49 protein-coding genes and 1 pseudogene (1 of these 50 running past the window's edge) are annotated in these 57,671 nt (G+C 65.0%); 26 read left to right on the top strand and 24 right to left on the bottom strand.

Going from position 1 to position 57,671, the window contains the following annotated elements; translation table 11 throughout:
- The 6 genes from O3684_RS04030 to O3684_RS04005 all read left to right on the top strand — a co-directional run.
- Positions 1-362, top strand: partial view of an ABC transporter substrate-binding protein gene (locus tag O3684_RS04030; protein ID WP_500063536.1) — the final stretch only. 892 nt of this gene lie to the left of the window's left edge; the window shows 362 of its 1,254 coding nt (coding positions 893-1,254); its start codon lies beyond the left edge, outside the window; its stop codon occupies positions 360-362.
- Between the two features lie 148 nt (positions 363-510).
- Positions 511-1,491 (top strand): carbohydrate ABC transporter permease, encoded by a 981-nt coding sequence (locus O3684_RS04025; RefSeq protein WP_500065209.1) that lies wholly within the window; start codon positions 511-513, stop codon positions 1,489-1,491.
- Positions 1,484-2,308: a carbohydrate ABC transporter permease gene (locus O3684_RS04020; protein WP_009059224.1), complete on the top strand. Its 825-nt coding sequence runs from the start codon at positions 1,484-1,486 to the stop codon at positions 2,306-2,308. The genes O3684_RS04025 and O3684_RS04020 overlap by 8 nt, the downstream gene beginning before the upstream one ends.
- Before the next feature lie 5 nt (positions 2,309-2,313).
- Positions 2,314-3,702 carry an alpha-L-fucosidase gene (locus tag O3684_RS04015; protein ID WP_500065208.1) on the top strand — a complete coding sequence of 463 codons (1,389 nt, stop codon included), beginning with the start codon at positions 2,314-2,316 and terminating at the stop codon, positions 3,700-3,702.
- Between the two features lie 232 nt (positions 3,703-3,934).
- Complete coding sequence (locus O3684_RS04010; RefSeq protein WP_500065207.1) at positions 3,935-5,068, top strand: ImmA/IrrE family metallo-endopeptidase; 1,134 nt, start codon at positions 3,935-3,937, stop codon at positions 5,066-5,068.
- Between the two features lie 3 nt (positions 5,069-5,071).
- A complete protein-coding gene (locus O3684_RS04005) occupies positions 5,072-5,554 on the top strand; it encodes a DUF4411 family protein (protein WP_500065206.1) in 483 nt (160 codons plus the stop codon).
- On the opposite strand, the gene O3684_RS04000 is transcribed toward O3684_RS04005, so the two are convergent.
- The 5 genes from O3684_RS04000 to O3684_RS03980 form a co-directional block, all read right to left on the bottom strand.
- Positions 5,505-5,831, bottom strand: a complete 327-nt coding sequence (locus O3684_RS04000) for a hypothetical protein (RefSeq protein WP_500065205.1) — start codon at positions 5,829-5,831, stop codon at positions 5,505-5,507. The two genes, O3684_RS04005 and O3684_RS04000, sit on opposite strands and share 50 nt — an antisense overlap.
- Positions 5,832-5,987: 156 nt before the next feature.
- Positions 5,988-6,914, bottom strand: coding sequence for a myo-inosose-2 dehydratase (iolE, locus tag O3684_RS03995; protein WP_500065204.1), 927 nt, complete (start codon positions 6,912-6,914; stop codon positions 5,988-5,990).
- 279 nt (positions 6,915-7,193) lie between these two features.
- Positions 7,194-8,183: an inositol 2-dehydrogenase gene (gene iolG / locus O3684_RS03990; RefSeq protein ID WP_500065203.1), complete on the bottom strand. Its 990-nt coding sequence runs from the start codon at positions 8,181-8,183 to the stop codon at positions 7,194-7,196.
- Positions 8,184-8,272: 89 nt separating this feature from the next.
- Positions 8,273-9,349, bottom strand: a complete 1,077-nt coding sequence (locus tag O3684_RS03985) for a transaldolase family protein (RefSeq protein WP_500063527.1) — start codon at positions 9,347-9,349, stop codon at positions 8,273-8,275.
- 110 nt (positions 9,350-9,459) lie between these two features.
- Positions 9,460-10,227 (bottom strand): GntR family transcriptional regulator, encoded by a 768-nt coding sequence (locus O3684_RS03980; protein WP_500063526.1) that lies wholly within the window; start codon positions 10,225-10,227, stop codon positions 9,460-9,462.
- A 190-nt stretch (positions 10,228-10,417) separates the two neighbouring features.
- On the opposite strand from O3684_RS03980, the gene iolC reads away from it, so the two are divergent.
- The 5 genes from iolC (at position 10,418) to O3684_RS03955 (ending at position 17,913) form a co-directional block, all read left to right on the top strand.
- Positions 10,418-11,383: a 5-dehydro-2-deoxygluconokinase gene (iolC, locus tag O3684_RS03975; protein WP_500063525.1), complete on the top strand. Its 966-nt coding sequence runs from the start codon at positions 10,418-10,420 to the stop codon at positions 11,381-11,383.
- Positions 11,384-11,459: 76 nt separating this feature from the next.
- Complete coding sequence (gene iolB, locus O3684_RS03970) at positions 11,460-12,332, top strand: 5-deoxy-glucuronate isomerase (protein ID WP_500065202.1); 873 nt, start codon at positions 11,460-11,462, stop codon at positions 12,330-12,332.
- A 22-nt stretch (positions 12,333-12,354) separates the two neighbouring features.
- Positions 12,355-14,262 carry a 3D-(3,5/4)-trihydroxycyclohexane-1,2-dione acylhydrolase (decyclizing) gene (gene iolD, locus O3684_RS03965; protein WP_500065201.1) on the top strand — a complete coding sequence of 636 codons (1,908 nt, stop codon included), beginning with the start codon at positions 12,355-12,357 and terminating at the stop codon, positions 14,260-14,262.
- Between the two features lie 279 nt (positions 14,263-14,541).
- Positions 14,542-16,044, top strand: a complete 1,503-nt coding sequence (locus O3684_RS03960) for a CoA-acylating methylmalonate-semialdehyde dehydrogenase (RefSeq protein ID WP_500065200.1) — start codon at positions 14,542-14,544, stop codon at positions 16,042-16,044.
- A 252-nt stretch (positions 16,045-16,296) separates the two neighbouring features.
- The gene (locus tag O3684_RS03955) at positions 16,297-17,913 is read left to right on the top strand and encodes an MFS transporter (protein WP_500065199.1); all 1,617 of its coding nucleotides are present in this window, start codon (positions 16,297-16,299) and stop codon (positions 17,911-17,913) included.
- A gap of 11 nt (positions 17,914-17,924) precedes the next feature.
- Here the strand turns inward: O3684_RS03955 and O3684_RS03950 are convergent.
- A pseudogene (locus tag O3684_RS03950) lies at positions 17,925-18,107 on the bottom strand (IS256 family transposase); the annotation flags it as partial.
- Positions 18,108-18,872: 765 nt separating this feature from the next.
- On the opposite strand from O3684_RS03950, the gene O3684_RS03945 reads away from it, so the two are divergent.
- Positions 18,873-19,718, top strand: a complete 846-nt coding sequence (locus tag O3684_RS03945) for a LicD family protein (protein WP_500065197.1) — start codon at positions 18,873-18,875, stop codon at positions 19,716-19,718.
- A 30-nt stretch (positions 19,719-19,748) separates the two neighbouring features.
- Here O3684_RS03945 and O3684_RS03940 read toward each other — a convergent pair whose 3' ends face one another.
- The 7 genes from O3684_RS03940 to O3684_RS03910 form a co-directional block, all read right to left on the bottom strand.
- Positions 19,749-20,786: a glycosyltransferase family 2 protein gene (locus O3684_RS03940; protein WP_500063516.1), complete on the bottom strand. Its 1,038-nt coding sequence runs from the start codon at positions 20,784-20,786 to the stop codon at positions 19,749-19,751.
- A gap of 29 nt (positions 20,787-20,815) precedes the next feature.
- Complete coding sequence (locus O3684_RS03935; protein ID WP_500065196.1) at positions 20,816-21,946, bottom strand: glycosyltransferase family 4 protein; 1,131 nt, start codon at positions 21,944-21,946, stop codon at positions 20,816-20,818.
- A complete protein-coding gene (locus tag O3684_RS03930) occupies positions 21,947-22,879 on the bottom strand; it encodes a LicD family protein (protein ID WP_500065195.1) in 933 nt (310 codons plus the stop codon).
- Between the two features lie 55 nt (positions 22,880-22,934).
- Positions 22,935-23,912, bottom strand: a complete 978-nt coding sequence (locus O3684_RS03925) for a DMT family transporter (protein WP_500065193.1) — start codon at positions 23,910-23,912, stop codon at positions 22,935-22,937.
- Entirely contained in the window at positions 23,909-25,738 is a 1,830-nt protein-coding gene (locus O3684_RS03920) for a phosphotransferase (RefSeq protein WP_500065192.1), read from the bottom strand. Before O3684_RS03920 ends, O3684_RS03925 begins: the two co-directional genes overlap by 4 nt.
- 93 nt (positions 25,739-25,831) lie before the next feature.
- Positions 25,832-27,421 (bottom strand): DUF2142 domain-containing protein, encoded by a 1,590-nt coding sequence (locus O3684_RS03915; protein WP_500065191.1) that lies wholly within the window; start codon positions 27,419-27,421, stop codon positions 25,832-25,834.
- Positions 27,422-27,450: 29 nt separating this feature from the next.
- The gene (locus O3684_RS03910) at positions 27,451-28,614 is read right to left on the bottom strand and encodes a glycosyltransferase family 4 protein (protein WP_500065190.1); all 1,164 of its coding nucleotides are present in this window, start codon (positions 28,612-28,614) and stop codon (positions 27,451-27,453) included.
- Between the two features lie 99 nt (positions 28,615-28,713).
- Here O3684_RS03910 and O3684_RS03905 point away from each other — a divergent pair, with 99 nt between their 5' ends.
- From O3684_RS03905 to O3684_RS03875, 7 genes are all read left to right on the top strand, one after another.
- Positions 28,714-29,829: a glycosyltransferase family 4 protein gene (locus O3684_RS03905; RefSeq protein ID WP_500065189.1), complete on the top strand. Its 1,116-nt coding sequence runs from the start codon at positions 28,714-28,716 to the stop codon at positions 29,827-29,829.
- Entirely contained in the window at positions 29,826-30,818 is a 993-nt protein-coding gene (locus tag O3684_RS03900) for a glycosyltransferase family 2 protein (protein WP_500065188.1), read from the top strand. Before O3684_RS03905 ends, O3684_RS03900 begins: the two co-directional genes overlap by 4 nt.
- A gap of 101 nt (positions 30,819-30,919) precedes the next feature.
- On the top strand, positions 30,920-31,771 hold the full coding sequence (locus O3684_RS03895; protein WP_500065187.1) for an NAD-dependent epimerase/dehydratase family protein: 852 nt from the start codon (positions 30,920-30,922) through the stop codon (positions 31,769-31,771).
- Between the two features lie 4 nt (positions 31,772-31,775).
- Positions 31,776-33,638: a rhamnan synthesis F family protein gene (locus tag O3684_RS03890; RefSeq protein ID WP_500065186.1), complete on the top strand. Its 1,863-nt coding sequence runs from the start codon at positions 31,776-31,778 to the stop codon at positions 33,636-33,638.
- Positions 33,639-33,755: 117 nt separating this feature from the next.
- The gene (locus tag O3684_RS03885) at positions 33,756-34,598 is read left to right on the top strand and encodes an ABC transporter permease (RefSeq protein ID WP_016461399.1); all 843 of its coding nucleotides are present in this window, start codon (positions 33,756-33,758) and stop codon (positions 34,596-34,598) included.
- Positions 34,598-35,890, top strand: coding sequence for an ABC transporter ATP-binding protein (locus O3684_RS03880; RefSeq protein ID WP_500065185.1), 1,293 nt, complete (start codon positions 34,598-34,600; stop codon positions 35,888-35,890). The genes O3684_RS03885 and O3684_RS03880 overlap by 1 nt, the downstream gene beginning before the upstream one ends.
- Positions 35,891-36,041: 151 nt before the next feature.
- Positions 36,042-37,949 (top strand): NlpC/P60 family protein, encoded by a 1,908-nt coding sequence (locus O3684_RS03875; RefSeq protein ID WP_500065184.1) that lies wholly within the window; start codon positions 36,042-36,044, stop codon positions 37,947-37,949.
- Positions 37,950-38,017: 68 nt separating this feature from the next.
- Here O3684_RS03875 and O3684_RS03870 read toward each other — a convergent pair whose 3' ends face one another.
- The 3 genes from O3684_RS03870 to O3684_RS03860 form a co-directional block, all read right to left on the bottom strand.
- Positions 38,018-39,061, bottom strand: a complete 1,044-nt coding sequence (locus O3684_RS03870) for a glycosyltransferase family 2 protein (protein ID WP_500065183.1) — start codon at positions 39,059-39,061, stop codon at positions 38,018-38,020.
- Complete coding sequence (locus tag O3684_RS03865) at positions 39,058-40,611, bottom strand: DUF2142 domain-containing protein (protein WP_500065182.1); 1,554 nt, start codon at positions 40,609-40,611, stop codon at positions 39,058-39,060. The genes O3684_RS03870 and O3684_RS03865 overlap by 4 nt, the downstream gene beginning before the upstream one ends.
- A gap of 84 nt (positions 40,612-40,695) precedes the next feature.
- A complete protein-coding gene (locus O3684_RS03860; protein ID WP_500063151.1) occupies positions 40,696-41,289 on the bottom strand; it encodes a hypothetical protein in 594 nt (197 codons plus the stop codon).
- A 205-nt stretch (positions 41,290-41,494) separates the two neighbouring features.
- Between O3684_RS03860 and rfbB the strand changes: the two genes are divergently transcribed.
- A complete protein-coding gene (gene rfbB / locus O3684_RS03855; RefSeq protein WP_500063150.1) occupies positions 41,495-42,502 on the top strand; it encodes a dTDP-glucose 4,6-dehydratase in 1,008 nt (335 codons plus the stop codon).
- A gap of 4 nt (positions 42,503-42,506) precedes the next feature.
- The gene (locus tag O3684_RS03850) at positions 42,507-43,481 is read left to right on the top strand and encodes a glycosyltransferase (protein ID WP_500065181.1); all 975 of its coding nucleotides are present in this window, start codon (positions 42,507-42,509) and stop codon (positions 43,479-43,481) included.
- Between the two features lie 3 nt (positions 43,482-43,484).
- Here O3684_RS03850 and O3684_RS03845 read toward each other — a convergent pair whose 3' ends face one another.
- Positions 43,485-44,096 (bottom strand): hypothetical protein, encoded by a 612-nt coding sequence (locus O3684_RS03845; RefSeq protein ID WP_500065180.1) that lies wholly within the window; start codon positions 44,094-44,096, stop codon positions 43,485-43,487.
- A gap of 311 nt (positions 44,097-44,407) precedes the next feature.
- Here O3684_RS03845 and O3684_RS03840 point away from each other — a divergent pair, with 311 nt between their 5' ends.
- Genes O3684_RS03840 through O3684_RS03830 form a run of 3 tightly spaced genes read left to right on the top strand, consistent with a single transcriptional unit; the run spans position 44,408 to position 49,409 of the window.
- Entirely contained in the window at positions 44,408-44,704 is a 297-nt protein-coding gene (locus tag O3684_RS03840; RefSeq protein ID WP_016461390.1) for a WhiB family transcriptional regulator, read from the top strand.
- The gene (locus O3684_RS03835) at positions 44,701-47,862 is read left to right on the top strand and encodes a glycosyltransferase family 2 protein (protein ID WP_500065179.1); all 3,162 of its coding nucleotides are present in this window, start codon (positions 44,701-44,703) and stop codon (positions 47,860-47,862) included. Before O3684_RS03840 ends, O3684_RS03835 begins: the two co-directional genes overlap by 4 nt.
- The gene (locus tag O3684_RS03830) at positions 47,859-49,409 is read left to right on the top strand and encodes a DUF5719 family protein (RefSeq protein ID WP_500065178.1); all 1,551 of its coding nucleotides are present in this window, start codon (positions 47,859-47,861) and stop codon (positions 49,407-49,409) included. Before O3684_RS03835 ends, O3684_RS03830 begins: the two co-directional genes overlap by 4 nt.
- Here O3684_RS03830 and O3684_RS03825 read toward each other — a convergent pair whose 3' ends face one another.
- A complete protein-coding gene (locus O3684_RS03825) occupies positions 49,410-49,715 on the bottom strand; it encodes a metallopeptidase family protein (protein WP_500063145.1) in 306 nt (101 codons plus the stop codon).
- Between the two features lie 186 nt (positions 49,716-49,901).
- Between O3684_RS03825 and O3684_RS03820 the strand changes: the two genes are divergently transcribed.
- Positions 49,902-50,354: a DUF3499 domain-containing protein gene (locus tag O3684_RS03820; RefSeq protein ID WP_500065176.1), complete on the top strand. Its 453-nt coding sequence runs from the start codon at positions 49,902-49,904 to the stop codon at positions 50,352-50,354.
- A 3-nt stretch (positions 50,355-50,357) separates the two neighbouring features.
- Here the strand turns inward: O3684_RS03820 and O3684_RS03815 are convergent, their stop codons facing one another.
- Positions 50,358-51,191, bottom strand: a complete 834-nt coding sequence (locus tag O3684_RS03815) for an RDD family protein (RefSeq protein ID WP_500065175.1) — start codon at positions 51,189-51,191, stop codon at positions 50,358-50,360.
- A gap of 18 nt (positions 51,192-51,209) precedes the next feature.
- Here O3684_RS03815 and O3684_RS03810 point away from each other — a divergent pair, with 18 nt between their 5' ends.
- Positions 51,210-52,202 carry a stage II sporulation protein M gene (locus O3684_RS03810; protein WP_500065174.1) on the top strand — a complete coding sequence of 331 codons (993 nt, stop codon included), beginning with the start codon at positions 51,210-51,212 and terminating at the stop codon, positions 52,200-52,202.
- Between the two features lie 16 nt (positions 52,203-52,218).
- Here the strand turns inward: O3684_RS03810 and O3684_RS03805 are convergent, their stop codons facing one another.
- The 5 genes from O3684_RS03805 to O3684_RS03785 form a co-directional block, all read right to left on the bottom strand.
- Positions 52,219-53,550: a DUF58 domain-containing protein gene (locus O3684_RS03805; RefSeq protein WP_500065173.1), complete on the bottom strand. Its 1,332-nt coding sequence runs from the start codon at positions 53,548-53,550 to the stop codon at positions 52,219-52,221.
- Positions 53,551-53,558: 8 nt separating this feature from the next.
- Entirely contained in the window at positions 53,559-54,776 is a 1,218-nt protein-coding gene (locus tag O3684_RS03800) for an AAA family ATPase (protein WP_500065172.1), read from the bottom strand.
- The gene (locus O3684_RS03795; protein WP_500065171.1) at positions 54,769-55,926 is read right to left on the bottom strand and encodes a DUF4350 domain-containing protein; all 1,158 of its coding nucleotides are present in this window, start codon (positions 55,924-55,926) and stop codon (positions 54,769-54,771) included. The genes O3684_RS03800 and O3684_RS03795 overlap by 8 nt, the downstream gene beginning before the upstream one ends.
- Positions 55,923-56,549: a DUF4129 domain-containing protein gene (locus tag O3684_RS03790; RefSeq protein ID WP_500065170.1), complete on the bottom strand. Its 627-nt coding sequence runs from the start codon at positions 56,547-56,549 to the stop codon at positions 55,923-55,925. Before O3684_RS03790 ends, O3684_RS03795 begins: the two co-directional genes overlap by 4 nt.
- Positions 56,550-56,554: 5 nt before the next feature.
- On the bottom strand, positions 56,555-57,671 hold a 1,117-nt coding region (locus tag O3684_RS03785), incomplete at its 5' end, for a DUF7847 domain-containing protein (protein ID WP_500065169.1).

Here is a 57,671-nt window from a genome sequence, read left to right as displayed (position 1 = left end):
CGTCGGGTCAGCCCCGAGCCGTCATTCAGGGGTCGGGCTTCGGTATCTCGAAGTCTTGCCCCGACAAGCAGGCCGCCTTCGACGTTCTCAAGCAGCTGGTCACCCCCGAGGTCATTGGCTCGGTGGCGGACAAGCAGGGAACCGTCCCCTCGGTCGAGTCCGCGATGGACAAGTGGGCCGCGAACAAGCCTGCTGACAGCGCCGAGGCGGTGAAGGTTCTCCTCGAGAACGGCACCCCGCTCGTGACGACCACGACGTGGAACCAGATCAACACGTCCTTCCAGCAGTACTCGCCCGAGGGCTTCCGCGGCACCAAGACCGCGCAGGATATCCTCTCCGATCTGCAGAACTCCGCCGGCTGAGTCCGGCTCCCCATTGACGAGGCCGGGGTGACCTGCTCGGGTTCCCCGGCCTCGTTGAGTGGGTCCTTTGGCGTTAGCGCTAACGACGATGGTTGGCGCTGCCCGGCGGGCCCACCACGGTCCCTGTGATGGAAAGGTGACACTGCTGATGAGCACTGACACTGTGACACCCGGTCGCGAGGCGCCAGCGGGCGCGGTGGATACGGGTGAGGCGAAGGCCTCGAAGCGCACGAAGAAGGCGCGCGACGCGGGTAAGCGCGGCGACGGCGTGCGCGCCCTCGTCTACCTGGCTCCGGGCATGACCGGCTTCCTGCTGTTCATCGTCCTGCCTCTGATCGCGTCCCTCGTGATCTCTTTCTTCGACTGGTCGCTCTTCGGGGGTGGCCGTTTCGTCGGAATCGACAACTACAAGCGCATGCTCAGCGGAGCGGACCCGGCGTTCTGGACGGTCATGCGTAACACCGTCGTGTTTGCGGCCTGCTACACGGCGCTCAACCTCGTGATCTCGATCGGTCTGAGCTACTGGCTCCAGCGCGTACCCGAATGGCTTAGCCGAGTCCTGCGCGTCATTTTCTTCATCCCCGTGGTCACCCCGATGGTCGGTAACGCGCTGATCTGGCGCCTCCTGCTCTCCGACCACGGCGTCGTGAACTCCGCGCTGGGTGTCTTCGGGATCGAGCACATCCCGTTCCTGAACAAGCCCGCTCTGGCGATGGGGTCGCTGCTGGTGATGAGCCTGTGGCAGGGCCTGGGCTACAACATCGTGGTCCTGACGGCCGGGCTCAACGGCCTGAACACCTCGGTGCTCGAGGCCGCCACGATCGACGGCTGTAACGGCGTGCAGCGCTTCTTCAAGGTCGTCTTCCCGATGATTTCCCCGACCGTGTTCTTCTGTACGGTCATGACGATCATCGGTGCCTTCAAGGTGTTCGCGCAACCCTATTTCCTGACGCTGGGCGGCCCGGGAGAGTCGACCAACACGATCGTGTTGTCCCTGTACCGCAACGGTTTCTCATTCGACAAGCTCGGGTACGCCTCGTCGATGGCGTGGGTTCTCTTCGTGATTGTCATGACGGTGACGGCCCTGCAGTTCGCGGGCCAGAAGAAGTGGGTGAACTACGATGCGTAGCAAAAAACGACTGTCGACTGCTGTTTCGGTTGTCCTGCTGGGGATTGTTGGGGTCGCGTTCCTGTTCCCCTTCGCGTGGATGGTCGCGACCTCCCTGAAGCCCACGACCGAGGTTTTTACCTTCAGCCCGACGGGCAGTGAGGTGGCGTGGGAGAACTATCCTTCCGCGCTGCGCTCGATTCCCTTCGGTCGGGTCGTGCTCAACTCGTTCATCGTGTCGTTGTCCGGCGCGGCCCTCGTGGTCGTCGTGTCGGTTCTGTCGGCATACGCGTTCGCGCGGCTGCGCTTTAAGGGGCGCGATCACCTGTTCATGCTGTTCCTGGGCACGCTCGTCCTGCCCCAGGAGGTCCTCGTGATCCCCCTGTACATCGGCATGCAGCGCATGGGACTCGTGAACTCGTATTTCGCGCTCATCGTGCCCTTCGCGTTCGGGGCGTTCGGGGCGTTCCTGATCCGGCAGTTCCTGCTGTCCTTGCCCCTCGAGTTCGAGGAGGCAGCACGCATCGACGGGTGCAGCGACTGGCAGATCCTCACGAAGATCCTCCTGCCCCTCTTGAAGGCTCCGATCACGGTGGTCGGCGTGTTCGCTTTCATCGACTACTGGTCCTCGTTCCTGTGGCCCCTCATCGTGGTCAACGATTCGACGCTGGCGACGATCCCGCTGGGCCTGCAGATGTTCTCGGGTGAGCGCGGCACCGACTGGGGTCCGCTCATGGCGGCGGTCACGATGACGACGATCCCGTCGATTCTGCTGGTCGTGTTCCTGCAGAAGCAGCTGGAAAAGGGCGTTACCCTGGGTGCCTTCGGAGGACGGTGATAAACGTGACCGAACGCAACGAAACGATGAGTGACGAGCAACGCTGGAGCTCACTGGCTCGCCCGACCCCGCAGTGGTTCGAGGACGCCCCGCTGGGGATCTTCGTCCACTGGGGCCCCTACTCGGTGCCCGCGTGGGCTGAGGACCATGGCGAGCTGGGCGTCGAGGAGGACTGGGAGGCCTGGTTTACTCACAATTCCTACGCGGAGTGGTACTTCAACACGATTCGTATCCCAGGCTCCCCGGCCGCGCTGAGGCACAAGGACCTGTACGGCTCGGCCTCGTACGACGCGTTCCTGGATGCGTGGGATCCTGACGCGTGGGATCCGGCCGAGTGGATGCGACTCTTTCATCGTGCCGGTGCCGGGTACGCGGTGCTGACGACGAAGCACCACGACGGCGTGACCCTGTGGGATGCCCCCGAGACGGGCGCGCGCAACACCGTGCGACGAGGCCCGTGTACCGACCTCGTGGCCGGCTTTACGGACGCCGCGCGCGATGAGGGGCTGCGAGTGGGCCTGTACTACTCGGGTGGCCTGGACTGGCACTATCGGCCCGCGCGTCCCATCCTCTCCGAGGACGACTGCAAGGATCTGTGTCGCCCGAAGGACGCCGAGTACGCGCGCTACTGCTTCGTGCACGTGCGCGACCTCATTGACCGCTACCAGCCCGACGTCATCTGGAACGACATCGATTGGCCGGACGAGGGGAAGAACTTCGGTCCCTACGGCTTGGGGACGCTCTTCGAGTACTTCTACGCGGCGCGCCCCGAGGGCGTCACGAACGACCGCTACGGCGGCGTCCACGCGGATTACCTGACCAGCGAGTATCAGCACATGGGAGACTCGGAGACGAGCGGCAAGCCGTGGGAAAACTGCCGAGGCGTCGGCCTGTCCTTCGGCTACAACCGTGCCGAGAGCGAGCACCAGTACCTCAGCGGTGCAGCTGCTGTCCGACACCTGGTGGATGTGGTCTCGCGCGGCGGGCGCCTCCTCCTCAACGTGGGACCGCGCGCCGACGGTACGATCCCGCGCGAGCAGCGCGAATGTCTCGAGGGCCTGGGCGCGTGGAACGATCTGTACGGCTCGGAATTGCGCGGCGTGCGTGCGCTGTCGGCGCAGGACTTCGAGCGCGTCAGCGCCCACTCGTCCGAGGACGAGGCCTGGGTGCGCCTCCTCGCGCACGAGGACCACGTCGCCGTGGTGGCGGATGCGTCCGTCACGCAGGTGTCGGGTTTGCCGAGCGGATTCGACTACTCGCGTTCCGCGATCCTCACGCCGGGCGCGGAGTGCTCGTGGGACGGGCAGAGCCTGACTCTGCAGGCGGGGGTGCAGACTCCGAGCGATGCTCGCGGTGACGCTCTACCGATCGTTGTGAGCGCCCCCAGGGCGTGAGATGAGGGTGTCGGCGCGGGCCTGAGGCTCGCGCCGACACCTTTTTATCGACATCTTTGTTATACGAGCAGCGGCACCGTTGCCACGATGGGTGTTGCGATGGCGGGTGCGATAGGTGAGAACTCCTGTGCGAGGCGAGTGATACCGCAGAGAAAACGCGCTAACGAGATGGAAGTGACAGAGGCCCACTGTACGATGGTGACATCGGTATGTGCGTGGGAGGAGGAACGCGATGAGCACGCGAATCGCCGTCAGCCAGCCCGTGCTCTCGTGGGCCCTCCAGCGCTCTGAGCGTACCTTTGAGGAAGCGCTGACGAAGTTTCCGAAACTTGGGGACTGGATGGACGGAAGTGGCCAGCCGACTCTTCACGATCTCGAAAAGTTTGCGGCTTTCACCCACACGTCCCTCGGTGCGCTCATCATGCCTGATCCGCCCGATGAGACACTGCCTATCGCCGACATGCGTACCCGTGAGAGTACCGTTATCGAGCGTCCCTCCGGGAATCTTCTCGACACGATCGACCGGTATCAGCAGTTCCAGGATTGGTATCACGATTACGCCCTTGAACAGGGCGCGGATAAACTCCCGTTCCTAGGCTCGGTGAACGTGCAGGATTCTCCGCGGGCAGTTGCTCGCCGTGTGCGTTCTCTCCTGCACCTTGATCGTGTGTCCGCCACCGGGACTCAACAATGGTGCCACGACATCGTTGCTGCACTTGAAGATGTGGGTGTGCTCGTTATGAGGAGCGGCGTCGTCGGTGCGAACAACACGAGGCGCCTCTCTACGCGCGAGTTCCGAGGCTTTAGCCTCTACGACGACATTGCCCCCTTAATTTTCGTCAACGTCGCCGACGAACCGTATAGCGCGCAGAACTTCACCCTCGTGCACGAGTTTGCTCACCTGCTTCTCGGCCACAGCGCACTGTCGGGCGGTGACCGCTTGCTCGGCGGAAGTGGCGAAGAAGCGTGGTGCAATCGCGTCGCTGCATGTGTGTTGCTGCCTGACGAGGCGCTGACAGCTTTCGATGGAGTGACAACTGTGCAGGACTACCGTGCAGTCGCGCGGCGCTTTGGGGTGTCTGCTGAGGTCGCGCTCCACAGACTGCACGGCGCTCGCCTGATTGACGAGGAGCGCTACGGTGCGCTTCTAGAGGCGGTGCGCGCTGACTACGGTGGTGAGAAACGCAGTAGTGGCGGTGGCAACTATTACAACACCCTGACCGCGCGTCTTGGGCGTTCATTTGCGACCGCGGTTGTCACTTCCACCCTGGAGGGGCGTACGGGATTCACGGAAAGTTTCCGTATGATCGGCACGCACAAGAGGGAAGTGTTCGACGAACTGGCCAGACATCTCCAGGTGGTGTGAGAGATGTACGTCCTCGACACGAACGTCTTCATCGATGCGGCAAACGCGTACTATGCGTTCGATCTGGCTCCCGGATATTGGGACTTCCTCGTTCAGCTCTTCGACTCGCATCACGCGGTGAGTATCAAGTCGGTGTACGACGAACTGGGCGAGGCGGGCGACGGTGATCCTCTTAAGGACTGGGCGAAGCGGCATAAACAACGCTTTATTGCTCCCGATTCGCGCGTGGTGGCCTGCTATCAGCGGGTCATCGCGTGGGCAAAGAACAACTATGATTCGCCAGCGGTCATCGAGTTTCAACGCGTTGCGGACTCTTGGATCGTCGCGCACGCACTGGCCAACGGATGGGTGGTTGTCACGCACGAAAAGTCGGCACCGAGATCGAAGAGGCGGATCAAGATTCCCGACGCTTGTGTCGCGCTAGGGGTGGAGTGTCTCAATCCTTTTTTGATGCTTCGCGACAGGGGAATGAGCCTCGCTCTGTAGGTAGGAGGATCGCGCCGATCACTCGCCGCATCTGTGTCTGGGCGCTCACCGCCCGAAGGGGCGCTCCGAGGCACACGCCGACGAGCATTGACGGCACGAGGCGCCGCAAGACCGCCGTATTCGCGTCGCGCCGATACGCCCACAGGGCGATCACATCCGCGATGGGGAGGAAGACGAACATGACGCCCGTCGGTTCTTTCGCGGGTAGGGCCAGGGCGAAGAGGGTGGCCGCGATGAGAGCGACCCAGGTGAGGGCAATCAGCGTCGATAGGTCCATGAGTATTCCTTGCGTCGGATCAATAGGAGGTGGCGGGGGAATCAATCACCAACCGTGCTTGGTGCGTGCATATCAGCACATAAGGGGTGGAAGCGACGCAGTCGCTTCCACCCCTCCATGATTCGCGCGGGAAGTTGAGGAACCGCGCGAAGCTGCTCACTGACCCAGCAGCGTGCCCTTCACATAGTCACGCGCAATGTGCGCGTACTCCAGCGGAGGAGCGATCTTCGGATCCTGCTCAGCCTCAACCAGGATCCAGCCCTTGTAGCCGTGCTCAACGAGGAAGGCATAGGGCTCGGTGAAATCAATGGTGCCGTCGCCGGGAACCGTGAACATGCCGGCGAGGAAGGAGTCGAGGAAGGAGCGCTTGGCCGCTCGTGACTCTTCCATCTTGGCGGGGCGCACGTCCTTGAAGTGCACGTGCTTGATGCGGTCAATCGCGCCGCGCAGCAAGCCCATGACGTCGCCATCGCCCACGTAAGCGTGGCCCGTGTCGAAGAGGAGAGAAACCTTGTCTGGGTCGGTCAGCTCGAGCAGGCGCAGCGTCTCGCCCTTGGTCTGGACGACGGTGCCCAGGTGGTGGTGATAGACCAGGTCAAGGCCGTACTCATGAGCAATCTCGCCGAGCCTGTTCAGGCCCTCGGCCAGAACGGGCCACTCCTCGTCCTTGAGGACGGGCTTGTTCTCGAAGATGCAGATGTCGCGAATGCCCTGCACCGAGCCGGTCTGCTCGGAGACGACGACGCGGGTTGCGCCCAGAAACTGCAGGTATTCGCAGGTGGCGCGGAAATCCGGGATAACGGCCTCGACGCCGTCGCGAACGATGAAGCTGGAGAACCACTGGGCAACGATTCTCAGGCCCGCAGCGTCAGCCTTCTCCTTCGTCTCTTCCTTCGAGGGGTACCAGCCTGCGACCTCGGTGCCAGCGAAGCCGGCCTCGGCCAGGTCATCGAACATGATGTCGATGGTGTTCCATTCGCCGACCTCAGGGATGTCGTCGTTGCGCCAAGCGATGGGGTGCATGCCCCACGTGATGCCGTTGGGGTCATTGATCGCGGTTGCGGGATCGTAGACGTGAGTCATTGCAGCTCTCCTATGAGTTGCGGTGATGTGTGGGCCAGTGTGTCGGTAGCGCTATTCTACGCCATCCTGTTTGTTTGTCCAGACAAATATGTGGATTTGGGAGTTTACTCAGAAGTATCTGATGAGTGTGAACGTGTGCCTATCAGCATGTGTGCGGGACTCGACAGTGGTGCTTAGGTACGTCCGTATGAAGAAATGAGATGCATCTTGGATGGCCTTGGACAATGAGACGGTCCCGGCGGGGAAGGACGGAACCCCGCCGGGACTTTCGCGACGCTGTTAGGCCAGTGACACGGGCTTTCCGGTCTTCGCCGACTCCGTGGCCGCCTCGGCCAGGCGCAGGGCCTCGATCGCATCGTCGATGGAGGGGGTGGGCTTCGTGCCCGCGACGACCGCATCGATGAAGGCGGTCAGCTCCAGGCGGTAGGCGTCCGCGTAGCGCTGCAGGAAGAAGTCAAGGTACGGCTCGGCCGCATCCGTGACCTCGGCGTTGGACAGACGCACGGTCGTGGCGCGGATGTTGTCCGCGTTCAGCGTGCCCGTCGACCCCTGAACCTCCAAGCGCTGGTCGTAGCCCGCCGGGCACTGACGGTTGTTGATGATCGTCGCAACGACACCGTCGGCGTTCTTCAGGGTGACCACGGCGGCATCGAAATCGCCAGCCGCCTTGATCTCCTCGTTGAAGTTCTGGCCGAAAGCGTGCACCTCGACGATGTCGCCCAGGAAGAAGCGGGCCATGTCGAAGTCATGGATGGTCATGTCGCGGAAGATGCCGCCGGAAACCTTCACATACTCGGCCGGGGGAGCGGAAGGGTCGCGCGAGATGATGAGCAGGTTCTCCAGGTCGCCGATCTTGCCCTCCTCGAGCTGAGCGTGCGCCGCAGCGAAGGAAGGGTCGAAGCGGCGGTTGAAGCCGAACATGACGGGTACAGACACGGCATCCAGCTCGTCGCGGGCGGCCTCCACGTCCTTCATGTCCAGGGCGATCGGCTTCTCGCACAGCACGGCTTTGCCGGCCTTGGCGGCGGCGAGCAGGTGGGGGATGTGCAGCGGCGTCGGGGAGCCGATGACGACAGCGTCAACGCCTTCGTCGGTGAAGACGGAATCAACGTCGGTCGTGTGGCGGGCACCGTAGACCTCGGCCAGCTTGCGTGCGGCATCGCCGAAAGGATCGGCGACGAGGGCGAGGGTGGCACCGGGGTGGGCGGCGATGGTCTTGGCGTGAACGTGGCCGATGCGGCCGGCGCCGATGACGGCAATGTTGAGCATCTTTGCTTCTTTCTGGGCGGGGTGTGCTGGAGAGTAAAAACCGTGACCGGTGGTGGCCCCACACGCATCGTGCGGGGCCACCGAGTGGATCACGGAGCAGGCATAATGACGTCGCGCACCAGTGCGTCGAGGTCAGCGTCTGCCTGCAGGAAGCCGCGCAGAGTCCGCACGGTGGCACCGAAGGTGTCGAACTCTTCCGGGGTCATGCCGTCGGGCTCGTAGGCGCGGACGAACTCGGGGATCGAGAGCAGGGTCTTCATAATGTCCTCGCGCACGGGGATGTCCATGCGCTCTTCCACCGTGTAGTCCGAGTCGTTGATGAGCTTGGCCCACTCGAATGGCGGGGAGACGACCACGTCGCCACCGACGAACTCGGACCAGTGCATGACGTTACGGAACGCGGCGGAGAGCATGCGGGCGCGCAGACCTCGCTTCTGGAATTCCTGGTAGGCGCGCTTGAAGGCGGCAATGCCGCACCACTCGAGGTGACCCGGATCGATGAACAGGCGATCGCGCTTGGCGACCTCCTTGATCCAGTCGTCAAGGCGGCCCACCATGAGGGTGACGACCGGGCCCATCTGGGAGGTGTCCTTGCCCTCGGCCTCGCGGCGCTTGAGGCCGCGCTCGATAGCTTCGCCGGTGACGACGGCCTGGGCGACGGAGAAGGACACTGTCACGTTGACGGAGACGCCGCGGTAGGTGGCCTCTTCGATGGCTTCGATGCCCACCGACGTGGCGGGAATCTTCACGATAATGTTCTTGGCGAGGTTGTGGAACTCCTCGGCCTGGTCAGCGAGGGCCTTGGCACTGCGGGCCAGGCGCGGATCCGTCTGCATGGATAGGCGACCGTTGCGGCCATTCTCGGCCTCGAAAATGGGCACGAGGAGCTTGGCGGCCTCGAGTGATAGCTCGCGCACGACCTGCCAGCCGATTTCAGACTCGGTAGCCTCGGGCATTTCCTTGGCGAGCTCGGCGATGCGGGGCAGCCACACGTCACGACGCTGGTTGATGCAGGTGTAGGCAATGGTTGGGTTGCAGGTGGCACCGACGCCACCGAAGGAAATGGACTGTGCCAGCTCGCTCGGGTCCGACGAATCGTTCCACAGGGCGGTGGGCGTGTTACGTGCGGCGTCCAGAAGGGGGCCGGGGGTGTACTCGATGGACATAGCGGGAAGCACTCCTTTGTGATCGCTCTCGACTTTCTTTGTCGGCAACAAGTCTACGGCGAGCGCCTACGCCTGTCAACAATTTGTTAGGACAAAACGTCAATGCTTAATCACTGGGCAAAAAGGCTTGCCTCAAATGAATATCTGGATGCACGATAGATGTGATCGCCGCATTCCACGATGCGACCTGAAGGGTCGTATGTTGTGCGCTGGCTCGTCAGTAAAGCTGCGCCGCGGTGTTCAGACAGGAGCTTCGCTTCCTTCGTTGTCGCGCTGCGTGCGCCGATTATCTGACGTGCGGAGGCTAAGGTGACTCCGCGCTCGCGCATGAGGTCGTAGAGAGAGGCGGACTCGAGTTCTTGCATTGTGGGAGCGATGTCGGCCGGGATGAGGTTTGTGAGGACCGCGATTGGCTCGTTGTCGGCAAAGCGGGTGCGCTCAATGTGGACGACAAGGGTGCCCTCGGTGATCTTCAGGGTGTCGGCTTCCTGAGCGGTGGCTGGTCGTGCCTCGTAGTGCTGGATGGTCGTGTGTACCTTGTGGCCGGCGTTGACCAGGTCGCGCATGAGTGAGGTGAGCTCCATGGGGCGATGGACGTGGCGTGGTGAAACGATCGTGCCGACGCCGCGGCGGCGCGTCAGGAGGCCGCGGTCAACGAGGCGCTGGAGTGCCTGTCGTGCCGTGGGGCGGGAGACGTGCAGTCTTGCCGCCATCGACAGCTCGTCCTCCAGGCGTGTGTCCGCGGGTAGCGCTCCAGAGTTAATGAGTTGTGCGATGGGCTCCGAGATCTGGAAGTACAGGGGCACGGGAGAAGAGCGGTCCAGGGTAATGTCCGGAACGTAGGGGGCGTTTTCCGGAGTGGGCAATGCTTTGGACATGTCAAACCTTCATGTGCGGCGCGGCGTCGTATTAATTTAATACGGTTACATGGTATCAGCGTTGTTGTCGGCTAGGGGGTCGACGTGCTGTTACATATTGTACGGACAAAGATTGACGATTGCTTGTTGATAGTGCATCCTTGGAACATCAGGCTAATGGGCCACCCCAATGGAGAGGAAAGGAGTCACCATGCCCCTTGAGCGTCGCGATGTCGACATTCTGACGATGGGTCGTTCCGGCATCGATATCTATCCTCTCCAAGTTGGCGTGCACCTCGAAGATGTCGAGACCTTCGGCAAGTTCCTCGGCGGCAGCCCAACGAACGTCGCAGTTGCAGCAGCACGCCTCGGGCATCGCACCGGTGTCATCACCGGGGTGGGGGACGATCCCTTCGGTCGTTTCGTTACCCGTGAGCTTGAGCGCCTCGGCGTCTCCTCGGACCACGTTGTCACCGTGCGCGACTTCCATACCCCAGTCACCTTCACGGAGCTTTTCCCGCCCGACTCCTTCCCGCTCTACTTCTATCGTGAGCCGAGTGCGCCAGACCTGGAGCTGCGGGAGGATCAGATCGATTGGGGTGCCGTCGAGCGTGCCGAAATCTTCTGGTTCACCGTCACCGGCCTGTCGCGCAACTCCTCCTTTGATCTGCACCTGCGTGCTCTCGACCACCGTGGCCCTTCTAGCGGCCTGACAATCCTTGACCTCGACTATCGGTCCAATCTGTGGAGCAGCATGGCGCAGGCGCGCTCGCGCGTCGCAGCCGTCCTGTCCCGCGTCGACGTCGCCGTCGGAAACCGCGAGGAGTGCGAGATGGCCGTGGGCGTCTCCGATCCCGAGAGTGCAGCCGATGCTCTCCTTGAGCGCGGCATTCGCCTCGCGATCGTGAAGCAGGGGCCCAAAGGGACCCTCGCCAAGACCGCCGACGAACGTGTGTGGGTTGAAGCCTGGGACGTCGACGTTGTTAACGGCCTCGGCGCGGGCGACGCCTTCGGTGGCGCGCTTATCCACGGCCTCGTCGAAGGATGGGACCTCGAACAGACCATCCGTTACGCCTCGGCCGCGGGAGCCTACGTGTGTTCGCACATCGAATGCTCGACCGCGATGCCGACCCAAGAACAACTTGGCATCTTTATGGAAACGGAGGGGCTCCCGTAATCCACCCGACCAGCCCCTGCCTCGTTCCTCCCTTTCTATTTCCTCGGCACCGATGCCCAACTTTCAGGAGACTACGATGACTCTTCCCGATATTTATGTTCCTGCCGGCTCCTCCGGCCACGGCAATTTCACCGTCGATATTGACCCCCAGCGCGCCGGTTGGACCTTCTCCGGTCTGCGCGTCCTCGTCCTCGAGGCCGGAGCCTCCGAGGTCGTCGAAACCGGCGAGGCTGAGCTCCTCGTCCTGCCCCTCGCGGGAGGTGCAACCGTCGATGTCGATGGCGAAACCTTCGAGCTGGAAGGCCGGCGCGGCGTTTTCTCCGGCGTCACCGACTACCTGTACGTGGGACGTGGCAAGACCCTGACGATCACCTCCGCCCTCGGCGGTCGTTTTGCCTTCCCCTCCGCTCTCGCCGCTCGCGACATCCCCGTCGCCTACTATCCCAAGAGCCAGGTTCGCGTGGATTTGCGCGGTGCCGGCGACTGCTCGCGCCAGGTTAACAACTACTCCCTCGCTGTCGAAGGCGTCACCACTTCCCACCTGCTGGCGTGCGAGGTCATCACCCCGGGCGGCAACTGGTCCTCCTACCCGGCCCACAAGCACGAGCAGGACTCCGAGGACGAGCGCGAGCTCGAAGAAGTCTACTACTTCGAAATTGAAGACGGTCCCGAGGGCTCCAAGGGCTTTGGTCTGCACCGCACCTACGGCAGCCCCGGCCGCCCGATCGACCTGTGCTGCGAGGTCCACGACGGCGATGTCGCTCTCGTGCCCCACGGCTATCACGGCCCCTGCGTCGCCGCTCCCGGCTACGACATGTACTACCTGAACGTCATGGCAGGCCCGAACGAGGACCTTGTGTGGCTGGCCCCCGACGATCCGGCGCACCACTGGATCCGCGCGACCTGGGAACACCAGGAAGTGGACCCCCGCCTCCCCATGAACAAGTAAGAAAGCCTCGAGAGGATCACCCATGAGCAACGAAGCCTACAAGGGAACCGTGCGCCTGACGGTCGCGCAGGCGATCATTCGCTTCCTGTCCAACCAGTACACCGAGCGCGACGGCGTCGAGCGCCGCCTCATCGCGGGCGCCTTTGGCATCTTCGGCCACGGCAACGTTGCTGGCATCGGTCAGGCGCTCCTGCAGAACGAGATCGCCCCGTCTGAGGGTGAGAATCCGATGCCCTACATCATGCCCCGCAACGAGCAGGGCGCTGTCCATGCCGCCGCGGCCTTCGCTAAGACGACGAACCGCCTGCAGACCTGGATGACGACCGCATCAATTGGCCCCGGCTCGCTCAACATGGTGACCGGTGCCGCGACGGCGACGACCAACCGCCTGCCCGTCCTCATCTTCCCCTCCGACCAGTTCGCGACCCGCATCCCGGACCCGGTCCTCCAGCAGCTCGAGGACCCGACCTCGCTCGACGTGACCGTCAACGACGCGTTCCGTCCCGTCTCTCGCTTCTTTGACCGCATCAACCGTCCCGAGCAGCTGATTCCCTCGCTCCTGAACGGCATGCGCGTCCTGACCGACCCGGCCGAGACCGGTGCCGTGACGATCGCCCTGCCCCAGGACGTTCAGGCCGAGGCCTACGACTGGCCGGTCGAATTCTTCGCCAAGCGCGTGTGGCACGTGCGCCGTCCCCCGGCCGAGCGCGCCGCCCTCAAGCGCGCGGTAGCCAAGATCCGCACCGCCAAGCGTCCCCTCATCATCGCCGGCGGCGGTGCTATTTATTCCGAGGCCTCCGAGGAGCTGCGTGCGTTTGCGGCCGTGACCGGTATCCCGGTGGCGGACACGCAGGCCGGTAAGGGTGCCATCAACTGTGATCACCCGTGCTCAGTCGGCGGTGTTGGTTCGACCGGCGGTGACTCGGGCAATCACCTCGCCGACAAGGCCGACCTGATCATCGGCGTGGGTACGCGCTACTCCGACTTCACGACGGCCTCGAAGACGCAGTTCAAGAACCCCGACGTCTCCTTCGTCAACATCAACATCACGCCCTTCGACGCCGCCAAGCAGAGCGCCGAGATGGTCGTGGCCGACGCTCGTGAGGCGCTCGCGGCTCTGACCGAGGAACTGGCCGACTACCGCGTCGACGAGGCATACGCCGCCGAGATCGCCGCCGAGCGCGAGGCCTGGGCCGCTAAGGTCGAGCAGTGCTACCACGTGGGCAACGCCCCGCTGCCCGCACAGACCGAGGTCTTCGGCGCGCTCAACGAGCTCATGGGCGACGAGGACGTGGTTATCAACGCTGCGGGCTCGATGCCCGGCGACCTCCAGGCCCTGTGGCAGGCGAAGACCCCCGTCCAGTACCACGTCGAGTACGCCTTCTCCTGCATGGGTTACGAGGTGCCGGCCGCCATGGGCGTCAAGCTGGCGCGCCCGCAGTCCGAGGTCGTCTCGATCGTCGGCGACGGTAGCTATCAGATGCTCCCGATGGAGCTGGCCACGGTTGCCCAGGAAGGTATCAAGGTCATCTACGTTCTGCTGCAGAACTACGGCTTCGCTTCGATCGGCGCCCTCTCCGAGTCGCGCGGCTCCCAGCGCTTCGGCACGAAGTACCGCCAGCGCGGCACGGGCTCGCACCTTGAGGACAACGAGCGTATCGCCGGCGTCGATATCGCTGCGAATGCCCGTTCCTGGGGAATTGATGTGATCGAGGCCCACGGCATCGAGGAGTTCAAGGAGGCCTACAGGGCCGCAGCTGCCTCGGATCGTGCGACCATGATCCACATCGAGACCGACCTGATGGGCCCCAACCCGCCCGGATCCTCCTGGTGGGACGTGGCCGTCTCGCAGGTCTCCGAGTTGGAGTCCACGCAGCGCGCCTACGAGGACTACCAGCGCGACCGCAAGCCGCAGCGTCACTACCTGTGATGATCTGAGCGTGTGAGGGCGGCCCCGGAGTTTTCTGGGGCCACCCCTTTTGCTAGAAGTCTGTGCGCGCGTGGGGCTTGTCGTGAAACGCTTCGTGAAACGGTGAGCAATTTGGCGGTGGAAGGTCTTAGTGGGGGAGTGTGTCCAATAGACGGGACAAATTTCCCTTGGAAGGTGCTGGTATTGCTGATATCGCGACATGTTTGCCGGGGACATGGTAGCATTTGTCCGAACAAAGTTGTTCCGCCATTCGTGGATGAATGGAAGAAAGGTAAACCAATGACAATCAACCTGTGGGTCAATGGCCAAGAGTATGTCGCTCACTGCGACGAGACCATCGACGTTGAGAACCCCGCCACCGGCAAGGTCGTCGATCAGCTGGCCCTGGCCGACAAGCATTGCCTCGACCAGGTCGTCGATATCGCTCATCAGGCGCAGAAGGAATGGGCTCGCACCGCCCTAGCCAAGCGCGTGGACATCATGTTCAAGTTCCGCCAGCTCGTCATCGAGCACCAGGACGAGATCGCCGACGCCATCGTGCGTGAGGGGGGCAAGACGCACGGCGACGCCCTCGGCGAGATTGCCCGTGGTCGCGAGACCGTCGACTTCGCATGCGGTATCAATGCTGCTCTCAAGGGTGAGTTCACCGATCAGGCCTCGACCGGCGTCGACGTGCACACACTGCGTCAGCCCGTTGGTGTCGTCGCGGGTATCTGCCCCTTCAACTTCCCGGCCATGGTCCCCATGTGGATGCACCCGCTCGCCCTGGCAACTGGCAATGCCTTCATCCTCAAGGTCGCCTCGACCGTCCCCAGCGCATCGATGATCATCGCACGCCTCTACAAGGAGGCGGGCCTGCCCGATGGTCTGTTCAACGTCATCGCTGGTGACCGCCATCTGGTCACCGACATTCTCACCCACCCCGGCATCGACGCCATCTCCTTCGTTGGATCCTCCCCGGTCGCGCACATCGTGCAGGACACGGGTGTCGCCAACGGCAAGCGCGTCCAGGCGCTGGGTGGCGCGAACAACCATGCGATCGTCATGCCTGACGCTGACATTGAGTTTGCCGCGCAGCATATTAGTGCCGGCGCGTTCGGTGCGGCGGGCCAGCGCTGCATGGCCCTGCCCGTGATCGTCGCCGTCGGCGGCATCGAGGAGAAGCTGGTTCCCGCCATCAAGGCTCGCGCCGAGAAGATCGTTGTTGGTCCTGGCACTGACCCTGCCTCCGAGATGGGGCCGGTCATCACCCGCTCCTCTCAGGAGCGCATCACCACGTGGATCGACGAGGCCGAGGCTAAGGGTGCGAACGTTGTCCTCGACGGCCGCGGCTACCGCCCCGAGGGTGAGGAGTATGCGGATGGCTTCTGGCTGGCCCCCACCATCCTCGACAACGTGGATCGAGACCTGAGCGTCTACTGCGAGGAGGTTTTCGGTCCGGTCCTGGTCGTCGTGCACGCCGACACCTACGAAGAGGCCATCGAGATCGTCAACTCCTCCGAGTTCGGCAATGGCTCCGCGATCTTCACCTCCGACGGTGATACTGCCCGCCACTTTGTGGTCGATGTGGAGGCCGGCATGGTCGGCGTCAATGTGCCGATCCCGGTTCCGGTCGCCTACTACTCCTTCGGCGGCTGGAAGGAGTCGCTGCTGGGCGACACCCACATTCACGGTCCCGAGGGCGTGCGCTTCTACACGAAGGCCAAGGTTGTCACGACCCGCTGGCCCAAGCGTGGCGAGAAGGTGGGCTACGTCGGAATGAACTTCCCGACGAACGCCTGAGTGTGACGGCTCTGTGAGTGGAGGGGCGGGTGCGCTGCACCCGCCCCTCCACGCTACACGGTCATGGGTGTGGGCTTCCATGCATCGATGACGAGGTGTTCGCTAAGGCCTCGGCCTTGATATCCTCAGGGAGCGATCACAACCTGCGTTGTGTCTGCCAGAGAGCGGTGCGTACACGGGCGCGGCATTATGCTATGGGTGATCTCTCGTTCATTCGGATCGCTCCGACGAGGAAGTGCAGAGGAGAACCGCATGTCACACACTCCCACGATTGACGACTTCACGCCCGACAGGGTGCGCGAGCTCGTCGAGAAGACCCCTGCTTCCGGCCAGAAGCGCTCCCTGGGCGCAATTGCTGCCATCGCGACGCTGGGCTCCCTCCTCTTCGGCTATGACACCGGCGTCGTCGCTGGTGCCCTGCCATACATGTACATGCCCGGAGGAGCCGGTGGCCTGCACATGACCACCTTCGAAGAAGGCTGGGTCGGCGGCCTACTGTGCATTGGTGCCGCCGCCGGCGCGTTCTTCGGCGGACGCCTCTCCGACCGCTTTGGTCGCCGCCATAACATCACGTTGCTCGCCATCATCTTCCTGTTCGGCGCCATCGGCTGTGCGATTGCCCCGAACATCTGGGTCCTCTACCTGGCGCGTATCGTCCTCGGGTTCGCGGTTGGTGGCGCTTCCGCGACGGTTCCCGTTTTCCTCAGTGAGACTGCGCCCAAACGGCTGCGTGGTTTCTTTGTCGCGACGGATCAGATGATGATCGTCTTCGGCCAATTCCTGGCCTTCTCGATGAACGCTGTCATCGCTCGTGTGCAGGGCGGCCCTACCGTAACCCTGACCGGTGATGCCGTGGATGCTTCGGGGAATGTGCTTGGCCATGCTGGCACGTCCGTCGCGTGGGAGGCCGTCCAGACCGCTGTCAACATCGCTGATGTTACCGGCGCGGGTAATGGTCTGACCTGGCGCTACATGCTCATCCTGTGCTCGCTGCCCGCCATTGCCTTGTGGATTGGTATTCGTACGGTGCCTGAGTCCTCGCGCTGGTATGCCGCCAACCTACGCATCGTCGAGGCCATCGGTTCCCTCAAGCGCGTGCGCGATGAGAAAAAAGACGATGTTGCCAGTGAAATCAACGAGATGCTTGATGTCCAGCGCGCCGAGTCCGCTCAGGAAAAGTGGTCGCTGTCGCGGATCCTCAAAGTGAAGTGGGCCCGCAAACTTCTCTACATCGGCATCATCCTCGGTATCGCCGACCAGCTGACCGGCATCAACACGGCGATGTACTACACGCCGAAGATCCTCAACGCCGCGGGCATTCCGATGGAAGACGCCATCACCCTGAACGTCGTCTCCGGGGGCATTTCCGCAATCGGTTCCGCCGTCGGCCTGTGGCTCGTCGCCCGCTTCGCCCGTCGGCACGTGGGCATGTATCAGGAGCTTGGCATTACCATTTCCCTGGCTGCGCTGTCTGCCGTGTTTGCCTTCTTCATCAGCCCCTACTTGGGCGCTGACGGCAACATCTCGGGTGCCCCGACCTTTGCGCCCTGGCTGGTTCTTGGCATCGTCTGTATCTTCGTGTTCATCAAGCAGTCTGGAACGGTGTCCTGGGTTCTCGTCTCCGAGATCTACCCGGCCGCTGTTCGTGGTACTGCCCTCGGCATTGCGGTGGGTACTCTGTGGCTTGCCAACGCGCTCGTCGCCGTTATTTTCCCACCGCTCATGGCGACCGTCGGTGGCGCGGGCACGTACGCGATCTTCGCGGTCATCAACTTCTTCTCCTTCCTCTTCTACTGGAAGGTCGTTCCCGAGACGAAGTTCCACTCGCTGGAGGAACTGGAACTGAAGTTCCAGAAGGACTACTCCTGAGAAGGAATTATTCGCGTCCGAGTGCCCGGTCGGGCGGCTAGGCTGTTCCACTGGGTCCCGCACACGGTGTCAGCATCCGCTGAGAGCAACGCGTTAATCACGTGCTGGAGCAGGGAACGCATCAAATCCGGGGACGCCTGGGATAACGCCTGGCCAAGCAGGCCAGCTGGGGTGATAATATGAGGAGCGGTCATCGTTGTGCCTCCAAATCGTTTCGAGTCAGAAGTAGAGAGCTTTCTCGAAGGATCACACGGTGACCGCACCCATATCAAACGGGCCGACCACCACACGGTTACAACACTATGCGGGACACTACTGCCGGGGTTTCGTGTGGGGAGAGTTTTGTCCCGGGTGGGTCCATCGGGGCCGCCTGCTGGGAGAGTTTTGTACCGGTTCGGCCCGCCGGAGTTTCGTGTGGGGAGAGTTTTGTCCCGCAAGTGGTCCTGTGTGCGGTACAAAGTTCTCCCTGCTCGGCTTGCCTCTGCCGTAGGCGTGAAAAAGTTCTCCCTGCAAGCGAGAAATGGCTTGGTATCGCCGTTTTGTGGTGTGTTGGGAGAGTTTTGTCCCGGGTGGGTCCATCGGGGCCGCCTGCTGGGAGAGTTTTATACCGGTTTGGCCCGCCGGGGTTTCGTGTGGGGAGAGTTTTGTCCCGGTTGTGCATTTGACGTGCGGAGCAGGGGGAGTTTTGTCCCGCTCATCGGGTGAGACTGCCCGATCGGAGGGGGGTGCGAGGCCTGCAGGGCCTGGCCGGGCTTCGAGGCGACGCGCCGAGCGAAGCTCGCGGCGTGGACGGCGAGCGGGCGGGCAGGCCTCGCGCCGCACGGAGATCTGGCGGGGTGCGCGATCGTGCTCCCGTGACCGGCTATTGCGCGGGCCCGTACTCCTGTCCTCTCACCCGCAGCTTGTACTACTCTAGAGGGCAGTTCGTAAGCCATCGGATGAACGATGAAAGAGGCTCCATGACCCAGCTTGAGGCGCGCCAGGTGAAGGCGGTTGAACTGGACATTCTCACAGAACTGGACCGCGTGTGCCGCGAGCACCAGCTGTCCTATGCGCTCGCGTATGGCACTCTCATTGGGGCGATGCGCCACAGCGGGTTCATCCCCTGGGATGACGACATTGATGTCTATATGCCCCGCGATGACTACGAGAAGCTCTACGACCTGTGGAAGCAGGGGGCTCTCGGGGAGCACTACAGCCTCGTCAGTTATCGTGATCGAACCTCGATTAACTCTTACTGCAAGCTCGTTGATACCCGAACCCGGGCGGTTGAGTCTTTCCTCGACGAATCTGCCGGAAACCTCGGGCTGTGGGTGGATATTTTCCCACTTGAGCGCGTCGACATTACTGACCCTGCCGTGCATCGTGCCGCGCGCAGGGGGCACCGACTTGTGTGGTGGAAGTACATCGCGGCGTCAAACCCGCGCTACGCAACCTCCACGTTGCGCCGCATCATCAAGTACATGCTCTATCCGATTACTCGCTTCGCAGACCTGTACGCCATCTCTCGTCGGCAGGATGAGCTTGCCCGCGCGTGCCACCGTTCGTCTGTTGAGAATCTGGACAACGAGCGCTACGTCCTGCTCCTCGACGACATTATGAGCCACAATATCATCCGGCCTGAGGAGCTTTTCCCGACGCGTACTGCCAGCTTCGAGGGGCGCGAGTTTGCGATTCCTGCGCAGGCCGAGAAGCTGCTTGAGGACTACTACGGTGATTGGCGCGCGGTCCCGCCCGAGGACCAGCGTCCGCCCGCCCACATGCGATCTGTCGAGTGGGTGGCGGACACTCCCTTCGGTGAATGACGCGAGGAAGCTAGCCCGCTGGGCGGGCCGCTACTTGGTCGTGGAGCGGGCAACCAGCTCCGGGTGCATGCGTCGGAATTGAATGCCGAGCAGGTGGGCGCAGGCGCGCACTCCCAGCAGACGGCACGCCCACTGCGCGATACGCGCTTCGCGGGTGTGCGACTGCGAGATGAGGGGTAGGAAGAACTGGCTGATGAATGCCTTGCGGCGGCGCGCCTGCTGCCCGTGCTTCTTCTCGTCAAGCAGTCCCAGGGCCGAGGCCTGGCCCACCCACACCATCATCGGACGTGCGAGGAATGCCATGAGTGCGCTGCGGCGTCCTTCGGGCAGTGAACGAGCGGCAGACAGATTCGAGCGCAGTACGTGCTCTAGGTCGTCGACAGTCGAGACGGCTAGCGAGTGTGACGTCTGCGCGTAGGGGTGGCCCATTCTGTACACGTAGAAACGCTGGTCGAGCCAGGCCACGGAATCGATGTGCGCGATGATTTGGGCGCTCACGTCCGTGTCTTCGTTGCGCATGCCTGACGGGAATACGATGCCGTGCGTGGTCAAGAAGTCGCGGCGGATCACCTTCGTCCACACGGCACTCGTCGTCAGCTCGTTGTCGATGATGGTTCGGATTGCCTCGTCCGTGCTCAGCGAATCGATCATGGAGGCGATCGACGTGGGTTCGGCCTCCGTGATCTCGGTGCCCTCCGGGTTGGCGCGCGCACTCATGTGCCACAGCAGGTCGACGGGGCGCCTCGTCAGTGCCTCGTGAACGAGCGTGAGTGCCTCGGGGATGCGCCACCAGTCGTCGTTGTCCATGAACGTGATGTACTCGCCCTGGGCCGCCTTGAGGGCTGTGTTGCGGGCCGCGCTGGTTCCGGCGTTCTCCTGATGGATGACACGGAAACGGGGGTCACGCTCAGCGTAGGAATCGCACAGGGCGGGTGAGCCGTCCGTTGAACCGTCGTCGACGAGAATCACTTCCCAGTCCGCAAAGTCCTGCGCCTCGATGGATCCCAGGGCGTGGGGCAGGAATTCCTGTGCGTTGTAGACGGGGATGATGACGCTAATAAATGGCATGACTGCTCCTCGGGAAACAGGGGTGGACGTCAGAGGTGGTCGGGGGAGTGTGGCGCGCGGCCATCCAGTAGTGACTCGGCGATGCTCGCGTACTCGCGGGCCCGTACCGGCCACGTCCACGCGTCGATGAGGCTGGGATCCCCCAGTTCAGGTGGATTGTTCAAGAAGTCACGCAGGGTTGAGACAAGCGACTCGAGTGTGCGTTCGGCGGTGATGACCACGGGGTTCCCCTGGTCTGCGAGGACCTGCGCGCCGGGCACTGTGAACGTGACGACGCGCCCTCGTTCGGCCAGCGCCTCCAGCAGGGTCGTCTGGAATCCCTCCGACAGGACCGTTGGATTCACGAGGGTCGCTCCCGTCAAGCGGGTACGGACCTCGTCTGCGCTCACTCGACCGGGTGCTGACACGACACCGTCGAGGCCCTTGGCGGCAATCATCTCTCGAGCGGCGTCGAGATCAGCGCCTGCGCCCAACAGCTCGCCTGTCACCTCCTGCCCCTGCGCGCGCAGCTGTGCCACGGCCTCGATGAACGTGTCCCATCCCTTCCCGGGCACCATGCGGCCCACGAAAACCAGGTGACGGTGGCGGTCCTTGATCGGTTCCACGTGCGGCTGCGGGGGAGTGATCGCGTTATAGAACACGTCCGCATGAACGCCGCCGAGCCGCGACGCGAAGGCTGCGGCCTGCTCAGACACGCCCAGCACGCGATCCGCGTGACGCAGCACGTAACGGCCCATCGTCACATCGACTCCGCGCGATGCGGGGGCGATGATCGGCGAGGAGGATGCGACAAAACCGGAACCGTGCTCCGTGTGAATGACCGGGATTCCCGCTTGGTGTGCAGCGCGTACCCCCACGAAACTCATCGGGAAAAATCGAGTGTGCACACTGACGACGTCGATACGGTGCTCGCGGAGGAAGCGTGCGATCGCGCGGGTCGCACCCAGGGCCGGGAAACTGATGATGTCGGCGATCGGGAAGTGACGTCGATCGGTACGAATATCGACGCCCTCCTCCTGTCGATGCCCCGGCTTATCAGAGATAGTCAATACGTAGACTTCGTGTCCTAGCTGTGCCAGGGACACCGACAGGTGGTAGATGTGCGACTCCAAACCACCCAAACGCGGAGGGTAGCTGTTGACGATGAAAGCGATGCGCATTCACTGCTCCTGACCGGTCGTAGGTTCCGAGCGAGGATCCTCCTCATCGCGGGAAGCGAGAAGATCCGGCACCCCGCCCTGATCGGGGTCGAAACGACCAAACTCAAGCGTTTCCGGTAGGTGCGTGCGACGATCAGCGGGATCCGGGATACGCATGTAATCGCCGTAACCGCGAGTGAGCAGGGCGTCGACATCATGGGGGATCGAGGCCTCAATCGCTTCAAAGGGAACGCGGCGCGTGGGGAGGAACTCATCGCGGTGCACGATCCAATTCCACGGGTCACGCATCGTGAAATCGGCATAGGTGCCCGTTGCTTCGCCTTCGGCGCTGCGCGCCGCCTTCTCCCACCGCGCGTACAGCCCGCGTGGCGACATCTGCGCGGTGCGTAGTGCGAGGTTGACACTCCGCGTCACCGCATGAATGAGCGAACGTTTCCAGGCCACCATGCCGGGCAAACCGGGAGTCGGAATGCCCGACAGGAACAACAGACGGCCCCACCACCAGGTCTTACGACACATAGAGCGGAAACGCTTCGCATCCTCAGGCACCGTATCGAGTGGGAAAATATCGAGGAAGATCGGCGGCGTGTAGTCCGGGTTCACCTCGCCCTGCGAGCGGAAAACCGTTCCCGTCAAGCCCAGCTTGGAGAACAGAAGGTGGTATCGGGGAACGCTCCTCTGGTTGTCGATGCGGAAACCTTCAGACAGATGTGCGGGAGCCTCGCGCAGGAAGCGCTCGTAGTCCGGTCGGAGCATGAAGACATCAATGTCGTCATCCCACGGGATAAAACCACCGTGGCGAACAGCTCCGATGGCGCTACCGCCGTACAGTGCGTAGTCCACGCCGATCTGGCCGCACACCCGGTCGAACTCCGACAGGATGTAGGTCAGCAGCATGTGGACCTTGCGTAGGTCGCTGGGGGGCGTCGTCATAAGTCCTCCGAATACGGAAAGCGGGTGGGCGCACGTGCGCCCACCCGCCATTGTCTCACGCCTTGTTGCCGGTGATGGTACCCGCGCGCTTGGGAAGCAGGTCACCCCAGTTGGAGGTGGCCGCCAGGACCGTGCCCACCAGGATCACGACGCAGCAGATGACCTGCGTGAGCGTCGGGATCGTGTGCGGGGGGAACGCCAGGGCGAAGATGATCGCCCACGCCGAGTAGGAGATGTTCAGGGCCATGCCGCGCGAGGCACCGATCGCCGACAGCGCCTTGTAGTAGAAGAGGTACGAGGCCGTGCCTGCCAGGCCGGCCAGGGCCACCACGCCCGCGGACAGGTGAGCCAGCGAGTGGAGCGTGAAGCCGAAGACGCCCGCGATGGGGGCCACCACGAAGAGGTAGACCAGCGCCGAGGTCGTCTCGCGGATCTGGAGGGCCACCTCGTTATCCACGGCCTCGTCGCGCATTCCCCACGTGAGGATCACGGCCTCGGACCCCCAGCCGATCACGCATGCCAGCGCGCCGGCGACACCCAGGATCGCGTTGCCGCCCTCGATCGGTTCCGAGGTCGCCGACCAGCCAGTCGCGACGATTGCGCCGAGCGCGACCAGGAGGGCCACGATCTGGCGAGGCGCCATCCGCTCCTTCAGGAGGATAAAGGCCAGCAGGGTGCCCAGTGCCGGGTAGAACGTCGAAATAATCGCGGTGAGGCCGGGGCCGATGTTGTCGATCGCGATCAGGTAGCCGCTCATGCCGATCGGACCGCCCAGGAGCGCCGCCGCGATGACCGACTTGCCGGGGCGCGTGCGCAGCGCCGCCCAGGTGTCCTTCAGACGGCCTCGGAGAGCCATGTAGATCACCAGGATGAGGGCGCATGCGACGTCGTGCAGGACCGCGCCGGCGAGCGCCGACTGGTCGAAGCCGTCAAACGGAATCATGGCTAGCGCTATCGCCAGCACGACCGTGTCCAGGCCCCACAGGGCACCCGAGAAGAAGCCGTAGCGCTTGCCTCCGTGCTGAGTTTTCATGCCAGTTCACCTTCCGTAGAGATCTGAGTGCTCGAGGCTGCCTCGTAGGCTGCGAGCAGGGAATCGAGCGTGCGTGTCGCGTGCGAGTAGTAGATGTAGAGCCATTCGCCCACATCGTCCCCCTCAGCCTCCTTGACCAGCGCCCACAGGTACCAGCACCAGCCGGCGAACACCTCGTAGGCGAAGAAGTGGCGCGCCTCGCGCTCGGAGGGGGCGTGGCCCAGGTAGTACTCCAGGGCGGCGGCCGCGCGCTCGCGGGTCATTTCCGCCGTGCACACGGTCATCGTGCCGAAGTCGGCGGCCATGTCCGACATGCCCGCGTACTCCCAGTCGATGAGGCTGATGTTGCCGTCCTTGTCCACCAGGAAGTTCGGCGGGAAGAAGTCGTTGTGCGAGGGGACGACCTCGAAGCCGTCCGCGTCAGCGAAGGCCTTCAGGCGCAGGACCTTGTCGCGCAGTTCGAAGTATCCGGGCACGTCGATCGGGCCGAAGGTCTTGAGGAGGCCCTCGTAGCGCAGGCCCTCGGTGACGAAGTCGAAGCAACGATCCAGCACGCGACCGGAGGTGTGCAGCGCGCGGTCCATCTCCATGGCCGCCTTGAGCTCCTCGGGGCGGGTGACGTCCAGGTTGCGAACGTCGCGCACGAAGCGCGAGATCTTCCAGCCGGCCGCGGGGTCGCCCGTGAGGAAGGTGTCGTCGATGCCGAGCTCGGCGGCCAGGCGCAGGCCGGCGAACTCCGCGCTGCGGTCCACGATCTTTTCCGTGCCGATGCCGGGGTGGCGGTAGACGTATTCGTCGTCGCCCACCGTGAAGTGGCACGACAGGTTCGTGATGCCCTGCTTGAGCGGGTAGAAGTCGCGGATGTCCGACTTCTGACAGCCCAGGGTGGCCACGATGTGGTCGAAGACCTCTGAGTCCACGTTCTCCATGAACAGGGGATCGAAGCTGCGTAGCTCGTCCACGGAATCGAACTCGTGGATGACGCCGTCCGGGTAGCGGCGGATCACCATGTCGAAGGACTTGATGTGGTCCAGGTAGATGGACTCCCACAGCTTCGACACGGTCTCGGGCAGGTGGTAGACCTGTTCGAGAATCTCGCGGAATGTCGCGGAGAAGTTGCGGTCGAAGTAGACGTGGCCGAGCATGACCCACGCGTTGGCGCCGCCCACGGTCGCTCCCGTGATGCGGTCGGCCGGACCCGTCTTGATGCACCATTCGTCGGTGGGGCCCTCGACGTAGTTCGCCGAGTAGTAGGACTTGTAGACGTAGGGCTCGAAGGGGTTCGTGGTGAAGTAGTCGTCCGAGGAGCACACGTAGGTGTTGTCGAGGCGGTCCTTGACGAGCCAGAGGGATCCGTTGTTGTTGCGGGTGGCGTATTCGCGGTTGACGACGATGTCGACACCGTACTTGTCCGCCAGGTAGAAGAAGTATTCCTTCTTGTAGCCCACGACCAGCGTGATGTTCGTGATGCCGGCTTCGTGGAGCTGGCGGATCTGGCGCTCGACGAGGATCTCGTCGCGCACCTTGAGCGTGCCCTTGGGACGTTCGTAGCTGATGGGGGCGAAGCGGGAGGACAGGCCAGCGGCCATGATGACGGCGCCCGTGACGCGGTAGGGTTCGAGGGCCTCGCGGCCCGCGTCGGTGATTGCGCGCTCGTCGATGTAGCCGGCGGCCTCGCATTCGCGGGTGGCGGTGTTGACGCGCCCGAGGCTCATGCCGGTGGCCTCCGACAGTGCCCGCTGGGTGAGGGGAGCGTCTGTCTTGGCCAGTGCGGTCAGGATGTTGAATTGGGGCTCGCTGAGCGTGCCGACGTTGGTTGTGGGCATGCCGCCACCTTTCGTTCACAAGGTTGTTTGAGTGCTACATGTTCGAGCATAGCATTTTTCAACGGATATGTGAACATTTGGCTGTGGGGTGCCTCATGACGAGGCTTGGGTGCCCTCCGGGGAACGTTGCCACAGGTGAAGTGCCAGACCGATCGCGATCGCGCCGGCGAGAGCGCCGATAACCCACACGGCCATAGGGCCGATTGGAGCTGTGGGCCACCACCATTCGAACCCCGCGCTCAGGTTTCGCGTCGCCAGGTCGATGGGGTAGCCGTGCTGCGTGCGCCCGAACGCGTAGCGCTCGATGACGAGGTAGAGGGCGCGGGCGTTGGTGATCGCCCACAGCGCCGCCATGAGGCCCGTGCCCACGCGGCCAGCGATGCTGGAGGGCAGGCGGAACGACTCGCTGCCCACGCGCCGCCCCTCATCGTTCGCGCGTGCGGGGGAGGGAGCCAGGAGCATGAGCAGGAATACCGCGAAGAGCGGCAGCATGTAGCGGGGCTGATAGACCTCAACATTGGAGAAACGGCCCTGCACGCCGATCACGACAGGTACGCCGACGATCGCACCAAGGACCACGAGCGCGGAGAGCGCCCGACGCCACGTGAGAGACACCAACGCCCAGCAGATGATCACGCCAACAATGGTCAGTGCCGCGCCAGTCACTGTGCCTGCGTAAGAGACGTCGTTCCACCCCGGCCCCATTCGGTAGCCGGCGAAACCGGCCAAGTAGTTCGGGATCGCCTCCAGATTCTTCATGAGAATCACGCGGCGACCGGGAGTTGCGCCACTCGGTTCGACCGATGCCAGATTTGAGGACGCATTCGTATGTAACATGACCAATATGCCCACAGCAGAGGCCACACAGGCCACCACGGCTTCGGGAATAATCCGCTTATTCGGCCGTACTGCGAACGCGAGTGCGACTGTGTCGACAAAGATGTAGAAAGCGCTGTCGCCCCGAGACGTGCATGCCAGAATCGCGCCCACGACTGCGCAGATAATCAGCCCGATGCGGCGTGCTCCCACCGAGCGGGTCGCTGCGAACAGCCCTGCCGCAAAGGCGAACGTTCCCGTCAATGCCCATGAGGAGGGGTTTATTCCTGCCACAAAGCAGAAACCCATCGGTAACCAGGCCACGACGAGGGCGATGCCGATCGCTCGGCGAAGACCAGAGTCTGCGAGCGCGATAATGGTGCCCAACAGAGTGATCGCAAGCAGCGCGTTAAAAATGCGCAGTGACAAGACCGCACGATTTGTTGAATGCTGGACGAAGAGGTGAGCGAACTGGTAGTATCCCCACGGATAATTGCCGTCGTCCCATCGCAGCGTAGGTGCGGTGAGATCATCTGAGGCCGCAAACGTGCATCGAGCGGAATTATTATGCTCAAAGGCGTAGCAGGTGACGTTTTCTTTGGCCAACGTTTGGGGGACAACGACGGCCTTCTTCCCGTCTTTCGTGGTGATCTGGCAGCCGCTGTCCTCGATCGGGGGAGGGCACCACATGGCACCGACGTGGAAGTCTTCGTCTGGGGAGGAACCCACAGGGGCAGAGACCACCCATGCCAGTGACGCAGTGATCACTGCGACGATGAGGATGGCAACAGTGCCGATAAGACGTGGCTGCGGGCGGGTCGGCACCCCGTGCGTAGGCGTAGCCGGAGAATCTTGGGTGTCGGACATGCGTGGCGTCTCTTCCTTGTATAGTTCGCTCAGGAACGGGCTGCGGCGCGGAAGGCCTCAATGTGGACGGATGCGGCGCGGGCCCACGTGAACTCGTCGGCGCGCGGGATTGCCGCAGCACCCAGCGCCGCGCGGCGAGCCGGGTCGTCCAGCAGCTCCGTGAGGGCCGAGGCGATGGAGTCCGGGTCGATATCGCAGTAGGCGACGGCGTCGCCACCGACCTCGGGCAGGGAGGTCAGGCGAGTCGTCAGCGTCGCGGCACCGCAGCTCATGGCCTCCAGGACCGGCAGGCCGAAACCCTCCGCGATCGACGGGTAGGCCAGGATGACGCATCCCGAGAGGAAACCGGGCAGATCCTCCAGGGGCAGGTAGCCGGGGCGCAGGACCGTCAGGTGCGTCGGGACCGAGGCCAGGGCCGGGTCGATGTCCTCGTCCCAACCCTTGCCGCCAGCAAGGACGAGGGCGGGGGGATTCGGACGGTCGGAGACGGCCTTGACCCAGCCGCGCACCAGGTTCGGGACGTTCTTGCGCGGTTCCAGCGTGCCCAGGAAGCCGATGTAGTCGCGGCCCTCCAGGCCCAGCGAGGCCTTGACGCGCTCGCGCTCGGCGTCGGAGACCGGGTGGAAGATCGAGCGATCCACGCCGTGGTAGGCGACGTAGAACTGTGAGGGATCCCCGCCCGCGTACTTGATCGTCTCATCGCGCGTGGCCAGTGAGGGAACGACGAGGGCGTCCGCGCGGCGAATCGCGCGGCGAATTGCGGCCGTGAAGAAACGCTGTTTGAGGGGCGAATGCGCCTGTGGGTGTGAGAAGAAGGTCGCGTCGTGCAGCGTGATGACGACGGGGACGCCCGGGAACTGCGGGCAGGTGTAGTGGGGGGAGTGCAGGACGTCGGGGCGCACCTTGCGGATCAGCTTGGGCAGGCCCGTCTGCTCCCACGCCATGCGTGCCGGGCGCGGCTCGAAACGCGTAGAGATCGGGATGATGCGCGCCGAGGGAAGGCGAGTTGCGAAGTGCTCCGCGTCGCGCTCCTGGACGGCCATCGTCAGGTCCACGCCCTGGTCGACCAGTTCGGGAACCAGGTCGTCGACATAGCGACCGACGCCGCCCAGGTCTGCGGGGATCGCGGTCCCGTCCAGCAGGACTCGGATCGGCTGCGAGTGAGAAACGAAGTGGGCCACGATCATCCCCATTGGGTCGGGAGCAACAACTGGTCCCTTTATCGTATTCCATTTTGGGCTCACTCATACTTTTGTTCCCGTCCCCGCGCGCCCGTGAACTACCCTGGACGCATGAGCGTCAACGTTGGAATGGTCGTCGAACAAATGTGGCAGCCGGTGCCCGGAGGCTCCGGCCGGTACATCGTCGAAGTCGCCTCCCGTCTCGCTGGCTGCAGCGTGCGCGCCCTGGGTATCGCGGCGCGCCACGGCGCGAGCGAAGCGACGCCGCAACAGGTGGGGCTGACCATTCCCGTCCTCAACTCGTCGCTACCTCGGCGCGCCCTCTACGCCGCGTGGGACAGACTGGGCGTCCCCAGCGTGGACCGGATGCTCGGAGTTGGATCGGGCGGGGGAGCTGACGTCGTGCATGCGACGACCTGGGCGATCCCGCCGACCTCGCGCCCCCTGGCCGTCACCGTCCACGATGTCGCCTTCCTGCGCGACCCCGACCATTTCACGGCCCACGGTTCGGCCTACTTCCACCGCGCGCTCGAGATCACGAGGAAGCGCGCCGACGCGATCATTGTCCCCTCGCAGGCCACCGCCGACGACTGTGTCCAGGCAGGCCTGGACGCCTCGCGCATCACCGTCATCCCGCACGGGCTGAGCCACACGCCCGTCACGAAGGCGCAGGTCGAGGAGTTCCGCTCCCGCCACGGCCTGGCCCGCCCCTACATCCTGTGGGTCGGCACGCGCGAGCCGCGCAAGAACCTGCCCACCCTCCTGGCGGCCTACGAGCAGCTGGGCGGCACCGACCTCGACCTCGTCCTGGTCGGACCTGCCGGGTGGGGGTCTGACCCCACGGACGCACCCCTGCCCCCCGAGCGAGTCCACGTCCTCGGGCGGCTCGACGACGCCGACCTGGCCTGCGCCTACGCGGGCGCCCGCGTCTTTACCTTCCCGTCGATCTGGGAGGGCTTCGGCCTGCCCGTCCTCGAGGCCATGGCGCACGGGACCCCCGTCGTGACCAGCGCGGACACGTGCATGGCGGAGATTACGCGAGAAGATGCGGGAATCCTCGTGCCGGCCACCGACGCCTCGGCCCTCGCCGAGGCCCTCGAAGCGGCCTCGGGGGGCGAGCACGACCGCCTCGCCGCCGCCGGTATCGAGCGCGCCCGCGACTACACGTGGGAGGCCTCCGCCGCCGCGCACGCAGCTATCTACGCGGACCTGGCGGGCGAGCGATGAGGGCGCGCAGCGCGAGGGTTATCCTCGTCAACTGGAAGAACGCGCCGCTCACCCTGCGCGCCGCCCACTCGATCGCCCCGCAGATGGGGGAGGGGGACCACCTCGTCATCGTCGACAATGGATCCGACGACGACTCCCTGACCGTCCTGCGCGAAGGGCTCGAGGAGCTGCGCGCCGGGGCCGATCCCGCGCGTGTATCCCTCGTCAACGCCGGGACCAACGATGGCTTCGGTGCCGGCGTCATGGCCGGGGCAGCCGGACTGGAGGAAGGCACCGTCGTCCTGCTCAACAACGACGCGACCGTGCGCGACGGGTTCCTCGACGCGCTCCTGGCCCCCCTGGGTGAGGCCGTGGGCGCCACGACCGCGCTCATTCTCCTGACCGGTACCTGGCGTCCCTCCACCCCCTCCGACACGGAGTTCCTCGTCGCCCGCGACGGCAGCCGCTGGACGCGCGTCACCGACGCGCAGGGCGGCGGGCAGGTCCTCATCAACTCCACCGGCAACGAGGTCGACAATGCGGGCAACGGGTATGACCGCTCCTGGCTGGACCCCGCCGATTCCCCGCTGCCCGCCCCCGAGGTCTTCGGCCTATGCGGCGGCGCGTGCGCGATCGACGCCGACGCGTGGCGCGCTGTCGGGGGAGTGCGCACCGACCTGTTCATGTACTACGAGGACACGGACCTGTCCTACAAGCTGCGCGAGGCCGGCTACGAGGTGCGCTTCGTCGCCGGAGCCGTCGTCGACCACGAGCACGCCGCCTCCTCCGGCACGTCTTCGCCCATGTTCCTGAGGGTCAACGCCCGCAACCGCATCATCGTCGCCGCCCAGCACGCCCCCTGGGGCGTCGTCGCGCGCGCCATCGCTCGCTCCATCGCGCGCGCCGTGCGCTCGGGCGGCCGCGGTCCCGTCGCCCGCGGAGTCCTCCAAGGCCTCCTCGCCCTGCCTCGCGCGCTGCGTCACCGCACCGCCGCGCATCCACAGCGATAGGGGAGTCGGCCTCGTCGACGAGGCCCGGGCGGGCAGGTGCGTCACGGCACACAACGCGGGGCGGAGCTGCGCAGCGCCGCGGCCTTGATAGACTGACTCACATGGTGAAGACTGTCCTCGTTACCGGAGCCGGCGGCTACATCGGCCGCCACATTGTTCACGCCCTGCTGGAGCGCGGCCTTGACGTCAGCGTCGTCGACTTCCGCCTCGACGGTGTCGACGAGCGCGCGCGCCGCATCGATACCCAGATTTTCAGCGGAGACGCTGACATCTACGACCAGCTCGGACGCCCGGACGTGGTCCTGCACCTCGCGTGGCGCGACGGCTTTGTGCACAACTCGCCGGCCCACATTGAGGATCTGCCCGCCCATTACCACTTCATTGAGAATCTCCTCAAGGGTGGCTGCACCCACGTGGCCGTCATGGGTTCCATGCACGAGGTCGGCTACTGGGAGGGCGCTATCGACGAGAACTCCCCGTGCAACCCCGCATCGCTGTACGGAATCTCGAAGAACGCGCTGCGACAGATCACGACGCTGCTGACCGCCCAGCACGGTGCGACCATGCAGTGGCTGCGCGGCTACTACATCGTCGGCGACGACGCGCACGGCTCCTCGATCTTCTCCAAGCTCCTGGCGGCTACCCAGGAAGGCAAGAAGACCTTCCCCTTCACCACGGGCAAGAACCTCTACGACTTCATCTCCATCCAGGAACTGGCCTACCAGATCGCCGCCGCTGTCTCCCAGGACGAGATCGATGGCATCATCAACATCTGCAGCGGCGAGCCCATGAGCCTCGCCGACCGCGTCGAGGCCTACATCCGCGACAACGACCTGGACATCACACTCGAGTACGGGGCGTTCCCGGATCGTCCCTACGACTCGCCCGGCGTGTGGGGCGACGCCACGAAGATCCGACAGATCCTGGCGGCCGTCGACGGTTCAAAGGAGTGACGTCGTGAAGCGCGCCGGTATCTTCCTGTTCTTCGATCCGCAGGGCCTCGTCGACGACTACATCGTGGAGTGCCTGACCTCGCTGCGCGAGTACCTCGACGAGATCCTCGTCGTCTCCAACTCTCCTCTGGACGACACCGCGCGTGAGCGCCTCCTGAAGGGTGCCACCGAGGTCTTCGAGCGGGAAAATACCGGCTTCGACGTGGGCGGATACCGCGACGGCATCGCGCGCTTCGGCTGGGATCGCCTCGGTCAGATCGACGAGCTGATCCTCTTTAACTACACCTTCTTCGCGCCCATCAACCCGTGGAAGAACCTCTTCGACCGCGTGGAGGCCGCCGGGGCGGTCGACTTCTGGGGCATCACCGAACATGACGAGGTACGCCCCCACCCCTTCCTGGCCGCCACCCGTATGCCGCGGCACATCCAGTCCCACTGGATTGCCGTGCGCAACCCGCTGCTCAGCTCCCCGGACTTCCGTAAGTACTGGGACGAGATGCCCCCGATTCGCTCCTACAACGACTCCATCCAGTGGCACGAGTCGCGCTTCACGGAGTACTTCGGGGACCTCGGCTACACGCACGTCGTGGCCTACCCGCGTGAGGACTACCCCTCGCGTAACCCCGTCTTCGATAACGCCTCTCTGCTGCTCGCGGACGGCTGCCCGATCCTCAAGCGTCGTAACCTCTTCCACGACCCGCTCTACCTGGACCGCCACGCCATCATCGGCGCGGACATGCTGGAGCTGGCTGAGCGGGCGGGCTACGACACGGACCTGATCCTGACAAACCTCGCGCGCACCTCGCGTCCGCGCGACCTCGTGACGAACGCGGGCCTGACGACCGTCGTCCCGCCGCGCGCCGACCAGGCCACCCTGGATGCGGCCGCCTCCCTCAAGGTCCTCGCCGTCGCCCACATCTTCTACGCCGACATGGCCGACGAGATCCTCGACCGCCTGAGCGTCCTGCCCGCCGGATACCACCTGGTGGCCACAACCTCGAACGAGGAGAACAAGGCGCTCATCGAGGCGCGCGCCCAGGAACGAGGCGTGGACGCCGACGTGCGCGTCGTGTCCTCCAACCGCGGCCGCGACATCGGCGCGTTCCTCGTGGATTGTGGCGATGTGCTCACCTCGGGCGAGTACGACGTCGTCGTGAAGATCCACTCGAAGAAGTCCGTCCAGGACGACTACAACGCGGCCCAGCTCTTCAAGGAGCACCTCTACGACAACCTACTGGCCTCCTCCGATCACGTGGCCGGCATCCTCGCCGACTTCGCCGCCCACCCGGGCCTGGGCATGGCCATTGCACCCATGCCGCACATGGGGTACCCGACGATGGGCCACGCGTGGTTCGCGAACCGCCAGCCCGCCCGCGAGTTCGCCAAGAAGGTCGGCATCACCGTCCCCTTCGACGACGACCAGCCGCTGGCGCCCTACGGCTCCATGTTCATCGCGCGCCCCGAGGCCCTGTCTCTGCTGACCGGCACCGGCCTCGTCCCCGAGGACTTCCCCGAAGAGGGCGGCTACAAGGACGGATCCCTGGCCCACGTCATCGAACGCCTCCTGGCCTACGCGGTCCTGTCGCGCGGCTACTACGTGCGCCCCGTCATGACCCCGAAGTGGGCGGGCGTGTACTACGGCTACCTCGAGTACAAGCTGGCCGCGACCTCGTCGATGATGCCCGCTTTTGCGATCGACCAGGTTCCCTTCCTCAAGGCGCGCATGGGAACGGTCCCGAACCTGCTGGGTGCCGTCAAGACCAACATCATGGTGCGTACCCCCGGCCTGGGCAATGCCCTCAAGCCGGCGTACCGAGCGGCCCGAGGGTTCGCCCACAAGATCCGATCTATGAAGGGTGAGCGATGAGCCTGGCCTCCACGATCCGGGACGCATCCTCGCATACGGGGCGCTATCTTGTGCTGACGCCGGATTTGACCGAGTAAAATAATTTTTCTGACCAGCACAGAAAGGATGGAAGAACCGGTGTCTGAGACGAAACGGGTCGTTGACCTGACGATGCGCATGGCGCAGCGCTCGATCTCCTCGGAGTTCAAGGGCACCGCGCTCGGCCGCCTGTGGTCCTTCATCAACCCGGTCGCCACGATCGCCGTGTACGCGCTGATCTTCGGCGTCGTCTTCCGCGGCGAGGCCGACAAGGGCGTGAACTCGGGGCTGTCGTCCTTCGCGCTGTGGATCGGCGTGGGCGTCATCGCCTGGAACTTCATGTCGAGCGGCATTCAGCGCGGCATGGACTCCCTCGTGGGCAACTCGGGCCTGCTGACGAAGGTCTACTTCCCCCGCCAGGTCCTCATCTACTCCTCGGTCCTGGCCCTGGCTTACGATTTCGCGTTCGAGCTGGCCGTCATCATCGTCATCATGTGCATCGCCGGCGGCCCCGGCGTGCTGCTCATGATCCCAGCGGTCATCGTGATCACGGCGCTCGCGATGCTCTTCGTCATCGGCATGGGCCTCATCCTGTCGATCGCGTCGGTGTACTTCCGCGATATCTCGCACCTGTGGCAGATCTTCAACCAGATCTGGATGTACGCCTCCGGCGTTGTTTTCTCCCTGTCGATGCTCAACAAGGTTCAGACCGACCTGGCAGCCAAGGGGTGGACCTGGGGCGGCGAGCCCCTCCCGATCGTCACGATCTTCCGTCTGAACCCCGCCGAGCTCTTCCTTGAGGCCTACCGCTCGACGCTGTACGGCTTCGCGATGCCGTCCTGGCAGGTGTGGCTCGGCTGCGCCGCCTGGGCCTTCGGGATCTTCGGCCTCGGCTCGCTGATCTTCCGCCGCTTCTCGGCACGAATCGTGGAGGAACTCTGATGACGAACGCGATTTCGGTGGAGGGCGTCTCCAAGCGCTTCCGCATCTACAAGAACCGCAACCAGTCCCTCAAGGGCGCGTTCCTGCAGCGTTCACGCGCCCAGTTCGAGGAGTTCTGGGCCCTCGACGACGTCTCCTTCGACATCCCGCAGGGCAAGACCTTCGGCCTGCTCGGCCATAACGGCTCGGGCAAGTCGACGCTGCTGAAATGCATCGCGAAGATCCTCACCCCGGACAAGGGGACGATCTCCTCGACGGGGCGCATGGCCGCCATGCTCGAGGTCGGCTCCGGCTTCCACCCCGAGCTCTCGGGCCGCGAGAACATCTACCTCAACGGCGCGATCCTGGGCATGAGCAAGAAGGAGATCGACTCCAAGCTGGACGCGATCATCGACTTCTCCGGCGTCGAGCGCTTCATCGACCAGCCCGTCAAGAACTACTCCTCGGGCATGTACGTGCGCCTGGGATTCTCCGTGTCCATCCACGTCGAGCCGGACATTCTCCTCGTCGACGAGGTCCTGGCCGTGGGCGACATGGAATTCCAGAACAAGTGCATGGATAAGTTCGCCCAGCTCAAGGACCAGGGGCGTACGGTCGTCGTCGTGTCCCACGGCCTCGAGCAGATGCGTACGTTCTGCGACCAGGCCGCCTGGCTGGACCACGGCACGCTCGTCGACGTGGGCGCGGCAGCCGAGGTCATCGACACCTACTCCGACGTCGCTCACCACGCCGTCGAGGTCGAGGGCGGCGGGACGCGTTTTGGCAGCGGCGAGGCCATGATCGAGCGCATCGACCTGCTGAGCGCCTCCGGGGAGTCCACGTCCCTCGTGTACCCGGGTGATCCCGTGCGTCTGCGCCTGCACTACCGTGCGAAGGAGCGCATTGAATCCCCGGTCTTCGGTGCCTCCATCGACACTCGCGAGGGCGTCTTTGTGTGGGGCCTGCACGGCATGGATGCCTGCTACGTGCCGACCTCGATTGAACCGGGCACGGGCCACCTGGACATCGAGATCCCGCGCCTGACCTTCAACCCGGGCGCCTACACGATTTCGGCGGCCATCCAGAACCACGACATGACAGGCGTCATCGACGCCCTCCAGAAGGCGCGCCGCTTCGACGTGCTGCCCGGCCCCGGCATGGAGTCCGGCGGACTGGTCAACCTGGGTGCCTCCTTCACGGGCCTGACGCCTGCGCGCCCCATGCGCGACGTGCCCAAGCGCGGTGCCGCCGACTACGAGCACCTCGCGCGCATGCAGGCCCAGCAGGCCGACGCGCTCGAGAATGAGGACTGACCGACGCACTGACGTCGATGGAGGACCGGGCTCAGCGGTGTGATACCGCTGAGCCCGGCCTTTTACCTGCCTCGAGGGCCCAAATGCCGCGCGCGCTGTGACGATCGTTCTACACTTATAGGAGAACTGTTTCCAGCGACAAGGTACAGCCATGGCACCGACGCCCACACTCGCCCGCCGCGCCCCCGCGCGCGCCCTCATCGCAGCCCTCTCCCTCGCCCTCATCGCCCTGCCCGCACAGGCCCGCGCTGAGGCAGGCGAGGAGACCGCGCCGCAATCCTTTGCAGAGAGTTCCACCGCGGCCCAGTCCGCCGGCGAGACGACGCCGTCCGCCACGCCCAGCCTTGCGCCCACGGGCGCGCCCGAGGCCACCGACCCCAGTGCGAGCGAGCAGGAACGGGGTGCCCCGGCCTCGTCGGTCGCGACCGAACCGCCGACGATGAACGCTCCAGACGAAACCGGTCGGGGAGCGTGGGTGCGCGACTCGATCGGCTGGTGGTGGCGGCGCGCCGATGGCACCTACCCCGCCTCCCAGTGGGTGGCAATCGGGGGTAGCCGCTACTACTTCAACGCCAGCGGCTACATGGCCACCGGCTGGCTGCGCGACGGCAGCGACTGGTTCTACCTGGCGTCCTCCGGCACGCTGCTCGGTGGCTGGGTGCGTGATGGTGGCTCGTGGTACTACCTGGACCCCACCAGCGGCGTGATGCACACGGGTATGACCGGAGTGGATGGCACCTGGTATTACATGGATTCGTCGGGCGCGATGCGCACCGGCTGGGTCAGCCTCGCCGACGGCTGGCATTACTTCGCGTCCAGCGGCGCGCAGATGGTGGGATGGCTGCGTGATGGTGGCTCGTGGTACTACCTGGATCCCACGAGCGGCGTGATGCACACGGGTATGACCGGGGTGGACGGTACGTGGTATTACATGGATTCCTCGGGTGCGATGCGTACTGGGTGGCAGAACCTTTCCGATGGCTGGCATTACTTCGCGTCCAGCGGCGCGCAGATGGTGGGATGGCTGCGTGACGGGGGAGAGTGGTACTACCTGGACCCCACCAGTGGCGTGATGCACACGGGTATGACCGGGGTGGACGGTACCTGGTATTACATGGACTCCTCGGGCGCGATGCGCACCGGCTGGCAGAACCTTTCCGATGGCTGGCATTACTTCGCGTCCAGCGGCGCGCAGATGGTGGGATGGCTGCGTGACGGGGGAGAGTGGTACTACCTCGACCCCAACACGGGCATCATGCGCACTGCGCCCCTCGAACTGAATGGCCACCGCTACGAATTCGACGCCTCGGGCGCATGGCGCGGGTACGAGGCTCCCGCCGGCTACCTGCAGCCCACCGACCACATCACGGGCCTCGGGGACGCGACCAACACGCTCACGTGGGGAATGAACGGCACAAAGGTACGCATCGCCCAGGTGCGCCTCGGCCTGTGGCACGCCAACAAGCTCGCCTCCGTCGACGCATCCTTCGTCGCCGCCGTGAAAAACTTCCAACAGCGTGCAGGACTGCCCGTCACCGGCGTCGTTGACAAAGTCACCTGGGATGCCATGGACACCGGCTACCCGTGGACCGTCGACCAATACCAGGCCACGCCCCTGCCCCTGACCGCCACGCGCACCGAGCGCGTCGAGGCCATGATCGGATACGCGTGGAACCAGACGGGATCGTCCTACACGTGGGGAGGGGCTGGCCCCTACGACCTGGGATTCGACTGCTCCGGCCTGGTCCTCCAGTCCCTCTACGTCGCCGGACTGGACCCCCAGCCCATCAACGTCATCAAGCACGCATGGCCGTCGTATCGTACATCGCAGGAGCTCTACGCCTACCCGTACTTCCAGCACGTGCCCCTCGCCCAGCGCCAGCGCGGCGACCTCATCTTCTACACGACGAGCGGGACCGTCACGCACGTTGCCATCTACCTCGGAGACGACTTGATCGTTCATACCGACTGGATGGGGCGCCCCGCCCGCATGCAGCACATCACCGCCGGATACGGGTGGGATCGCATGACCTCAGATGTCGTGCGGCCGCTGCCGTAAGAGAGACACAAAGCGGGCCGGTCGTGGGTTCTCCCACGACCGGCCCGCCTCTGTCGCAGTAGTGCTGCTCAGCGCCCCAGCAGACGGCGCAGGACACGCTTCGGCAGAGAAACCGTCCGACGCAGCGACCGCTGCAGTGCCGAACCCGCCTCGAGCTGCGCACGCAGAGCGCTCACCTCGCCGCGCAACTCGTGCACCTGCTCGTGCAGGGCCGTCATCGTGTTCAGCATGTTGACGTGCACGAGATTCAACGAGGAATGGAAACCCGAATCCACGCGCCCCAGCTCCTCGCGCATACGGCGGTAGTACTCCGCCGACAGGAGCGCCTGACCCAAGTGCGGGGACGAAGGATCGTCCGTCGCCAGCATCGCGCGCAGGTAACGGTCGCGGATGTGCAGGTTATCCCACTTATGCAGATACGCGTCCGTGACGACAGAGTTGCCCAGCGAGGCATCCATCGTGTCACGGTGATGCCAATAGGCCAGCGGCTCCCCGTCGATGAAACCGACCGGGGAATCCGCCAGCAGTCGCAGGTTGAAATCCCAGTCGGCCTGCGTCTGCAGCGACCCATCCCAGTGACCCACGCGGTCGGCGACCTCTCGGCGAATCAGCTGCGAGATCGGCGGCGTGTAGTTCTCCACCATCATGTCCACGAGGGACAGGCCGTAGTTGTCCGTCGAGAGGACCTCGCGCTCGATCTCGATACAGGTACCGTCGGCGCGCACGCGCTCGCGGACAATCTCGCAGCGGGTGGCGACACCGCCCGCCGACGGATGCTCATCCAGATAGGCGACCGTCTTCTTCAGGAAGTGCGGGTGCCAGGAGTCGTCATCGTCGTGGACCGCATAGTAGGTGCAGTGCGAGGCGGCCAGGCCAGACTCGAGCGCCGCCTCGCGACCATTCGACACCTCGTTCGTGACGATCATGATCTTCGAACGCACGGCGCTCTTCTGTTTCTTGACGATCGAGCGCACCTCGGCCTCGTCGCCGGCGTCGTTGACGATGACCACCTCGTAGTTGTCGAAGCTCTGCGAAGCGATCGACGCGAGGGCACGGGTGAGCATCGCCGGACGATTGCGCGTGCGCACGACGACGGTAACTGTTGCGCTCATGCGGGTTCTTCCTCTTCGGTCGGAGTGGACGAGACGGGTGCCTCCACCTGGCGGTAACGCAACAGGTAGATGGCGCTCGTCAGGGCAAGTGTGTATCCCAGTGAGGCCAGGCCCCACAGGGTCATCGGGCTCAGTGACATGTCGGCCCACCACCACTGGATGTCGCCATTGAGGTTGACCGGTGCGATCCACCCGATGTGGGGAATCCACAGGAGTCCGCGGACATAGCGGGCGATCGTCGTGTGCATGGCGACAGCGTTGACGACACTGAGAAAGACAACAAAAAAGGTGAACTGACCCTTGGTCAGGGAGGACTTCTTGACAGCTGAGGACACCCAGATGAGCAGCAATACACCCAGCAGGGGCAATGTGTAGCGCGCGTGGTATGCGCCCAGGTTAGGGAACGCCGTTGGTGTTGCGACGAGGATGGGGATACCTGCCATCGCGCCAAAAACCATGATCGATGCCAACGCTTTACGCCAGCTCATCGCTCGTGCCCCCAGGAAAATAACGAAACCAAGGACGAGTAGGGCCACAACCGGTGCGTAGCCCGGCAGTGACGTGTCACGCCAGCCGGGTCCGGAGTTCAGTCCCACGAAGCCTGCAAAGTAGTCGGGCAAGTAGCGGAGGTTCGTGAATGCGACGTCGATGCGGTCATGCACAGTGATCGTCGCGTCGCTCGATTGCGAGGCGCTGGAGGCTTGCCCGCTGCCGAGCATGAGCCACACGCCAATCGCGCTGAGAACAGTGGCGACCCCGATCTCTGGGAGATGACGCCTGCGAGCTTCCAGGATGAGGATGCCCAACGATGCAACGAAAACATAGAACGATGCATCGCCGCGAGACTCATAGCACAGGAGTGCGGAGAGGCACGCCACGCCGAGCAGCGCCCAGTGTCGCCATCCACGCGCCTTGAGGCCAGCGTACAGGGCTGCGCCGTAGCAGAAAACGCCCGTAATTGCCCATGATGAGGGATTGTTAGACGCAATGAAATACATGCCCATCGGAGTCCACGCGACCAGTGCTGCTAACGCGATGTTCACCCTGACTTCGCGCTGTGATAAAACGGTAATTGCCCCGATAAGAATGAGGAGGATGACGACGTTAGCGACGCGCATGTGCCACGCGGATCTCTCCACGTTGTGCCCCGCAAACAAGTGGTGGAAGTGGTAGAAGCCAAGAGGATACAGTCCGTCGTCGTAGCGATAGGACGGGTAGGCTGCGTCGTCTGAATACTCTTTGATGCACGCGTGCGAGCGATCGGGGTGGAAGGCTTCACATACTGAGCGTGATGCGGTGAGGGGAGCCATAACGTACCGATCCCCGTCGATCATGGTTGTCTCGCAGGAGGAGTCGACTGGCCGTGGACACCACGTGGACACAAGGTGGTAGTCGTCGTCGGGGGACGATCCTGGGGACGAAGCGAAAACCCAGCCGGTCGCTACAGCAATGATACCGAGGAACAGGAAAGTAACGGCTAGGGGCCGCGCTGCGGTAGAGATGAAACGTTCCCGCGCGGAGACAAGGTGGTCGGCGAGCGCACGTGCCATGAATCGAGCCAATCTGTCCAGAATAGTTACTTCTAATGTACACGACTCCGGGGGGTGCCCGGCGGGTTCGAGGAGGAGGCCAAGCTAGAAGACGACGGGCCAGTGCGGCATGCAGGTCGTGAGCGTGGCATGGGCGTCCGTGGCCTCGGCGAGGGCCTGGGTGTAGGCGGGGTTCGTCTCGGGCTGTTCGCCGCGCTTGAGCGCTTCCTCGGCGGCCTCCTGGTCGGCGAACTCGGGGATGGCGCCGGAGTCGAGGGCTGCGTTGCGCGCAACATACACCGAGAGGGCGTCGAGGGCCTCCTTGGAGGTTTCGTCCGAGGCCGCCTGGGTGAGGCGATCGGAATAGTCGTGCTGAAATGCGGCCGCGAAAGCTTCCCACGCGCGGTGACGCTCGTCCGCGTTGGTTTCCCCCGAGCGCTTGGCCGCCAGCGCCCTGTAGGCCTGGCCGGTCTCGGAGCTGCCCAGGGCCTCGGTGAAAATAGCGTCCATCGCAGCGCATCCGGGCGAAGCCGCATGCAGAGTCGGGCTGGCCGAGCTCGAGGGCTGACCGGGATCTCCGGGCGAAACGGAGACAGCGGGCGTCGACTGTGCGCTCTGGGCATCCTCCGACGGGGAGCACGAGGCCGTGGCGAGCGCGCAGAGCGCAAGCAGCGCAAGGGAGGGAACGAGGCGAGTCACGAGGGGTCCGTTTCTGTTGGGGATGCGTCCAATTTATCAGCGTGGAGTGGCTGGCCAGGGGACCTCCAGCGTGGCGAATAGTGACGTATCCGACGGGGTAGCGGAGGCCAGTGTCAGGGAAAGCGTGAGAACTACGGCATAATAGGGGCAGGAATGGGGTGAGTGGCACCCTCGGACGCCCACGGGCGCGCAAAGGAGAAAACTTATGAAGATCGTTGTGACCGGCGGTGCCGGCTTCATCGGAGCGAATTTCGTTCACACGCTGCTGGAGGATCACCCGGACGTCGACGTCGTCGTCCTGGATAAGTTCACCTACGCGGGTAACCGCGCATCCCTGACCGACGTGCCCGCCGAGCTCGCCGCCCGCCTGAGCGTCGTTGAGGGTGACATCGCTGATGCGGACCTTGTTGATGGCGTCGTCGCTGGCGCAGACGCGGTCGTGCACTTTGCCGCCGAGTCGCACAACGACAACTCCCTCCTCGATCCCTCGCCTTTCATCCAGACGAACCTGGTGGGCACCTTCACCCTGCTGGAGGCCGTGCGCCGCCACAAGGTCCGCTTCCACCACATCTCCACGGACGAGGTCTACGGCGACCTTGAGCTGGACGACCCCGCGAAGTTCACGCCCACCACTCCGTACAACCCCTCCTCGCCCTACTCCTCGTCCAAGGCCGGATCGGACCTGCTGGTGCGCGCGTGGGTGCGCTCCTTCGGCGTCGAGGCCACGATCTCGAACTGCTCGAACAACTACGGTCCCTACCAGCACATCGAGAAGTTCATCCCCCGCATGATCACGAACCGCCTGCGCGGCGTGCGCCCCCGCCTGTACGGCGACGGCCTGAACGTGCGCGACTGGATCCACGTGCGCGACCACAACACGGCCGTGTGGGACATCCTCACGAAGGGCCGCATCGGTGAGACCTACCTGATCGGCGCGAACGGCGAGACGAACAACCGCGACGTCGTCGCCATCCTGAATGAGCTGATGGGTTACGCTCCCGACGACTTCGATCACGTGAACGACCGCCCGGGCCACGACCTGCGCTACGCGATCGACAACTCCAAGCTGGTCACCGAGCTTGGCTGGGAGCCCAAGTTCACGAACTTCCGCGACGGCCTGGCCGACACGATCGCCTGGTACACCGAGAACGAGGCCTGGTGGGCCCCGCTGAAGGAAGCTGTCGAGGCGAAGTACGCCGCCGAAGGACACTGATTCCTTGACTCACGTGACCCGAGGTGAGGCCTCGCCTCGCCCCCGCGTCACCGTCCTCATGGCCACCTACAACGGGATGGCCGAGGACGGCGCGTGGCTCGACGAACAGGTGGACTCCGTGCTCGCTCAGGCGGGCGTGGAGGTCCGCCTCGTCGTGTCCGACGACGCCTCGAGTGATGGCACGCGCGCGCACCTTCAGGAGCGCGCGGCCGCCGATCCTCGGATCACTATCTTGCCCCAGCGCGACGGCACCCCCGGTGTGACGGGCAACTTCCTGCATCTTTTCACGACGCACACCCCTGACGGCTCCTACGTCGCCTTCACCGACCAGGACGACGTGTGGCACGAGGACAAGCTGAGTTCTCAGCTGGCCCTCATGGCTGCGCGCGGGGCCGACGTCGTGTCGTCGAACGTCACCTCGTTCCAGTCGCTGCCCGGCGGGGCAGTGGGGGAGCGGCGCCTCATCCGTAAGTCGCAGCCCCAGCGCGGATGGGACTTCCTCTTCGAGGCCGCGGGACCCGGCTCGACCTACGTCTTCAGCCCGAAGGCCCACGAGACCCTCGTGCGCGTCTTGAGCGACCTCGACTACAGCGAGATCGGCGTGCATGACTGGTACGTCTATGCGCTGGCGCGCTCGATCGGCCTGACGTGGGTGATCGGCGAGGAGCCGACCCTGGAATATCGTCAGCACGGCGGCAACGTGCAGGGCGCGAACTCCGGTTCCGGCGCGCGCGATGCCCGCATGGCCAAACTGCGCAACGGCTTCTACCGCAAGCAGTTTATCCTGACGGCCCGCGCCGCCCAGAAGGTCGGCACCTTCGATGAGCGCCGCGCGCGCCAGCTGTGCGCCATCCTGCGCGAGCTTGAGGAGAAGGGCGTGGCCTCGCGGCTGCGATTCGCCCTGCGCTGGCGTCAGATCCGCCGCGACCCCGTGGAGGGCATCAAACTCGCGGCTGCCCGCGTTCTGGGCGTGTGGTGACGTCTACCGCCGATAGGTGACGAGCCCGCCGTCCGCGTCCTCCGTCGCGAGGATCTGCGCTAGCTTGTCAGGGGAAACCTCGCGCGGGTCGATGATGACGACCGAGCGTCCCTGCATCCACTGATCCAGCACCTGTCCCGCGCCCGTTCGCGCGTCCCACAGCAACGCGACGCGGCGACCGCGCACCGGCTCCGACGGGTGCGAACCGGCCAGGGCCTCGTCCCGGGCTTGCATGAGTATCGGGGGAGTGTCGACGACGAGGCCGTCCGGCTGCGTGGCGATCTCCGCGAGGCCGTCGAGCGCCCCGCCTAAGGGGCCGTCCCATGCGAAGGACAGGTACTGTGCGGGCTGGGCGAGTACATGCGCTCCAGCGTCGATTGCGTCGGAGGCTTCGGAGCCGAGAATATTCGTGACGAAAAGGTCGCCGGGCAGCGGGCGTCGTGTATCGAGGAGCTCCCATCCCATCGCTCGCGCGGCGATCTGCCAGAGGGTGTCCTGCCAGGGTTGAAGAGTCGTGTAGATGCGGGTTGGTGTCGGTTCGCCTGTGCCGAACAGATCCGCGGCGAGTTCGTTTGTCAGGTAGTTCGCGATCTTCGATAGCCACCTGCTAACCACGGGTCCTCCCAGTTCAACCCGCTCCTGGCCGTATTGGGTGAGCGCTGGCCCTGACCATTCGTTAATCGCTGTGATACAGTGGGTGAGCCTGCTCATAGTTTCTGAGGACACATTGTTCATGGTTTCAAGTATATCGAAGGTCCTATGTGTTCCAAGTACTTAGTAACTGTGAAGTCCTTGAAAACAGGCACTGTTTTACCGTTGGGTCAAGCGCTACGGAAAAGGTCTCAATATCGCGAAACCGCTTGACTTCCTGCAATGACACGCGTGTAATTCTCGTATTGATCGATTCGTTATAAGGAGCTCCCGCAATGTGGAACATCTTCGGTGACGGACCCCTGGAGTGGTCCGAGGACGCCGACGCGGCGCTGTACGCCCGCATTGACGGTCCCCTTGCGTGGCAGCAGCACGCGCTGTGTGCACAGACGGATCCGGAAGCTTTCTTCCCTGAGAAGGGTGGCTCTACCCGCGAGGCCAAGGCCGTTTGTCAGGCCTGCCAGGTGCGTGAGGACTGCCTGGAGTACGCGCTGGCAAACGATGAGCGCTTTGGCATCTGGGGTGGCATGTCCGAGCGCGAGAGGCGGCGCCTGCGCCGTATGGCCGGTTGAGCCCGACACAGCGCTCCGTCGGTGCGATCCTCGTCACGAGGGGAGAGGCACCGCTCACTCAGTCCGTCCTGCGGGCCATCGAGAATCAATCGATGGCCCCGCACTCGTTGACCATCATTGACGTCGCAGGTCGCCACGTCACCCCCTTCCCGTCCGAACGCGTTCCCGAGGGAGCGCAGCTCGTTCGCGTCGGTCGTGCCCGCAACCTGGGCGATGCAATCAAGCGTGCACGCGCACAGGGAGCCGCTTTCACCTCGGAACACTGGTGGTGGATCCTGCATGAGGACTCGGCCCCCGAATCCGAATGTCTCGATGAGCTCATTCAGGCGGCCACCGTCGGTAAGACCGTTGGCGCGGTCGGCGTCAAGCAGATGAGCTGGGACGGGAGCCGACTCCTCGAACTAGGTATTTTCGCCACGGCGAGCGCCCGACGGCTCGAACGCGTCGGCGACGACGACATCGACCAGGGGCAGTACGACGGAACGAGCGATGTCCTCGGCGTCGGCACCGCCGGGCTCTTCATCAGCGCCGAGGCCTACGAGGCGGTTGGTGGATTCGACACCGCGCTCGGTCCCTTCGGCGACGGGCTGGACCTGGGGCGTAGGCTCCACCTCGCGGGGTACCGTGTCATCGTTGCGCCCAAGGCGCGCGTGCGCCACGCCCGCGTCTCCCTGTACTCCCTCTCAGGCTCTGCTCCGGAGTCGGATCGCAATGAGCCGACGGGCGACGTGTCCGACGCGATTATCGAGGGGAACGCTGCGACCGACGGATCTTTCCGTAAGCGCCGCTACGCCCAGATGTACAACTGGTGCAAGGCCGTGCCCGCCCTCGTCCTGCCCTTCCTGGCTCTGTGGCTCCTCGTGTGGAGTCCGGCACGCGCCCTGGGGCGGATCTTGACGGGACGCGCCTCCCTGGCCCTGCCCGAAATCGGTGCCCTTCTCTCCGTGATTGGAGCGACCCCGCGTCTGCTCGCCGGGCGTGCCCGCGCGGCTCAGTCGCGTTCCGTCCCCCGTTCTGCCCTGCGCGGCCTCGAGACGGCCCCCGCCTCGCTGCGCAAGGAACCGGCGGGCGTGGATGAGGATGAGAACGGCGAGCGCATTGATCCGCTCATTGTCGCTTCGATGCGGCGCTACCGACTTCGCTCTGCCTCCACCTGCCTCGGCCTCGCGATCGTGACGTCTCTGATTGCTGGCGCGCAGTGGTGGGGAACCTCTGCAGGCCTCGTGGGCGGAGCGTGGGTGTCGCTGCCGGCGACCTGGACGGAGCTGTGGAACGCCGCGTGGGCCGCGTGGGTCCCCGGCGGAGACGGCTATGCCGGTGGCGCGGATCCCCTGACGATTCTGCTTGCCCTCCTGAGTGCCCCCGTCGCGCCGCTCGGCACCACCCCCGGCGCGTTCGCGACCTTCCTGCTCGTGGCCTCGAGCCCGCTCGCGGCCGTCATCGCATGGATTCCGAGCCGCACTCTCGCCTCCTCGCTGCGCGTACGCTTCCTCGCCTCGCTCGCCTGGGCATTCGCGCCCGCACTCCTCCTGAGCGCGACGCATGGCGTCCTCGCGGGCGTGCTCGCCCACATCGCCTTGCCTGTCTTCGCGGCCTTCTGCTTCGGGATACCCAGGCATCTGTTCGTGGCCGGTGCATCCGGCGTTGAGATCGCGCCCGTGCAGCCCCGCGGAGTGAACGCGGGATGCGCGGCGCTCGCCCTCGTCGTCCTCGCGTGCTGCGCCCCGTGGATGCTGCCGCTCGGTGGCCTCGCGCTCGCGTGGCGGTCCCGGAGCCGCCTCCTTGTGGCGCTGCCCGCTCTGACGCTTCTCGTGCCCACCTACGTCTCCATCCTCGCGCGCCCCGCGGCGTGGCCCGCCCTTGCCTCGACGAGCGGGGGAGTGCACGCATACACCCGCGCGCCCTCGTGGATGGCGGCCCTCGGTATGCCCGCGGCCCCCTCGAGCATGTTCGAGGCCGTGGCGCTCGGAATCGTCGGCGGCGGCGCCTTGCTCTTCGGGACGATTGCCCTCCTGCGGCAGCGTTCGCGCGCTCTCCGCATGGCCTACGGGTGGGCTCTCATCGCCTCCGCTCTCGCGTGGGGAGCATCGCACGTCGGCGTCGGGATGTCCGGTGCGTCCGTGGCCTCGGCGTGGGCCTCGCCCGCCCTGTCCCTCGCTTTCATCATCCTGGTCGCGCTGGCCTGTTCGGGGCGCGTCGCTCCTACCGATGCCGCCGCCGACGCCGCTGCCTGGGATGCGTCCCGGCCGTTTGCGCCGCGTGCTCTGGGCGTTCTGGTTGCCGTCGCGATTGTCGGATGTGGATCCGCCGCGAGCGTGTCCGCCGTCGCCGGTCGATCCAACCCCGACGAGGTCCCGACCTTCACGATGTCCCAGCGCGAAACCGTCTCGGCGCTCTCCTCGCCCATTGTCTCCGCCGTTGCCTCCCAGGCGCAGCGTTCGCCGCGCGCCGGACGCATCCTCGTCCTCGATGGCGACCCGACGAACGACACGGTCAACGCCGCGCTGTGGCGAGGAAATGGACCGTCGCTGACAGGGGCGAACCCCGCCGTTCGTGCACTCGCGCTCGCCGAGGCGCGCTCCGGCACCGCCACCGGTAGCCTGAACGACCCGGCCACCGCCTCGCTCGCGCAGGCTGCCTACACCCTGGTCGTTTATCCGGACGACGCGACCGTGCAGACGCTGGCTGCGCACGATATCGACACGATCCTCGTCCCCCTCGGCGCGAGCGGCTCCGCTGCTCTGACCTCCGGCCTCGACCGCGCCGAAGGACTCGAAAAGGTCGGTGACACGACCTCCGGCACCGTCTGGCGCGTACGTCCCGACGGGCTGACGCCGGCGCGCGTGCGCGTCGAGTCGGCCAGCGGCGTGACGACTCCGGTTGGATCCTCGCAGCTGCGTGTCGACGGCGACGTGGACGCTGCAGGCACCCTCGTCCTGGCCGAGCGCGCCGACTCCGGATGGCATGCGTGGGTCGACGGGGTGGCGCTCACCCCCGTTGCCGCCTCCGACGGGTGGTCGCAGGCATTCGATATGCCCACCGCCGGGCACCTGACGCTCACCTACAGCCCGTGGTGGATCATTCCGTGGCGCATCGCTGCGGGCGCGTGCTTGGTCGTTGCCCTCGCCAGCGCCCTATCCGCGTGGAGGAAGAGATGACAAAGCCCCGCATCAGTTCCCTGACGATGCTAGCGGGCGCGGGGATCGCCGTTGCGGCCATGGCCTGCGCCTCCGTGTGGGTCGGTGCATCCCCGAGCCGCGTCGACGGGACGGCGCAGAGCGCTCACCCGTCACAGGTGCGCCTCGCGTGTCCCTCGGGCATCGTCGATCCTTTCGAGACGACCAGCGTTGCGGCCGGTTCCACCTGGTCCTCGCTCGCATCCGCTCCCACGAGCCCGGCGCCCGCGTCCATCACGGGCAACGGGGGAGTCATTCCCACCGCCCTGACCCTTGCCGGCCAGGGGGGAGGCGAACTCGCAGGCCTGAGTGCCGTCGGATGCGCGGCGCCGCGCACCTCGCAGTGGATCGCGACGGGGGCTACCACGTCTGGCGCCGACATGGTCCTCATCCTCTCCAACCCCGGTCCCACGGCCTCGGTCGTCAGCATTGACGGATACGGAGCCTCCGGGCCCCTTAACGCCGCGCCGCGCCAGGTCACCGTTCCGGCGTCCTCCTCGGTGTCGGTGCTCCTCGCGGGATGGTTCCCGGACGAAAACTCCCTCGCCCTCCACGTCCGCGCAGACGGGGGCGGCGTCGCCGCCTGGGTGCAGGCCTCCCTGATGAACGGCGAGATCCCCCAGGGAACCACGCTCGCCTCCGCAGTCGTGCCCGCGACCTCGCAGACAATCCTGGGAGTGGACCCCAAGGGCACGTCGCTGCTGCGCCTCGTATCGCCCTCGGGTGATGCCCGCGTGAGCGTTTCCGTCGCCGATTCGACGGGCGTACACCCCCTTTCCGGCGGTCAGGCGACCGTCGCCGAGGGGACCACCCTTGAGATGCCTCTCGATGGTGCGTCGAGCGATGCTACTCCGATTGCGTTCCTCGTCACCTCGGATCGCGAGGTCGTGGCACAGACGACGACGATCACCGTCGGTGCCCCCTGGGCCGAGCGTCTCAGCGCCTGGATCATGCGTTCCAACGCGAGCCCAGCGACGACGTTCACCGAGGCATCGGTCCCCGGCGTGAGCCAGCTGACGATGATGACCACCTCCGTGCTCTCCTCGATCCCCATTCGCGCCACATCGATTGCCACCGACTCCGGCGTGAACGCCTCGTCCGCGAGCCTCCTCCTGTACGCGGCCGCCGATGCTGCTGGCGCTGCAACCGCGAGCCAGGGGGACGGAGCTCAGTCTTCTCAGCCCGAGCCGAGCTCCACACCCGACATCTGGGCGTCGCCCTCTCCCGTCACATCACAGTCCGGCGCCTCCCAATCCGGCCAGTCGCGCGATGCCCAGTCGAGCGGTACCTCCGCCTCGACCCCGGGAGCTGTTCCGGTGCGCGTGGGAGACCGAACGATCTACCTCGCACCGGGTGTCCCCACCCTCGTCAACCTTCCGGATAGCGCGAGCACCATCAGCGCGGATACCCCGATCCAGGCAGCCCTGGTCATCACCGCGGACACGGCGGTGGGGCGCATGAACACCACGTGGAACGTGGGCACGGAGGGCATTAGCGCCGTTACCGGTGCTATCCGCACCGCTAACTGATCAGCGCATCGCGTCGTCGATCTCGTCCGGCGGCAGCGCCAGAATGTGACTGATCCTCTCGACGAGGAGCCTGCGGGTCATGACCGCGACCTCCTCGGGCGGGCAACGCAGCGTGATCGGTAGGCGGTAGACCACGATCCGGTCGCGCAGACCACGACGTCGATCGGCGGGGAAAATACGCGCGACGACGACGCTGTGAGACTCCCAGGGGGCCGGATTCGACGGCGGAACATCCTCCACGGCGAATTCGATCGTAGACACCTGAGGCCAGCGACTAATGAGCTCAGTGACGAGTTCGCGCACCATCAGATCGAAGTCCTCGCGCCGCGTCCTCCACGCCGGTGTTCCCGGGAAAAAGAGGGGACCGCGAGGACCGCGACCGTGGCGGTTGCGGCTTGAGATGTGGCGGCGCGTGGAAAACACCCCCCCAGGGTAGGCGCACGGCGAGCGGGAGTGGGCCATCGGCGCGCAGAGTGTCGTACTCTTAGGGACGTGATTGCCCAACGCCACTGCTCGAAACCCGGCTGCTCGACCGCCGCCGTCGCCACCCTCACCTACGATTACCGCGATTCAACCGTGGTCGTCGGTCCCCTTGCGACCGTCGCGGATCCCAACTCGTATGACCTGTGCGAGGAACACGCGCAGAATCTCACCGCGCCCCTGGGCTGGCAGGTTGTCCGTCTGGCGACCAACTTTGAACCGGCACCGCCCTCCGGAGATGACCTCGCTGCGCTCGTTGACGCCGTGCGTCGCGTCGCTCAGGAGGCGCAGGCTGAGCCGACTCCCGCTCCTGCCACGCGCAGGCCTCAGACCGGTCCGTTCGGCCCCGCACGCTCCGTGGGCAGCCCCGACACATCGAGCCCGCTCGACCCATCGAGCCCGTACGCGCGCAGGCGCGCGCAGTTCACGGTGGTTGACGGCTCCGAGAAGGACTCCGAGGACTAACCCCTACAAGCCGAAGCGAGGCTGCGTTGCCTCGTGGAATCGCGCCTTGCCGCGCGCGCGACGCTCACACTCGCGCTCCCACTCGCGATCACGGCGGGCCACAAGAATGGCCGCAATCACGATCTCCGGGTGCAGTCCAGCCGGCAGCGGCGTCTGGACACGCTTCAAGAGACGCTCAGCGAGGGAAATTGCGACCTGCCCGCGCAGCTTCGTGTCGATGGAGCGGTTCGCTCCCAGGAACGCGCGAGCCTCAGCAGCGAGGGCATCGTCGAGGGGGAGGATCGTCGCCGAGGCCGCCCACTCCTCGAGCCCGGGAGGCATCACCAGGGGAGGGTAGAAGACCGAGTCTCCCTGAGAGCACACCATCGTCCCCGCGGCGATATCCCCCAGACGCTTGCCCTTCTTGTTGACAAGTTCGGTGAGGAACGCGAGGCCGCCCGACGTCAGCCAGTTTTCCAGGATTCCCACGCCGACGCGTACCGCGCTGTGGCGAGCGGTGATCGCGCCGCCATCGTCGCGTACGACCCGCAGGTTGAGGGCCCACTTGCCGAGCGAACGGCCTTTCGTGGCCACTTCGACCACGAAGGGGACGAAAAACATGACCGAGGCGACCAAGCCGATCACGAACACGCGCACGAGAGAGGCAGAGTCGTTCGACCAGGTACGCGCGGCGCTGATGAAAACGAGGAGCGCCACCCCCAGATACGTGGTGCCGTCGATGACTGCGGCGGCGAAGCGTTCGGGGGGCGAGGCAGGGGTGACGTCGAGGGAGACGGCCTCGCCCGTGCGGACATAGTCGTCTTGAATGACGCGTGATTGACTGCGTTGCGCGCTCATGTATGACACGCTAGTCCAATGGACATCGATGTGCTGCGGGTGAGCGGAAAAACGGAGTGGAAACGCCTCGAGGAACTGACGCGTACCCGCTTTCTGACGGGTGAGCAGATCGACGAGCTCGATCGGCTCTACCGATCTGCCACGACCGACCTAGCGCGCGTACGCACGACCAGCCCCGATCCCGACGTCATCGCGGAACTCTCACGCATCCTGTCGGCAGCTCGCGGGCGCCTGGCGGGAACGGCAGGCATCAGCGCAACCGTGATCGCACGCTTTTTCAAGGTGTCGTTGCCCTACGCCCTGTATCAGATTCGCTGGGTGACGGTGGGCGTCATGCTCGTGTCCATCGCGCTTGCTCTCATTGAGGGTCACTACCTGGTCACGCACCCGGACGCGATGAACCAGCTGGGCACGCCCGAGCAGCTGCGCCAATACGCGAACAGTGACTTCGTCGAGTACTACCACCAGGACACGAATGCGGAGTTCGGACTGTCCGTGTGGGTGAACAACGCGTGGATCGCCCTGCAGGCCGTGGTGACGGGCGTGACCGGCGTGTACCCGCTGAAGATCCTGTGGACCAACGCGACGAACGTTGGGGTGGCCGGAGCCGTTGTGACCGTCTACGCGGGGCCCTGGCACTTCTTCCGTTTTATCCTGCCGCACGGCCTGCCCGAACTGACCGCCGTCTTCATCTCGATCGCAGCGGGCCTGAGGGTCTTCTGGGCACTCCTCGTCCCCGGAGCGGCAACGCGCTACCAGGCGGTGGGCGTGGCCGCGCGTAGCTCCATGACGGTGGCAGCGGGCTGCGCCATTCTCCTCGCGGGCTCGGGTGTCCTCGAAGGCTTCGTCACGCCCTCGCAGCTGCCCGACGCCGTCAAGATCGCCCTGGGGGTGGCGATGACTGCGGCCGTGTGGGCGTACACGCTGATCCTCGGTCGCAGGGCGCACCAGGCGGGCCAGGACGCCGACGTTGGCATCGACGCCGGCTACTACCAGCCGGTCGCGGGCTGACACCGCCCTCGCGGACTTACAGGCGTCCGCTCTTCTTCAACTCGATGTAGCGGTCGGCCGTGCGTGCGGGCAGCAGACCCGCCGAAGCCTGCAGTGTGAGGGCACCCGCGAGGCGCACGTCCGCGGCGCCTGCAGCGTCGGAACGCTCGGCGAGCGCGGCCGAGGCCGCCAGGAATACCGCGTCAGCGTCCTCGCGCCCATTGCGGGCACGAATCTCGTCGGGGTCGGTCGCCGATGCGACGAGCACCGTATGGCGTTTCGTCAGGCGTGCCAGCGCGTCGGTGAACTCGGTTTCCAGCCCGGCGGGCGGGATCTTCGTGGCGATGACAACGAACGCCGAGTGACGCACAGTCTCCTCAACGGCGTCAGCTGCCCTCGACCAGTCGGTGACATCCAGGCGCGGATTCAGGTCGGTGAACACGTGCGCGAGCGTCTCGATGATCTTGGCTCCGCGCACGCCGGAGACGCGGGCGCGCACGCGCGAATCGATGGCTACGACGTGGACCTTGTCGCCCGCGCGATCGGCCAGTGCCGCTAGGAGCAGGGTGGTTTCGATCGAGGAATCCAGGCGCGGTGCGCGGCCCAGCGCGATCGAGTCAACTTCCTCGTTCTCGGGGGCACCGAGCAGCGCCGAGGATGCGCGGCCGCAGTCCACGATGATGACGACGTGGCGGTCGCGTTCGGGACGCCACTGACGCACCATGAGCTCGGTCGAGCGGGCGGACGCACGCCAGTCGATGTCGCGGGGATCATCTCCGACGACGTACGCGCGCAGCGAGTCGAACTCGGTGCCTGCTCCGCGCAGCGTCGTCGGCGTCGTGCCTTCGAGTTCGTGGAGGCGGGCCAATCGCGACGGCAGGAGCACCCGCGCCTTAAACTCCGGCAGCACCGACAGGGTCAAGGGCGCACTGATCGATACCTGGCGCGCGCCCAGGTGCAGGGGACCCCAGGAACGAATCGTAACGACGTCCGCGTGGCGCGTTCCTCGCCTCGTGGGGGACAGGAGTGTCGTGACCTTCTCGGCGGACTTCGGGAGCACGCGCACGCGCCGGAAAGACGGCGACTGACGCAGCGAGGGAGGCCACGCGTCGCGCACGTCCAGGACCATCTGGCGCTTCGTCGTGTTCGTCAGGCGCAGCGAGGCCTCGGTGCTCTGGTCGGCGCGGATCGGGCCGGTGACCTCGCGACTCATACGCAGGGTCCGAGGCGAGGGGGCGGCGAGGGCGTCCAACAAACAGACGAGCACGACGATGCCGCACCACATCCACGCGAAGCCGCGAGAGGGAGCGAAGGCGAGCGGAATAAGGCCCACCAGGACGAGGAGCGCGCTGCGCGCCGAAATCGCCACGGGGAACCTCAGCGAGGAACGGGGGTGGCCGCGAGGACGCCGGTGATGACGTCGGTGGCGTCCACGCCTTCCAGGTTGGCCTCGGCGCGCAGACCCAGCCGGTGCGCGAGGGTCACGGGGGCCATCGTCTTGACGTCGTCGGGGGTGACGAAGCCTCGTCCCTGGAGGAACGCCCACACACGAGAGGTGCGCAGCAGCGCGGTCGCGCCACGCGGAGACACACCCACGCGCACGGCGGCGGACGTACGCGTCGCGCGGCACAGGTCCACCAGGTAGGCCATGACTGCGGGGGAGACCTCGATGCGCGAGGCAGCCTCGTGTGCGGCGTGGATATCGGCGGCACCCGCCACGGGCCGGATGCCGGCCTCAGCCAGAGACATCGGGTTGAAGCCGGCCTGGTGGCGGGCAATGATGTCGATCTCGGCCTCGCGCGAGGGCAGGGGGAGTTCAAGCTTGAGGAGGAAACGGTCCAGCTGGGCCTCGGGCAGCGGGTACGTGCCCTCGTACTCGACCGGGTTCTGGGTGGCGATGACCATGAAGGGGTCCGGCAGCGTGCGCGTGGCGCCATCGATCGAGACCGTGTGCTCCTCCATCGATTCCAGCAGCGCCGACTGCGTCTTGGGGGGAGTGCGGTTGATTTCGTCGGCGAGCAGCAGGTTCGTGAAAACAGGGCCTTCACGGAACACGAACTCGGAATGACCCGCATCCCACACCATAGAGCCCGTGATGTCTGCGGGCATGAGGTCGGGGGTGAACTGGATGCGCGCCATGTCGACGTCGAGGGCTCGGGCGAGGGTACGTACGAGCAGCGTCTTAGCAACACCGGGCACGCCCTCCAGCAGCGCGTGACCACCGGCGACAAGGGCAACGATCAGGCCGGTGATGGCACCATCCTGGCCGACGACGGCTTTACCAATCTCCGCCTTGAGGGCCAAGAGGGACTCCTGCGTGCGCCGCTCGGCCTCGCTCAGCGAACGTCCCGACCAGCCTTCGCCGGTGGGCGCGGAATAGGAGGTGGCCTGCTGGGGCGCACCCTGGGGCGTGCCCTGAGAAGGGGGAGCAGTGGGCGCGTACGAGGCCGGGGCACCCTGCGCGGGCAGCTCACCCTGCGGTGGGTAGACGCCCGGAGCCGCCGAAGGCGCCGGAACCTGGCGGGGCGCACCCTCGGGAGCGGGGCCGGGCTGGGGCACGCCGTTGGACGAGGGGCCGGGAATCGGGCTAGTCATGGCGGATCTCCTTTTCGAGAGCGTCGAGGTCGTGGGCGAGGCGGATCAGTTCCTTCTCGGACGTGGGGGGAGGGCCCCACAAGAGGGCGGTCGAGCGCGACGTGAGCAGGCCTCGTTGCTCAATCGCACGGGTCAGAGCCTCGCGGTCGCCGGTGTGGGTGATGCCCAGTGCGGTCGCGATGCGTGTGGCGCTCGCGCTGCGCAGCGCCGTGGCGGCGTGCTCGTACGCGCGTTGAGAGCGCATGAGACGGGCCTTACCGATGATGGTTTCAGAGGCGGGAACCTCAATGGGGAGATTCTCAGGCGTCAGGGGACCCAGGCGCCTGCCTCGGGCGATGGCGGCGATCAGGCACGCCCCGATCGTGAGGAGGAACGCGGGTGCGAGGTAGGGGGCCTCGGCGCTGACGTCTTTCCCGTGGCCGAGGGTGTCTGTCGCCTGCGGCGAATACCAGGCGACCTTGGGGGTACGCCCGATCGCGTTGATCGCGAGGGCCGCGTTGCCCTCGTCGGTGATCGCGCGGTTTCGCAGGCGCAGCGAATCGGGAATGATCGCGCGGAAACGCCCTGATTCGGCCTTCTCGGCGTATGCGTAGGAGTCGTCATCCCCGGGGAAGCACAGTGCCCAGCCGTGTGCGCTGCTTGCGGTGCCACCGACCGCGTAGGCGGAGGACATCAGTGACTGCGCGCGCGTCGCCGTTTCGGAGTTGCACCTGGCCGTCACGACGCGTGAGCTGTCCCAGTCACGCTTCGCGCGAAGACCGTCGAGGTAGGGAGCAGACGAATCGTACTCCTCCTCAAGCCCGACGTAGACGACGTTCGCCCGAGTCTCGACCGCCTTGGCGATAGAATCGCTCATCCGCGCGGGAAAAATGACGACGAGAGTCGTGTCATCGCCCACCTCGGATGCGCCCTTCGCCCCGACTTCGCGCACGGACACCCCGTGGTCGCCGAGCACCTGAGCGAGCGCGCGGGCACCATCGCCGTGCTTATTACGAATGCCAACGGGCGCGTTGTTGTACCCCATCTGGCTGAGGAAGGCCGAACCGATCAGGGCAATCACCGTGACCGCAATGAGCAGGAGCATCGGACGCGCCGCCGAGAAACGCTCGCGCGCCGTGGGAGTGACGATTGCGACCTGCCGGGACTTCATGACTCGTCCTTCGCGTGGCTACACAGGTCGAGGAGGACCGGAGTAAAGGAGCGCAGCGCGTCCACCTCGTCGCGCGAGATCGCGGCGCGACCGTAGCGGACCTTGTCGAAGGACTCGGCGTATGCGGAGAGCTGCGGGGCGAGGCCGGGGGCGACCCGGGTCGCTGCGTCGGCGGCCTCGCGGGCGGTCAGGCCCGGAGTGGAGGAGACGACGTCGTGGTCATCGAGGCCCAGAACCATGAGACGGTAGGCCCACACGTACGCCAGGTTCCAATCCTGAGCGGCCACGGCCTCGTCGAAGGATGCCTGAACCTGCCGCTCGCTGGTCTCCTCCTCGAAGACGAGGCCCGACTTGCGCCGTCTCGCCAGGCGAATCGGGTTGAGGATGAGCACAATGACCAGGGCCGCGATCACAATGATCGCCAGAATCGCCAGAATCAGCGAGATCGGTGGGGTGCCCTGGCCCTTCCACGACAGGAGCCGGAAGAAATCGTCGATCAAATTCTTCACGAAGCCGACGATCGGGCCACGGATCTCGCCGTATTCGCCCTTGGCAAGCTCTTTGAGGAGCCAGTCACGAGCCTCGCCCTGGTCGGGCGTCAGCGGAACCTCACAGCTGAGCATGGGACTCACTGAGGCTGGACGCTCGCCTGCATGAGGACCGCCGCGAAGTTTTCCTTACGGATACGCAGGTCCGCGTACATGAGCGTCTCGTAGGTGGCAGTGAGCGGCATGACGAGGCCGCTGGCGAAGGTGGTCAGACCCGTTGTGATCGCCACAAGAATCATTGAACCGGTCCCGTTGTCCGCCATGGCGAACGCGGTGACTCCAGTGATACCAGCGATGAAACCACCGATGAAACCGGCGATAAAACCGGCGACGAACGTGACGAGGAAGATTCGTCCAAGCGTCGGCCAGAAGTAGCCCTTGCTCAGGTTCCACGAACGCTTCAAGGACGCGATCGGTCCGATCTCCTCAAGCACCGTGATGACGGAAGCGAAAGCGAACTTGATGTTCAGGAAATAGACGCCGGCGACAACGGGGAGGAAAAGGAAGAGTCCGATGCCTAGGAGGATCCCACCGGTCGAGTCGTCGGCGGCGTAGACGAAGAAGAATCCGACCATGAGGAGGCCCCAGATAATCACCGGGATGGCCGTGACAATGCCGGTCACGATGAACGTGCCGATCAAGGCACCCAGACGGGGCTTAGTCATCGCCCAGGCCTGCGAGAGGGTCACCTTGTTGCCAATCATCATCTGCGACACCGTGGTCGCCAGCATGCCCATGATGATGGTGGTGCCCGCAACCATCGACAGTGTCTGCACTCCCTGAGATGCCAGGCTGGTCAGCAGCAGGACAGCCAAATCCTCCGTTCCCGCCAGCTGCGCCTGAGGGTCGTTTGAACTGGCCGCCGACCCGAGCGCGGTCGGGAGGAATGCAGTCACCATGGAGATGAGGGAGACGACCGCCATGACAGCCATGGTGAAGCCGAAGAGAATCTTCGGATTCTGGCGGATCGCCGCAAAAGAACCGCTCATCAGGTCGCCGATCGAGAGCGGACGGAGGGGGATGATGCCGGGCTTGGCCTCCCATCCCCACTGGTTGGTGTTCACGCTGTAGCCGGAGGCGCCGGGCTGCGAGGCGTAGCCCTGCTGCGCCCCGTAGGCCTGCTGACCGCCGTAACTTTGCTGGCCCCCGTAGCCGGGCTGGCCGCCGTATGCTTGCTGGCCGCCATAGCCTTGCTGC

The organism is Pauljensenia sp. 20925_1_27, assembly GCF_041432835.1.
Lineage (GTDB): Bacteria > Actinomycetota > Actinomycetes > Actinomycetales > Actinomycetaceae > Pauljensenia.
This window is presented reverse-complemented; position numbering and strand designations above follow the sequence as displayed.

Bases quoted from the DNA above. Each gene is read 5' to 3' on its own strand.
- O3684_RS03875 (WP_500065184.1), top strand. From the start codon at position 36,042: ATGGCACCGACGCCCACACTCGCCCGCCGCGCCCCCGCGCGCGCCCTC.
- O3684_RS04020 (WP_009059224.1), top strand. From the start codon at position 1,484: ATGCGTAGCAAAAAACGACTGTCGACTGCTGTTTCGGTTGTCCTGCTG.
- O3684_RS03910 (WP_500065190.1), bottom strand. From the start codon at position 28,614: ATGGGGATGATCGTGGCCCACTTCGTTTCTCACTCGCAGCCGATCCGA.
- O3684_RS03895 (WP_500065187.1), top strand. From the start codon at position 30,920: ATGGTGAAGACTGTCCTCGTTACCGGAGCCGGCGGCTACATCGGCCGC.
- O3684_RS03880 (WP_500065185.1), top strand. From the start codon at position 34,598: ATGACGAACGCGATTTCGGTGGAGGGCGTCTCCAAGCGCTTCCGCATC.
- O3684_RS03795 (WP_500065171.1), bottom strand. From the start codon at position 55,926: ATGAAGTCCCGGCAGGTCGCAATCGTCACTCCCACGGCGCGCGAGCGT.
- iolG (WP_500065203.1), bottom strand. From the start codon at position 8,183: ATGCTCAACATTGCCGTCATCGGCGCCGGCCGCATCGGCCACGTTCAC.
- O3684_RS03790 (WP_500065170.1), bottom strand. From the start codon at position 56,549: ATGCTCAGCTGTGAGGTTCCGCTGACGCCCGACCAGGGCGAGGCTCGT.
- O3684_RS03800 (WP_500065172.1), bottom strand. From the start codon at position 54,776: ATGACTAGCCCGATTCCCGGCCCCTCGTCCAACGGCGTGCCCCAGCCC.
- O3684_RS03935 (WP_500065196.1), bottom strand. From the start codon at position 21,946: ATGCGCATCGCTTTCATCGTCAACAGCTACCCTCCGCGTTTGGGTGGT.
- O3684_RS03920 (WP_500065192.1), bottom strand. From the start codon at position 25,738: ATGCCCACAACCAACGTCGGCACGCTCAGCGAGCCCCAATTCAACATC.
- O3684_RS03925 (WP_500065193.1), bottom strand. From the start codon at position 23,912: ATGAAAACTCAGCACGGAGGCAAGCGCTACGGCTTCTTCTCGGGTGCC.
- O3684_RS03955 (WP_500065199.1), top strand. From the start codon at position 16,297: ATGTCACACACTCCCACGATTGACGACTTCACGCCCGACAGGGTGCGC.
- O3684_RS03900 (WP_500065188.1), top strand. From the start codon at position 29,826: ATGAGGGCGCGCAGCGCGAGGGTTATCCTCGTCAACTGGAAGAACGCG.
- rfbB (WP_500063150.1), top strand. From the start codon at position 41,495: ATGAAGATCGTTGTGACCGGCGGTGCCGGCTTCATCGGAGCGAATTTC.
- O3684_RS03815 (WP_500065175.1), bottom strand. From the start codon at position 51,191: ATGAGCGCGCAACGCAGTCAATCACGCGTCATTCAAGACGACTATGTC.
- O3684_RS03830 (WP_500065178.1), top strand. From the start codon at position 47,859: ATGACAAAGCCCCGCATCAGTTCCCTGACGATGCTAGCGGGCGCGGGG.
- O3684_RS03865 (WP_500065182.1), bottom strand. From the start codon at position 40,611: ATGGCACGTGCGCTCGCCGACCACCTTGTCTCCGCGCGGGAACGTTTC.
- O3684_RS03905 (WP_500065189.1), top strand. From the start codon at position 28,714: ATGAGCGTCAACGTTGGAATGGTCGTCGAACAAATGTGGCAGCCGGTG.
- O3684_RS03960 (WP_500065200.1), top strand. From the start codon at position 14,542: ATGACAATCAACCTGTGGGTCAATGGCCAAGAGTATGTCGCTCACTGC.
- O3684_RS03940 (WP_500063516.1), bottom strand. From the start codon at position 20,786: ATGCCATTTATTAGCGTCATCATCCCCGTCTACAACGCACAGGAATTC.
- O3684_RS04000 (WP_500065205.1), bottom strand. From the start codon at position 5,831: ATGGACCTATCGACGCTGATTGCCCTCACCTGGGTCGCTCTCATCGCG.
- O3684_RS04005 (WP_500065206.1), top strand. From the start codon at position 5,072: ATGTACGTCCTCGACACGAACGTCTTCATCGATGCGGCAAACGCGTAC.
- O3684_RS03930 (WP_500065195.1), bottom strand. From the start codon at position 22,879: ATGACGACGCCCCCCAGCGACCTACGCAAGGTCCACATGCTGCTGACC.
- O3684_RS03915 (WP_500065191.1), bottom strand. From the start codon at position 27,421: ATGTCCGACACCCAAGATTCTCCGGCTACGCCTACGCACGGGGTGCCG.
- iolC (WP_500063525.1), top strand. From the start codon at position 10,418: ATGCCCCTTGAGCGTCGCGATGTCGACATTCTGACGATGGGTCGTTCC.
- O3684_RS03840 (WP_016461390.1), top strand. From the start codon at position 44,408: ATGTGGAACATCTTCGGTGACGGACCCCTGGAGTGGTCCGAGGACGCC.
- iolE (WP_500065204.1), bottom strand. From the start codon at position 6,914: ATGACTCACGTCTACGATCCCGCAACCGCGATCAATGACCCCAACGGC.
- O3684_RS04010 (WP_500065207.1), top strand. From the start codon at position 3,935: ATGAGCACGCGAATCGCCGTCAGCCAGCCCGTGCTCTCGTGGGCCCTC.
- O3684_RS03945 (WP_500065197.1), top strand. From the start codon at position 18,873: ATGACCCAGCTTGAGGCGCGCCAGGTGAAGGCGGTTGAACTGGACATT.
- iolD (WP_500065201.1), top strand. From the start codon at position 12,355: ATGAGCAACGAAGCCTACAAGGGAACCGTGCGCCTGACGGTCGCGCAG.
- O3684_RS03980 (WP_500063526.1), bottom strand. From the start codon at position 10,227: ATGTCCAAAGCATTGCCCACTCCGGAAAACGCCCCCTACGTTCCGGAC.
- O3684_RS03985 (WP_500063527.1), bottom strand. From the start codon at position 9,349: ATGTCCATCGAGTACACCCCCGGCCCCCTTCTGGACGCCGCACGTAAC.
- O3684_RS03825 (WP_500063145.1), bottom strand. From the start codon at position 49,715: ATGGTGCGCGAACTCGTCACTGAGCTCATTAGTCGCTGGCCTCAGGTG.
- iolB (WP_500065202.1), top strand. From the start codon at position 11,460: ATGACTCTTCCCGATATTTATGTTCCTGCCGGCTCCTCCGGCCACGGC.
- O3684_RS04025 (WP_500065209.1), top strand. From the start codon at position 511: ATGAGCACTGACACTGTGACACCCGGTCGCGAGGCGCCAGCGGGCGCG.
- O3684_RS03870 (WP_500065183.1), bottom strand. From the start codon at position 39,061: ATGAGCGCAACAGTTACCGTCGTCGTGCGCACGCGCAATCGTCCGGCG.
- O3684_RS03810 (WP_500065174.1), top strand. From the start codon at position 51,210: ATGGACATCGATGTGCTGCGGGTGAGCGGAAAAACGGAGTGGAAACGC.